The 53,292-nt window shown below is 68.3% G+C and carries 52 protein-coding genes, 1 tRNA gene, 1 pseudogene and 1 riboswitch; of the genes and pseudogenes, 23 read left to right on the top strand and 31 right to left on the bottom strand.

What is annotated here, in order from left to right:
- The 5 genes from VEC04_RS13845 to rpmH all read right to left on the bottom strand — a co-directional run.
- The coding region (locus VEC04_RS13845) for an alpha/beta fold hydrolase (protein ID WP_324777576.1) at window positions 1–634 on the bottom strand (634 nt) is incomplete at its 3' end.
- Between the two features lie 160 nt (window positions 635–794).
- Entirely contained in the window at window positions 795–1,436 is a 642-nt protein-coding gene (yihA, locus tag VEC04_RS13840; RefSeq protein ID WP_324777575.1) for a ribosome biogenesis GTP-binding protein YihA/YsxC, read from the bottom strand.
- Window positions 1,437–1,588: 152 nt separating this feature from the next.
- Window positions 1,589–3,400, bottom strand: a complete 1,812-nt coding sequence (gene yidC / locus VEC04_RS13835) for a membrane protein insertase YidC (protein ID WP_324777574.1) — start codon at window positions 3,398–3,400, stop codon at window positions 1,589–1,591.
- 5 nt (window positions 3,401–3,405) lie between these two features.
- A complete protein-coding gene (gene rnpA / locus VEC04_RS13830) occupies window positions 3,406–3,810 on the bottom strand; it encodes a ribonuclease P protein component (RefSeq protein WP_324777578.1) in 405 nt (134 codons plus the stop codon).
- 142 nt (window positions 3,811–3,952) lie between these two features.
- Window positions 3,953–4,087: a 50S ribosomal protein L34 gene (rpmH, locus tag VEC04_RS13825; RefSeq protein ID WP_003164000.1), complete on the bottom strand. Its 135-nt coding sequence runs from the start codon at window positions 4,085–4,087 to the stop codon at window positions 3,953–3,955.
- Window positions 4,088–4,205: 118 nt separating this feature from the next.
- On the opposite strand from rpmH, the gene VEC04_RS13820 reads away from it, so the two are divergent.
- From VEC04_RS13820 to VEC04_RS13795, 6 genes are all read left to right on the top strand, one after another.
- Entirely contained in the window at window positions 4,206–4,928 is a 723-nt protein-coding gene (locus tag VEC04_RS13820; protein ID WP_324777573.1) for a TVP38/TMEM64 family protein, read from the top strand.
- Window positions 4,929–4,968: 40 nt separating this feature from the next.
- Window positions 4,969–6,429 (top strand): HAMP domain-containing sensor histidine kinase, encoded by a 1,461-nt coding sequence (locus VEC04_RS13815; RefSeq protein ID WP_324777572.1) that lies wholly within the window; start codon window positions 4,969–4,971, stop codon window positions 6,427–6,429.
- 97 nt (window positions 6,430–6,526) lie between these two features.
- Complete coding sequence (locus tag VEC04_RS13810; RefSeq protein ID WP_324777571.1) at window positions 6,527–6,970, top strand: hypothetical protein; 444 nt, start codon at window positions 6,527–6,529, stop codon at window positions 6,968–6,970.
- 80 nt (window positions 6,971–7,050) lie between these two features.
- A complete protein-coding gene (locus VEC04_RS13805) occupies window positions 7,051–7,866 on the top strand; it encodes a cytochrome b/b6 domain-containing protein (RefSeq protein WP_324777570.1) in 816 nt (271 codons plus the stop codon).
- Entirely contained in the window at window positions 7,863–8,621 is a 759-nt protein-coding gene (locus VEC04_RS13800) for a molybdopterin-dependent oxidoreductase (RefSeq protein ID WP_324777569.1), read from the top strand. The genes VEC04_RS13805 and VEC04_RS13800 overlap by 4 nt, the downstream gene beginning before the upstream one ends.
- Window positions 8,621–10,183, top strand: coding sequence for a carboxylesterase/lipase family protein (locus tag VEC04_RS13795; RefSeq protein ID WP_414642683.1), 1,563 nt, complete (start codon window positions 8,621–8,623; stop codon window positions 10,181–10,183). Before VEC04_RS13800 ends, VEC04_RS13795 begins: the two co-directional genes overlap by 1 nt.
- Window positions 10,184–10,276: 93 nt before the next feature.
- Here VEC04_RS13795 and VEC04_RS13790 read toward each other — a convergent pair whose 3' ends face one another.
- Window positions 10,277–11,323, bottom strand: coding sequence for a ribonucleotide-diphosphate reductase subunit beta (locus tag VEC04_RS13790; RefSeq protein ID WP_324777567.1), 1,047 nt, complete (start codon window positions 11,321–11,323; stop codon window positions 10,277–10,279).
- A gap of 365 nt (window positions 11,324–11,688) precedes the next feature.
- On the opposite strand from VEC04_RS13790, the gene VEC04_RS13785 reads away from it, so the two are divergent.
- The 3 genes from VEC04_RS13785 (at window position 11,689) to VEC04_RS13775 (ending at window position 13,685) form a co-directional block, all read left to right on the top strand.
- Entirely contained in the window at window positions 11,689–12,285 is a 597-nt protein-coding gene (locus tag VEC04_RS13785) for a phage tail protein (RefSeq protein WP_324777566.1), read from the top strand.
- 11 nt (window positions 12,286–12,296) lie between these two features.
- Window positions 12,297–12,890 carry a phage tail protein gene (locus VEC04_RS13780; protein WP_324777565.1) on the top strand — a complete coding sequence of 198 codons (594 nt, stop codon included), beginning with the start codon at window positions 12,297–12,299 and terminating at the stop codon, window positions 12,888–12,890.
- 144 nt (window positions 12,891–13,034) lie between these two features.
- Complete coding sequence (locus VEC04_RS13775; protein WP_414642682.1) at window positions 13,035–13,685, top strand: glutathione S-transferase family protein; 651 nt, start codon at window positions 13,035–13,037, stop codon at window positions 13,683–13,685.
- Here the strand turns inward: VEC04_RS13775 and VEC04_RS13770 are convergent.
- On the bottom strand, window positions 13,682–15,862 hold the full coding sequence (locus VEC04_RS13770) for a hybrid sensor histidine kinase/response regulator (RefSeq protein ID WP_324777564.1): 2,181 nt from the start codon (window positions 15,860–15,862) through the stop codon (window positions 13,682–13,684). The two genes, VEC04_RS13775 and VEC04_RS13770, sit on opposite strands and share 4 nt — an antisense overlap.
- Before the next feature lie 140 nt (window positions 15,863–16,002).
- Here VEC04_RS13770 and VEC04_RS13765 point away from each other — a divergent pair, with 140 nt between their 5' ends.
- Both VEC04_RS13765 and VEC04_RS13760 read left to right on the top strand, forming a co-directional pair.
- Window positions 16,003–16,782, top strand: a complete 780-nt coding sequence (locus VEC04_RS13765; RefSeq protein ID WP_324777563.1) for a hypothetical protein — start codon at window positions 16,003–16,005, stop codon at window positions 16,780–16,782.
- A complete protein-coding gene (locus VEC04_RS13760; protein ID WP_324777562.1) occupies window positions 16,766–17,563 on the top strand; it encodes a metallophosphoesterase family protein in 798 nt (265 codons plus the stop codon). The genes VEC04_RS13765 and VEC04_RS13760 overlap by 17 nt, the downstream gene beginning before the upstream one ends.
- Here the strand turns inward: VEC04_RS13760 and VEC04_RS13755 are convergent.
- The 5 genes from VEC04_RS13755 to trhA form a co-directional block, all read right to left on the bottom strand.
- Window positions 17,560–17,979, bottom strand: coding sequence for a hypothetical protein (locus tag VEC04_RS13755; RefSeq protein WP_324777561.1), 420 nt, complete (start codon window positions 17,977–17,979; stop codon window positions 17,560–17,562). The genes VEC04_RS13760 and VEC04_RS13755 overlap by 4 nt on opposite strands.
- 56 nt (window positions 17,980–18,035) lie before the next feature.
- Entirely contained in the window at window positions 18,036–18,599 is a 564-nt protein-coding gene (locus VEC04_RS13750) for a TMEM165/GDT1 family protein (RefSeq protein WP_324777560.1), read from the bottom strand.
- A gap of 155 nt (window positions 18,600–18,754) precedes the next feature.
- A riboswitch (yybP-ykoY riboswitch) is annotated at window positions 18,755–18,884 on the bottom strand.
- Window positions 18,885–19,044: 160 nt separating this feature from the next.
- Window positions 19,045–19,413 (bottom strand): hypothetical protein, encoded by a 369-nt coding sequence (locus VEC04_RS13745; RefSeq protein ID WP_324777559.1) that lies wholly within the window; start codon window positions 19,411–19,413, stop codon window positions 19,045–19,047.
- Between the two features lie 2 nt (window positions 19,414–19,415).
- Complete coding sequence (gene phaR, locus VEC04_RS13740) at window positions 19,416–20,015, bottom strand: polyhydroxyalkanoate synthesis repressor PhaR (RefSeq protein ID WP_324777558.1); 600 nt, start codon at window positions 20,013–20,015, stop codon at window positions 19,416–19,418.
- Window positions 20,016–20,072: 57 nt separating this feature from the next.
- The gene (trhA, locus tag VEC04_RS13735) at window positions 20,073–20,774 is read right to left on the bottom strand and encodes a PAQR family membrane homeostasis protein TrhA (RefSeq protein WP_324777557.1); all 702 of its coding nucleotides are present in this window, start codon (window positions 20,772–20,774) and stop codon (window positions 20,073–20,075) included.
- Between the two features lie 193 nt (window positions 20,775–20,967).
- On the opposite strand from trhA, the gene VEC04_RS13730 reads away from it, so the two are divergent.
- On the top strand, window positions 20,968–22,146 hold the full coding sequence (locus VEC04_RS13730; RefSeq protein WP_324777556.1) for an acetyl-CoA C-acetyltransferase: 1,179 nt from the start codon (window positions 20,968–20,970) through the stop codon (window positions 22,144–22,146).
- Between the two features lie 15 nt (window positions 22,147–22,161).
- Here VEC04_RS13730 and VEC04_RS13725 read toward each other — a convergent pair whose 3' ends face one another.
- Together VEC04_RS13725 and ppa are read right to left on the bottom strand one after the other, a co-directional pair.
- Window positions 22,162–22,866 (bottom strand): Crp/Fnr family transcriptional regulator, encoded by a 705-nt coding sequence (locus VEC04_RS13725; protein WP_324777555.1) that lies wholly within the window; start codon window positions 22,864–22,866, stop codon window positions 22,162–22,164.
- A gap of 122 nt (window positions 22,867–22,988) precedes the next feature.
- On the bottom strand, window positions 22,989–23,546 hold the full coding sequence (gene ppa, locus VEC04_RS13720; RefSeq protein WP_324777554.1) for an inorganic diphosphatase: 558 nt from the start codon (window positions 23,544–23,546) through the stop codon (window positions 22,989–22,991).
- A 136-nt stretch (window positions 23,547–23,682) separates the two neighbouring features.
- Here ppa and VEC04_RS13715 point away from each other — a divergent pair, with 136 nt between their 5' ends.
- Window positions 23,683–24,381, top strand: a complete 699-nt coding sequence (locus tag VEC04_RS13715; RefSeq protein ID WP_324777553.1) for a DUF599 domain-containing protein — start codon at window positions 23,683–23,685, stop codon at window positions 24,379–24,381.
- A gap of 234 nt (window positions 24,382–24,615) precedes the next feature.
- Here the strand turns inward: VEC04_RS13715 and VEC04_RS13710 are convergent, their stop codons facing one another.
- Window positions 24,616–25,482 (bottom strand): N-formylglutamate amidohydrolase, encoded by an 867-nt coding sequence (locus VEC04_RS13710; RefSeq protein ID WP_324777552.1) that lies wholly within the window; start codon window positions 25,480–25,482, stop codon window positions 24,616–24,618.
- Window positions 25,483–25,620: 138 nt separating this feature from the next.
- Here VEC04_RS13710 and cpdR point away from each other — a divergent pair, with 138 nt between their 5' ends.
- The 5 genes and pseudogenes from cpdR to VEC04_RS13685 all read left to right on the top strand — a co-directional run bounded on the left by cpdR (window position 25,621) and on the right by VEC04_RS13685 (window position 31,380).
- Window positions 25,621–25,977, top strand: coding sequence for a cell cycle two-component system response regulator CpdR (gene cpdR / locus VEC04_RS13705; protein ID WP_056616494.1), 357 nt, complete (start codon window positions 25,621–25,623; stop codon window positions 25,975–25,977).
- Complete coding sequence (locus VEC04_RS13700; RefSeq protein ID WP_324777551.1) at window positions 25,974–26,402, top strand: hypothetical protein; 429 nt, start codon at window positions 25,974–25,976, stop codon at window positions 26,400–26,402. The genes cpdR and VEC04_RS13700 overlap by 4 nt, the downstream gene beginning before the upstream one ends.
- Window positions 26,403–26,493: 91 nt before the next feature.
- Window positions 26,494–26,568: transfer RNA gene (locus VEC04_RS13695), tRNA-Val, on the top strand.
- 415 nt (window positions 26,569–26,983) lie between these two features.
- Window positions 26,984–27,689, top strand: a pseudogene (locus VEC04_RS13690) (IS6 family transposase).
- A 643-nt stretch (window positions 27,690–28,332) separates the two neighbouring features.
- Window positions 28,333–31,380, top strand: a complete 3,048-nt coding sequence (locus VEC04_RS13685) for a TonB-dependent receptor domain-containing protein (protein WP_324777550.1) — start codon at window positions 28,333–28,335, stop codon at window positions 31,378–31,380.
- Between the two features lie 64 nt (window positions 31,381–31,444).
- Here VEC04_RS13685 and VEC04_RS13680 read toward each other — a convergent pair whose 3' ends face one another.
- The 6 genes from VEC04_RS13680 to VEC04_RS13655 all read right to left on the bottom strand — a co-directional run bounded on the left by VEC04_RS13680 (window position 31,445) and on the right by VEC04_RS13655 (window position 39,840).
- Window positions 31,445–32,167, bottom strand: coding sequence for a 2OG-Fe(II) oxygenase (locus VEC04_RS13680; protein WP_324777549.1), 723 nt, complete (start codon window positions 32,165–32,167; stop codon window positions 31,445–31,447).
- Window positions 32,164–33,588 carry a putative 2OG-Fe(II) oxygenase gene (locus VEC04_RS13675; RefSeq protein ID WP_324777548.1) on the bottom strand — a complete coding sequence of 475 codons (1,425 nt, stop codon included), beginning with the start codon at window positions 33,586–33,588 and terminating at the stop codon, window positions 32,164–32,166. The genes VEC04_RS13680 and VEC04_RS13675 overlap by 4 nt, the downstream gene beginning before the upstream one ends.
- A 608-nt stretch (window positions 33,589–34,196) precedes the next feature.
- Window positions 34,197–34,823 carry a tyrosine-type recombinase/integrase gene (locus VEC04_RS13670; RefSeq protein WP_324777547.1) on the bottom strand — a complete coding sequence of 209 codons (627 nt, stop codon included), beginning with the start codon at window positions 34,821–34,823 and terminating at the stop codon, window positions 34,197–34,199.
- 684 nt (window positions 34,824–35,507) lie between these two features.
- On the bottom strand, window positions 35,508–37,688 hold the full coding sequence (locus tag VEC04_RS13665) for a CHASE2 domain-containing protein (RefSeq protein WP_324777546.1): 2,181 nt from the start codon (window positions 37,686–37,688) through the stop codon (window positions 35,508–35,510).
- 92 nt (window positions 37,689–37,780) lie between these two features.
- Complete coding sequence (locus VEC04_RS13660; RefSeq protein WP_324777545.1) at window positions 37,781–39,043, bottom strand: FecR domain-containing protein; 1,263 nt, start codon at window positions 39,041–39,043, stop codon at window positions 37,781–37,783.
- A gap of 104 nt (window positions 39,044–39,147) precedes the next feature.
- Entirely contained in the window at window positions 39,148–39,840 is a 693-nt protein-coding gene (locus VEC04_RS13655) for a response regulator transcription factor (protein WP_324777544.1), read from the bottom strand.
- A 161-nt stretch (window positions 39,841–40,001) separates the two neighbouring features.
- Between VEC04_RS13655 and VEC04_RS13650 the strand changes: the two genes are divergently transcribed.
- Together VEC04_RS13650 and VEC04_RS13645 are read left to right on the top strand one after the other, a co-directional pair.
- Window positions 40,002–40,679, top strand: coding sequence for a ParA family protein (locus tag VEC04_RS13650; RefSeq protein ID WP_324777543.1), 678 nt, complete (start codon window positions 40,002–40,004; stop codon window positions 40,677–40,679).
- A gap of 325 nt (window positions 40,680–41,004) precedes the next feature.
- Window positions 41,005–41,607, top strand: a complete 603-nt coding sequence (locus VEC04_RS13645; RefSeq protein ID WP_324777542.1) for a hypothetical protein — start codon at window positions 41,005–41,007, stop codon at window positions 41,605–41,607.
- 322 nt (window positions 41,608–41,929) lie between these two features.
- On the opposite strand, the gene VEC04_RS13640 is transcribed toward VEC04_RS13645, so the two are convergent.
- Window positions 41,930–42,493: a hypothetical protein gene (locus VEC04_RS13640; RefSeq protein WP_324777541.1), complete on the bottom strand. Its 564-nt coding sequence runs from the start codon at window positions 42,491–42,493 to the stop codon at window positions 41,930–41,932.
- A 148-nt stretch (window positions 42,494–42,641) separates the two neighbouring features.
- Here VEC04_RS13640 and VEC04_RS13635 point away from each other — a divergent pair, with 148 nt between their 5' ends.
- Window positions 42,642–43,784 carry a DNA (cytosine-5-)-methyltransferase gene (locus tag VEC04_RS13635; protein ID WP_324777540.1) on the top strand — a complete coding sequence of 381 codons (1,143 nt, stop codon included), beginning with the start codon at window positions 42,642–42,644 and terminating at the stop codon, window positions 43,782–43,784.
- Here the strand turns inward: VEC04_RS13635 and VEC04_RS13630 are convergent, their stop codons facing one another.
- Both VEC04_RS13630 and VEC04_RS13625 read right to left on the bottom strand, forming a co-directional pair.
- Window positions 43,785–44,033 carry a DUF6894 family protein gene (locus VEC04_RS13630; RefSeq protein ID WP_324777539.1) on the bottom strand — a complete coding sequence of 83 codons (249 nt, stop codon included), beginning with the start codon at window positions 44,031–44,033 and terminating at the stop codon, window positions 43,785–43,787. It abuts the gene before it with no gap.
- A 1-nt stretch (window position 44,034) separates the two neighbouring features.
- A complete protein-coding gene (locus VEC04_RS13625) occupies window positions 44,035–44,283 on the bottom strand; it encodes a DUF6894 family protein (RefSeq protein ID WP_324777538.1) in 249 nt (82 codons plus the stop codon).
- 167 nt (window positions 44,284–44,450) lie between these two features.
- Here VEC04_RS13625 and VEC04_RS13620 point away from each other — a divergent pair, with 167 nt between their 5' ends.
- Both VEC04_RS13620 and VEC04_RS13615 read left to right on the top strand, forming a co-directional pair.
- On the top strand, window positions 44,451–45,200 hold the full coding sequence (locus VEC04_RS13620) for a Crp/Fnr family transcriptional regulator (RefSeq protein ID WP_324777537.1): 750 nt from the start codon (window positions 44,451–44,453) through the stop codon (window positions 45,198–45,200).
- A gap of 223 nt (window positions 45,201–45,423) precedes the next feature.
- Window positions 45,424–46,113 (top strand): Crp/Fnr family transcriptional regulator, encoded by a 690-nt coding sequence (locus VEC04_RS13615; RefSeq protein ID WP_324777536.1) that lies wholly within the window; start codon window positions 45,424–45,426, stop codon window positions 46,111–46,113.
- A 6-nt stretch (window positions 46,114–46,119) separates the two neighbouring features.
- Here the strand turns inward: VEC04_RS13615 and VEC04_RS13610 are convergent, their stop codons facing one another.
- The 7 genes from VEC04_RS13610 to VEC04_RS13580 all read right to left on the bottom strand — a co-directional run.
- The gene (locus tag VEC04_RS13610) at window positions 46,120–47,142 is read right to left on the bottom strand and encodes a Gfo/Idh/MocA family oxidoreductase (protein ID WP_324777535.1); all 1,023 of its coding nucleotides are present in this window, start codon (window positions 47,140–47,142) and stop codon (window positions 46,120–46,122) included.
- On the bottom strand, window positions 47,139–48,125 hold the full coding sequence (locus VEC04_RS13605; RefSeq protein WP_324777534.1) for an MDR/zinc-dependent alcohol dehydrogenase-like family protein: 987 nt from the start codon (window positions 48,123–48,125) through the stop codon (window positions 47,139–47,141). Before VEC04_RS13605 ends, VEC04_RS13610 begins: the two co-directional genes overlap by 4 nt.
- Window positions 48,122–48,661 (bottom strand): DUF1003 domain-containing protein, encoded by a 540-nt coding sequence (locus tag VEC04_RS13600; RefSeq protein WP_324777533.1) that lies wholly within the window; start codon window positions 48,659–48,661, stop codon window positions 48,122–48,124. The genes VEC04_RS13605 and VEC04_RS13600 overlap by 4 nt, the downstream gene beginning before the upstream one ends.
- A 6-nt stretch (window positions 48,662–48,667) precedes the next feature.
- Complete coding sequence (locus VEC04_RS13595) at window positions 48,668–50,779, bottom strand: bifunctional glycosyltransferase/UDP-glucuronate decarboxylase (protein WP_324777532.1); 2,112 nt, start codon at window positions 50,777–50,779, stop codon at window positions 48,668–48,670.
- A complete protein-coding gene (locus tag VEC04_RS13590) occupies window positions 50,776–51,867 on the bottom strand; it encodes a CgeB family protein (RefSeq protein WP_324777531.1) in 1,092 nt (363 codons plus the stop codon). The genes VEC04_RS13595 and VEC04_RS13590 overlap by 4 nt, the downstream gene beginning before the upstream one ends.
- Window positions 51,867–52,982 carry a CgeB family protein gene (locus tag VEC04_RS13585; protein WP_324777530.1) on the bottom strand — a complete coding sequence of 372 codons (1,116 nt, stop codon included), beginning with the start codon at window positions 52,980–52,982 and terminating at the stop codon, window positions 51,867–51,869. The genes VEC04_RS13590 and VEC04_RS13585 overlap by 1 nt, the downstream gene beginning before the upstream one ends.
- Window positions 52,979–53,292: glycosyltransferase (locus tag VEC04_RS13580; protein ID WP_324777529.1), on the bottom strand; the 314-nt coding region annotated here is incomplete at its 5' end. The genes VEC04_RS13580 and VEC04_RS13585, both read right to left, overlap by 4 nt.

Below are 53,292 nucleotides of genomic sequence, written 5' to 3'. Positions count from 1 at the left end.
ACGGCGGCAGGGTCGCGTCGTCGGGGATGGTGGCGAGCAGGGTCTCGCCCTCGGGAAAGAAGCCGGTCGACTGGCGGTCATCGCGCGTGGCGCCGTCATAGGCGTAGAAGGCCTTGCGCAGGGCCGCGGCGGGATCGGCGTCGAAGGCCTCGTGCGCGTCGGGGGACTGGAACTGGCTGATGTAGAGCTGGCCGAGGCCGGCGCGTTTGGTGATGGCGGCCAGGGCGGCGGTCGGCGGACCCTTCGGGCGGCGCGGCTGGAACGGCACCGACAGGCAGAAGACGGCGCGGAACAGGTCGGGTCGCGTGAGGGCGCAACACCAGGCGACCGAGGCGCCGAAGTCGTGGCCGACGACGACGCACGACGTTTCGCCAAGCGCCCGGACGAGATCGACGAGGTCTCCGACGAGGTCGAGGACGCCGTAGGCAGCGGCGGCGGCCGGTTTGTCGGTGCCGCCGTAGCCGCGCATGTCGGGAGCCACGGCGTGGTAGCCGGCGGCGGCCAGGGCCTCGACCTGCGCCCGCCAGCTGATCCCGAGTTCGGGGAATCCGTGAACCAGCAGGACCAGCGGACCGGAACCAGCCTCGAGGACCTGCTGGTTCAGGCGGTCGGTCTGGATGTGTCGGGTCTGCATGGGGGAAGCGGACCAGCCTTTTCCTCCCCATGCAATGGGGAGGGGGACCACGAAGTGGTGGAGGGGCTGTCGAAGACCAGGGCCGATGGGCGACGGTGAAACGGGACGAGCCCCTCCACCGCTTCGCGGTCGCCCTCCCCGGAGGACGGGGAGGAAAGCCTCAGAGTTCCACGCCCGTGGTCCGCATGATCTCCGCCCGCAGTTCCGGCAGGCCGTCGCCCTTTTCGGCGGAGGTGACGATGACGGCGGGGTAGGCGGCGGGGCGTTTGGCGATGGCCTTGAGAGTGGCGCCCTGGACCTTCTCGGCCTCGCCCTTCTTCAGCTTGTCGGCCTTGGTCAGGACGATCTGGTAACTGACCGCGGCGAGATCGAGCGCGTCGAGGGCCTCGTCGTCGACCTTCTTGAGGCCGTGCCGGGCGTCGATCAGCAGATAGACGCGCTTCAGGGTGACGCGGCCGCGCAGATAGTCGCGGCCGAGGTCCTGGAACTTCTTCACCGTCGCCTTCGAGGCCTTGGCCCAGCCGTAGCCGGGAAGGTCGACCAGACGCATCCTGCCGTCGAGATCGAAGAAATTGACCTCGCGCGTGCGGCCCGGCTCGTTCGAGGCGCGGGCCAGCTTGTGCATGCCGACGAGGCCATTGATCAGGCTCGACTTGCCGACGTTGGACCGGCCGGCGAAGGCGATCTCGGGCAGGTCGGGATCGGGCAGTTGCTCGATCTTCGCGCACCCCATGACGAAGGTGGCCGGGCGCGCGAACAGGATGCGCGCCTGCTCCAGTTCTTCCGCAGTGAACTCGTCCATCACCAAATCTTCCGCTCATCCCGGCGCAAGCCGGACCCAGTTCTGTCCAGCGCGAGGCCGGCGTTGCAGGACTTAACGCCTGGGATCAGTCACGACCATCGCTCATCCAAGGCACTGGTCCCGGCTTGCGCCGGGATGAGCGGTTTGGAGGATCAGGCCTTCGCCTTCTTCAGGCGGGCGAGGAAGCTGTCGATCGGGTTGTCGGCCTTCAGGCGGTGCATGATGATGTACTGCTGGAAGATGGTCAGGATGTTCGACCACGCCCAATAGATCAGCAGGCCGGCCGGGAAGGTGGCCATGATGAAGGTGAAGACGATCGGCATCAGCGCGAAGATGCGGCGCTGCATCGGGTCCGGCGCCTGCGGGCTCATGGCCATCTGCAGCCACATGGTCAGGCCGTAGAAGATGGCGAGGATGCTGAGCGCGAAGGTGCCGCCCAGCAGACCGCCGATCAGCGGCGCCGACGAGGGGTCCCACTGAATCAGGCCGAACAGGTTCCAGATCGTGGTCGGGTCCGGCGCCGAGAGGTCGCGGATCCAGCCGAAGAAGGGCTGGTGGCGCATCTCGATGGTCACGAACAGCATCTTGTAGACGGCGTAGAAGACCGGAATCTGGAGCAGCAGCGGCAGACAGCCGGCCAGGGGATTGATCTTCTCTTTCTGGTACAGGGCCATCAGCTCCTGCTGCTGCTTCTGCGGCTCGTCGGGGTGCTTCTTCTTGATCTCCTCCATCTTCGGCTGAAGGTTCCGCATCTTCGACATGCTCTCGTAGCTCTTGTTGGCGAGCGGGAACATGATCAGGCGGACGGTCAGGGTCAGGGCCAGGATGGCGAGGCCGAAATTGCCCAGGAAGCCGTAGAAGAACTCGACCAGCCAGAAGATCGGCCGGGTCAGGAAGAACAGGAAGCCCCAGTCGATGGCGTAGACGAAGCGCGGCAGGTCGAGCGACTTCTCGTAGCCGGCGAGGATTTCGTTGCGCTTGGCCCCGGCGAACAGGCGCTGGGTTTCGGTGATCTGGGTGTTGGGCTGGACGGTGTGGGACTCGCCCAGCATGCCCACGATGTGGGCCCTGTCGGCGGGCTGGCCGGGGCCGCTGACGCGGAACTCGGCGTTGATGCGCTCGTCCTGCGCCGGGATCAGCGCGGCCAGCCAGTACTTGTCCGTGATGCCCAGCCAGCCGCCGGTGGACTCGTGCTCCTCGGCGGCCTTCTGCTTGGACCACTTGCCGTATTTGAGCTGGTTCGTCGAATAGGAGGAGCCGTCGCCGAAGGTGCCGATCGCGCCCTCGTGCAGGACCTGGTTCTTGCCGAGGTTGGGCGGGACGCCCTGGCGCAGGACGGCGGCGGCCGGGGTCAGCGTCACCGCTTGGGCGCTGAAGTTGGCGACCGTGTCCGTGATCGTGAACATGTACAGGTCGTCGATGCTGATCCGGCGCGTGAAGCGCAGGCCGGCGCCATTGTCCCAGGTCAGCACCACCGGCGTCGTCGGCGTCAAGGTCGCGCCCTGGGTCAGCGTCCAGGGCGTGTTCGGGCCGGGAACGCCGCCGGGGATGTTCGGGCCGCTCCAGCCGAACTGGGCGTAGAAGGCATGCTTCATGCCTGCGGGGCGGAACAGTTCGACGGCGGGCGAGTCCGCGTCGATCGTCTCGCGGTAGTTGGTCAGGAACAGGTCGTCGATGCGGCCGCCGGTCAGCGACAGCGAGCCGGTCAGCGTTTCGGTGCGGATCGGCACCCGGACGGTTCCGTTCGCCCCCAGGGCGACGGTGCGGTCCTCGGTGAAGATGGCGGCGCTGGGCGAGGGCGAGGTCGCATTCGCCGGCGCCGAGGTCGCCTCCGCCGTCGCCTGTTGGGCCTCACGACGCTTCTGCGTCTGCGGCTCCATCACGAAGAAGCTGTAGGCCAGCAGCATGATCGACGCGACCACGATGAAGATGATCGTGTTGCGGCTGTTGTTCTGGGGGGGCATGGAGGTCAGTGGTCCTGGCCGGCGGGCGATGTCGGTGCGTGGGGCGCGACAGGAGGCGCCGACCGCGGGGTCGCGAGCCTTGTAAGCGCCGATTTCACATCGTCAAGCAAACGGTCCCACGGACGGTCGGCCGTGCCCATGCGGGCGATGAAGACATAGTCGCTGCCCGGCCGCGCCAGCTGCGGCGCAAGCGCGCGGGCGGCCTCGCGCAGCCGGCGCTTGGCTCGGTTGCGGATCACGGCGCCGCCGATCTTGCGCGTGGCGGTGAAGCCAAGCCGCACCGTCGGATCGCCGTCGACGCGGTCCAGCCGTTGCACGACCACGGCGCCGCGGGCCTCTGAAACGCCTTTCGCGGCCGCCAGGAACTGGGGCCGCGATTTCAGGCGTTCGATTTTGAAGGACTGATCCATCAACCGCTCATCCCGGCGAAAGCCGGAACCCAGTGCTTTGGATGATCGGTCTTCGTCATTCGCTCGGCCCATGTCCTGAAACTCCGGCGTCAAGCTGGACAGAACTGGGTCCCGGCTTTCGCCGGGATGAGCGGATATCTGTTTAGGCCGTCAGGCGCTTGCGGCCCTTGGCGCGGCGGCGCGCAACGATCTTCTGTCCGTTCTTGGTGGCCATCCGCGAACGGAAGCCGTGACGGCGCTTGCGCACGAGTCGCGACGGCTGATAGGTCCGCTTCACGGTCGGCTCCTGGGACTGAAAACAAGGTGGGCGGCGGAAAGAGGTCCGTCGCGGGAAGGGCGGGCGTATAAGCGGGGAAGCCCGTGGTGTCAACGCCGTGGGCGTCAGCGGAGAGACGATGCACCGGGTGAAACGCTTCCTTCCGCTCATCGCGCTGGCGGGCGTGATCACCCTGATATTCGCCATGGGCTGGAACCGCTACCTGTCGCTCGAAACCCTGCGCGAGCACGGTCAGACCTTCCGCGACTTCACGGCCGCCAACTATGTGCTCAGCCTGCTGACCCTGATGCTGCTGTTCGCGGTGCTGACGGCCAGCGTCGTGCCGGGCGTGTTCTTCGTCACCATCACCGCCGGCTATCTGTTCGGGCCATGGGTCGGCGGGGTCTCGACCTCGATCGCCGCCACGGCGGGGGCGCTGGTGGTCTACGCCGTAACCCGCACCGCGCTGGGGGAATCGCTGAGGCGCAAGGCCGAGCGGGACGCGGGGCTGATGCAGAAGGTCTGCGCCGCCATCGACAAGGACACGTTCTGGTATGTGCTGGCGTCGCGGCTGGCGGTGGTGGTGCCGTTCCACATGATCAACATCGCGGCCGGGATGATGGCGGTGCGGCTCGGGCCCTACACGATCGCCACCGTGATCGGCCTGCTGCCGGCGCACATCATCTACTGCTGGATCGGGGCGCGGCTGAACGCCCTGCTGGCCGCCGATCCCGACCCCGACTTCCAGGCCCTGTTCAGCCAGTTCTGGGCCCCGATGGCGGGCGTCTTCGTGCTGGCGGTCGTGCTGCCCTTCGCGATGAAGGCGCTGCAGGCGGCGCTGCGGCCGCGGGGGCGGGCATGAAGAACGCAGCTATTGGCCCAAGCCTTGCGTTAGATGGGGCATGAGCGAGGCGCGGCCCCTGCTGAACGACGTCGAACGGCGCCTGCGGCTGCCTGAAGACTGGCGCGAGCGGCTGCGCTTCCACGCTCCCGACGCCCTGGCGTGGCGGCTGCTGGCCCTGACCTTCATCTTCACCGTGGTGGTCGAGATCCTGATCATCGCCCCCAGCGCCGCCAGCTTCCACGAGCGCTGGCTGCTGGACCGGCTGCAGTCAGCCGAACTGGCCTCGGTGGGCGTCGAGGCCCTGCCCTATTCCGCGGTCGAGGACGACGTCGCGGAACAGCTGCTGGCGATCGGCGGGGTCCAGGCCGTCGTGGTCGGCGACCAGGGCGTGCGGCGGCTGCTGCTCCAGGCGCCCAACCTGCCGCGCACGCCGGATCTGATCGACCTGCGCGAGGACCGGCCGATGGCGCGGTTGCTCGACCCGTGGCGGACCCTGTTCGGCCATCCGGACCGCTCGGTGCGGGTGCAGGCGCGGCCCCGCTACCGGTCCGGCGACTTCATCGAGATTCTGGCCCCGGCGGAACCGCTGAAGGCCGAATTGCGGACCTTCTTGCTCAACAGCCTGCTGGTGTCGCTGCTGCTCTCGCTGGTGGCCGGGGGCCTGCTCTACGGCGGCCTCGCATTCCTCGTGCTGCAGCCGTTGCGGCGCGTGACCCGCTCGATCGAGCGGTTCGCCGTCGACCCCGACGCCGAGGGCGACCCGCCCAGCGACCGGCACGACGAGATCGGCCGGGTCGAGCGCGAGCTGGCGCGGATGCAGGACGAGGTGCGCCAGTCGCTGCGTTCGCGGGCGCGGCTGGTGGCGCTGGGCGAGGCGGTGGCCAAGATCAATCACGACCTGCGCAACATGCTGACGTCGGCCCAGATCGCCTCCGAGCGGCTGGCCGACTCGCCGGATCCGCAGGTGGCCAAGGCGCTGCCGCGGCTGGAGCGGGCGCTGGGCCGCGCGGCCGCCCTGTCGCGCAACGTGCTGGAATACGGCCGCAGCGAGGAGCCGGAGCCACAGCGCGTCCGTCTCGCACTCGGCGCCGCGGTCACGGTCGCGGCCGAGGACGCCGGCCTGTCGGACGACGGCGTGCGTCTGGCGAAGGCCATTCCGGCGCGCTTCACCGTCCACGCCGACCCGGACCAGTTGCACCGCATCCTGGTCAATCTGATGCGAAACGCCCGCCAGGCTATCGAGGGCGACGCCACGCGGATCGGCCGCAAGGGCGTGGTCAAGGTGAGCGCCGTCCACGAGGGCGAGCAGACGGTTCTCCGCATCGCCGACAACGGGCCGGGCATCCCGCCGCGCCTGTCGGACCAGTTGTTCGAGCCCTTCGTCAGCGGGCGGGGCTCCGACGGCACCGGCCTGGGCCTGACCATCTCGCGCGAACTGGCGGTCAGCCACGGCGGCGATCTGCTCCTTGTGGACACGGGCCCGGAGGGGACGACCTTCGAGCTCCGGCTTCCCGACTGAGCGCCGGTCGGCTCCAAATCGCCCGACCGGCGTTATCTGTTCCTGATCGCCACCAGATGGCCCACACCGGCCGTCGAGCAGTTCGAAGGAGCCCGTGATGATCCGCATGACCCTGACCGCCGCCGTGGCGCTGGCGCTCGCCGCCGTTCCCGTCATCGCCCGGTCCCAGTCCGCCCCTACGCCGGGTTCAGAGGAATGGCTGCGCCTGCGTGGCGAGCAGTACCACCGGGCTCCGGATTCCGAACAGAACCCCGCCGAGGTCGCCGCCACCGCCCGGCTGAACGCCGAGATCGCCGCCCGCAACGCCGCGGCGGCGGAGGCCGAGGCCGGGGCGATGGCCTCGTTCGAGGAGCGGAACGCCCAATGGCGCGCCGAGACGGCCCGGCTGGAGACCGAAAGGGCCCAATGGGAGGCCAACGTCGCCGCCGCCAACGCCGCCCGGGCGCAATGGGAACGCGACAACGCCGCCTGGGAAGCCGAGATGGAGGCCTGCCGACTGGCCGGCCGCGTCTGCCTGACGCCGCGACCGCCGCGGCCCTGATCTCGCTTCCAGCGGCCGACGTTGCGACGAAACGGCGCGCGTGACACCTTTGGAGGGCCGCCTTCCGGGGGACCGCCGCCATGTCCGACGCTGTCGCCGATTCGTCCCCTCCCGCGCCGGTCGCCGATCCGCACGCCGACCGGCCGCTGTCCCGCGGACGCATGGACACCTGGCGGCATCCGGCGACGGTGCGGATCACCCACTGGATAAACGTCGCCGCCGTCGTCGTGCTGCTGATGAGCGGGCTGAACATCCTCGCCGCGCATGCGCATCTCTACTGGGGCATCGCCTCGACCTTCGCCGATCCATGGCTGAGCACGCCGACGGTCCCCCGCTGGCTGCTGATCCCACAGGGACGTAACCTGGCCGAGGCGCGCAACTGGCATTTCCTGTTCGCCTGGATTTTCGTGATCAACGGTCTGGTCTATCTGGGCTGGGGGCTGCTGACCGGCCGCTTCGGGCGGCGGCTGTGGCCGACCGTGCGCGAACTGCGCGGCTTCTGGCCGTCGGTGAAGGAGCACGCCCGCTTCCACTTTCCCGCCGACGATCACGCGCGGACGTACAATGTCATCCAGAAGCTGACCTATGTGGCCATGGTGCTGGTCATCCTGCCGCTGATGCTGATCACCGGCCTGTCGATGTCGCCGGCTTTCAACGCCGTCGGCGGGGTGCTGCTCGAGATCATGGGCGGCCGCCAGTCGGCGCGGACGCTGCATTTCATCTCGGCCGGGCTGATCGTGGCCTTCATCGCCGTGCATGTCGGGCTGGTGATCTGGACCGGCTTCTTCAACAACATGCGGTCGATGATCACCGGCTGGTTCGTCATCCAGCCCGCGGGCTCGACGGCGGGGCCGAAGCTGCGGCGACGGCGGCCTGAAGAGGGAGAGCCGTCATGAACCGGCGGCGGTGGCTGACGGGCGCGATGGCCGCGGGGCTGTCGTCGTTCGTGGCGGCCTGCGGCGAGGCGAGCTGGAAATTGTCGGAACAGGCGCGGCGGATGGGCGAGGGCCTGACCCGCCGGGCGCAGCGGCTGCTGATCCCGCGCGAGGCCTTGGCCCCGACTTACAGCCGGGCCGAGATTTCGCCGGACTTCCGGGCCAACGGCTCCACCAATCCGACGGCGTCGGACTATCGGGCGCTGAAGGCGGACGGATTTGCGGGCTATCGGCTGGTGATCGACGGACTGGTCGAGCGGCCGTTGTCGCTGAGCCTGGGGGATTTGCGGTCGCGGCCGGCGCAGACCCAGATCACCAAACACGACTGCGTCGAGGGCTGGACCTCGATCGGCGAATGGACGGGCGTGCGGCTGGAGACCCTGCTCGACGAGGCCGGGCTGAAGCCGGAGGCGAGATACATCGTCTTCCACTGCTTCGACGCGCTGGATCAGCAGGAGGATGGCGACCGGTATTACGAGAGCATCGACCTGGTCGACGCGCGGCATTCGCAGACCATCCTGGCGTATGACATGAACGGCGAGATTCTGCCGGTTCCGCACGGGGCGCCGCTGCGGCTCCGGGTCGAGCGGCAGTTGGGCTACAAACATGCCAAATACATCCGCCGCATCGAGGCGGTGGAGAGTTTCGCCCACCTCGGCCGGGGCAAGGGCGGCTACTGGGAAGACCGGGGGTACGAGTGGTACGCGGGCATCTGATCCATCCGACGAGACGGTCTCTGGGCCTCGGCGCGGGTGCAGCCGTGCTGCTGGCCGCCGGCGACGCGAGGTCCGCCCGGCCAGATTCGGCGGCGCTTTTGACGTCCGGGCCGGTAACCGGTGTCAAAGAAGGCGGCGTGGCGGTGTTTCGCGGCCTTCCCTACGGCGAAGACACGGGCCCGCGCCGGTTCTTGCCGCCGGTTCGCCCAACGCGGTGGCGTGAACCTCGGTCCTGCGTGGACTACGGCCCCGCCTCGCCCCAGCGCGGGAGCGAACCGAACCAGTCCGAGGACTGCCTGCGGCTCAATGTCTGGACGCCGGGCGTCGACGCCGGGCGGCGGCCGGTGATCGTCTACATCCACGGCGGGGCCTATTCGACGGGTTCGGGCTCCAGTCCGCTGACCGACGGCGCGAGGCTGGCGGCGAAGGGCGACGTGGTCGTGGTTACCGTCAACCACAGGCTGGGCCCACTGGGCTATGCGTCGCTGGCGCGGCTGGCGCCCGGGTTCGAGGACAGCGGCAATCTGGGCCAGCTGGATCTGGTGCTGGCGCTGCAGTGGGTGCGCGACAATATCGCGGCTTTCGGCGGCGACCCGGGGTGCGTAACGGTGGTCGGGCAGTCGGGGGGCGGGGCCAAGATCGCCACGCTGATGGCCATGCCGGCGGCGGCCGGGCTGTTCCACCGGGCGGTGACGATGAGTGGCCAGCAGGTAACGGCCTCGGGGCCGCTGAACGCCACGCGCCGGGCCGAGGTCTGGCTGGAGACGCTGGGGCTGACCCCGGACCGGATTGACGAGGTCCGGACCCTGCCGGTCGAGCGGCTGATCGAGGCGGCGGGGGCGACCGATCCGATCCTGGGTGGTTCGCTGTATTTCGGGCCGGTGCTGGACGGGCGCAGCCTGACCCGGCACCCGTTCTGGCCCGACGCCCCGGCGCAGTCGGCGCATGTCCCGATGATCATCGGCAATACGCGTGAGGAGACGCTGGCCTTCCTCGGGAACGACCCCGCCAACGCCGGCCTGACATGGGAGACGCTGCCGGGGCGGCTGACGCCGTCGCAGATGCGCATCGACGTGACCCCGGAGGAGGTGGTCGCCTGGTATCGCCGCCAGCATCCGGAAATGACGCCCGATCAGGTGCTGATCCGGGCCACGACGGCGGCGCGGTCGTGGCGGGCGGCGGTGATCGAGGCGGAAATGCGGGCGGCGCAGGGGGCGCCTGCGTGGGTCTATCAGCTGGACTGGCCGGCCCGGCTGCCGAACGGGCGGACGGGGGCGTTCCACACCTCAGACATCCCGCTGATGCTGGACAATCTGGCGGCGGAGGGGTCGGGCGCGATCCGGCCGGAGGCGCAGGGCATGGCCGACGCCATGAGCGACGCGCTTCTGGCCTTCGCCCGCAGCGGGGATCCGAACCATCCGGGGCTGCCAGTCTGGACGCCCTGTTCACTGGAGCGGCGCGAGACGATGATCATGGATCTGCCGCCCCGGATGGAGAACGACCCGCGCGGGTACGAGCGGCGCTTCTTCGGGCGAATCCCCTATATCCAGCCGGGGACGTGAGCGGTCGGACGCAATCTATCGAATCTGTCGGATTTGCCGAGCCTACCCGCGCCAATCTGTAGCGATTGTATCAACCGGCGCGGCCGGCCCGGATCAGGCCTCCGCGCCCTCCGCGGCCCGCTTCTTCATCATGGCGTCGAAGCTGTCCCAGACGCCGGCGGCGCCGTGCCACGAGCCCCTGGTGGCGGCCTTGGAGTATTCGGTGGCGCGGGCCTCGAAGAAGTTGGCGTGCTCGACGCCCGAGAGCATCGACTGCAACCAAGGCAGCGGGTTCTCCTTGACGCCGTAGACCTCGGGCAGGTGCAGCTGGCGCAGACGCCAGTCGGCGATGAAGCGGATGTAGGCCTTGATGTCGGACGGAGTCATGCCGCTGACCGGGCCCATCTCGAAGGCCAGGTCGATGAACTTGTCCTCCATCTCGACCACGGTCTTGCAGCATTCGACGATGTCGTCGGCCACGGCCCTGGTCACCGCGCCCGTCTCCTTGTTGAAGGCGTGGTACAGCTTGATGATGCCCTCGCAGTGCAGGCTCTCGTCGCGCACCGACCATGAGACGATCTGGCCCATGCCCTTCATCTTGTTCTGGCGCGGGAAGTTCATCAGCATCGCGAATGACGCGAACAGCTGCAGGCCTTCGGAGAAGCCGCCGAACATGGCCAGCGTCCGGGCGATGTCGCCGTTCGTCTCGACGCCGAACTGGCCCATGAAATCGTGTTTGTCCCGCATGGCCTCGTATTCCATGAAGGCGCCGAACTCGCTCTCGGGCATGCCGATGGTTTCGAGCAGCAGGGCATAGGCCGCGATGTGGATGGTCTCCATGTTGGCGAAGCTCGCCAGCATCATCTTGACCTCGGTCGGTTTGAACACCCGACCGTAGCGCTCCATGTAGTTGTCCTGGACCTCGATGTCGGCCTGGGTGAAGAAGCGGAAGATCTGCGTCAGCAGATTGCGCTCGCTGTCGGTCAGATTGGCCGCCCAGTCCTTGCAGTCCTCGCCCAGCGGCACCTCCTCGGGCATCCAGTGGACCTGCTGCTGCTTCTTCCACATGTCGAACGCCCACGGGTAGCGGAACGGCTTGTAGGCCGCCGAGGCGGTCAGAAGTCCGGGGGTCGAGGTCAGGATCGGGGCGTGCGCGTTCATCGAGGCAACTCTGTCGGCGAATCCGGAAGGTGATGTTCACCATGCGGGCGAGCGGCCCCGGCGCCAAGCCGAAATGCGGCTATATTGCGATCACATTTTTCGCGACCGCTAGATGTGGTAGGCGAGCCGAAGACTTCTGGGGAGAAGCTGGGGATCAAGGAGATGGTCGCCAAGGTCCCCCGGGTTGGGTAAATGCGCGTTAAGATCACTGTTATGTGAGTGGTTCTGCAACCTTAAGTGTGGAACTGGGGGCGGGGTTCGCCAAGCGGACCGCGCCTGCACCTGGGGGAGAGTCGTACCTTACCAAGCCTGCCTGCGGCCGCTCCGGGGCACGTGATGACCTGTTCAATCAGCAAAGGTGAGTCATGATTCATTTCAAATCCGTCGGCCTGGCCGCCGCCGCCGCCTCCGGCGCGGCCCTGTTCTGCGCCGCCGCGCCCGCAGCCGCCCAGTCGGAACCCATCCTCGGCCAGGTCTCCCTTTTCGCCATGAACTGGTGCCCGAGAGGCTGGGAGCAGGCGGATGGCGAGCTCATGGCCATTTCCCAGAACAGCTCCCTCTTCTCCCTCTATGGAACGACCTACGGCGGCGATGGCCAGACGACCTTCGGCCTGCCGGACCTGCGGAACCGGGCGCCCGTCAGCTGGTCCTCGAGCAATCCGATCGGCACGCAGAGCGGATCGGAGAGCGTGACCCTCACCGTGAATCAGATGCCGACCCATACCCATACGGTATTCGGCACCACCCAGCCGACCGGGACCAACGACCCGACCGGCGCCCTGCTGGGCACCTTCCCGGACGGCCAGACGATCTACGCGCCCAACACGGCCACGCCCGACGTGCCGATGCACGCCGGCATCATCGGGTACGCCGGCGGAAATCAGCCCGTGCCGACCCAGAGCCCCGTCCTGGCCATGACCTGGTGCGTGGCCACCGAAGGCATCTATCCGAGCCGGTCTTGAGGAGACGAACGATGACCCGATTCAGAAGTCACGCGATCGCCGCCGTCCTCGGCCTCGCCGCGCTCGGCGCCCACACCGGCGTCCGGGCCCAGACCCTCGAATACTATGTCGGCCAACTCCAGCAATTCGGCACGGACTGGTGCCCCAAAGACTGGGCCCCGGCAAACGGCCAGCTGATGTCGATCACCCGGAACACGCCCCTGTTCGCACTGCTCGGCACCACCTACGGCGGGGACGGCCGCGTCACCTTCGCCCTGCCCGATCTGCGCGACCGGGCGCCGGTCCACCAGAGCGACAGCCTGCCCATCGGAGGAACCACCGGCCAGTCGTCGATGACCCTGACCACGGCCCAGCTTCCGGCGCATGACCACGCCTTCTTCGCGGATCCCACGGGCCCGGTGTCCAACAGCCCGGTCAATTCCATGATGGGTATCTTCCCCGCGGGCCTGCCGATCTATGGGACCAGCTCCGAAACCCCCGACACGCCCATGAACCCCGGCATGGCGGCTCCCGCCGGCGCGGGGACGCCGGTGCCGACCCAGTCGCCCGTGCTTTCCACGAACTGGTGCATCGCCCTCACCGGCGTTTTCCCGTCGCGCCCCTGAGCCTCCGCCCTTTCCGCCCCGCGACGAGCACCTGGGGGCGGAAAGGGCCTTCCGGTCCGACGAAAGCCTCCCTTATGCCTCGCCGCGAAAATCTCGCGGGCGCCGCCGTGCGTTGAGGCGCAGACAGGCCGGGAGGAGATCGACATGACCTACACAGTCTATGGCGCGGCCGGCTCGGGCTCGGTTCCGGTCGAAGCGGCGCTGACGCTGATCGGGGCGCCGTTCAAGGTGATCAAGGCGGTGACTTGGGAAGGCGAGGCCGAGCGCGACAAGGTCGCGCCGGTCAATCCGATGCGGCAGATCCCGGCGCTGATCACCCCCGAGGCCGAGACGATCACAGAGAGCGCGGCGATCCTGATCTGGCTGGCCGAAAAGCACCCGGAGGCGGCGCTGGGGCCGGAGCCGTGCGATCCGCGGCGGGCGCAGTTCCTGCGCTGGATGACCTTCGTCCCGGCCTCGATCTATTCGATGTATTGGGTCCGCGACGACCCCAGCCGGCTGGCCGGCGACGACCCGGCGGCGCAGGCGAGACTCAAGGCGCGGACGGCGGAGCGGATCGCCGAGTGCTGGGGCCGGATGGAAAGCCAGATCACGCCGGACCGCTTCCTGCTCGGGCCGGAGCTGACGGTGCTGGACCTGTATGTCGCCGTGGCCAGCCGCTGGACGCCGCACCGCTCACGCTTCCACGAGGTCGCCCCCCGGATGGGCGAGGTCATGCGGCGGGTCGACTCCCTGCCGGAATTGAAGGAGTTCTGGCGCCGGCGGTTTGCGTTCGTCGGCGATTACGCCGGCTAGGCGGCCGCCGGTTCGACGCGGGCGGCGACCGCCGGCAGATCCCCCGCCAGGGCGCGCGACACGATGGCGAACAGGGCGGCCTGACTGACCGGCTTGGGCAGGTGGGCGTTCATGCCGGCGGCGAGGCAGCGCACCACGTCCTCCGGCATGGCGTCGGCGGTCATGGCGACCACAGGCACGATCCCGCGGTCGTCGGGCAGGGCGCGGATGCGGCGGGTGGCCTCGAGGCCGTCCATGCGGGGCATGCGCACATCCATCAGCACGAGGTCGAGCGTGTGGGCGCCGGCGGCGTGCACCGCCTCGTGGCCGTCGCAGGCCTCGACCACCTCGCAGCCGAAGGCCTGGACCATGATACGGGCGACCTCGCGATTGACGGGGTGGTCGTCGACCACCAGCACGCGCGGCGGGCGGGACGGCTCCCCGGTTGCGACGTCCGCCGTCGGCGCCGTGGCGGCATCAGGGTCCACGACAGCGGCGGCGGCTTCGGCCGGCGCGTCCGGAACGCGGGTCAGCGGCAGATGCAGGGTGAAGGTCGAGCCCTCGCCGGCGCGGCTCTCCACCTCGATACGGCCGCCGAGGCGACGGACGTGGCGGGCGGCAAGGGCCAGCCCGAGGCCGACGCCTTCGTGCAGGCGGCTGGTCGAGGCGTCGGCCTGGGAGAAGGCTTCGAACAGCTCCGCGTGGTGGTCGGGTGCGATGCCGCAGCCGGTGTCGGAGACGCGGATGGCGACACCTTCGCCGACCCAGTCGAGGCGGATCGAGACCTCGCCCTCGGCGGTGAATTTCACCGCATTGGCGATCAGCGGATGCAGGGCCTGGCGCAGGGCGCGGCGGTCGCCGTTGAAGCGGGAGCGGGCCGGCAGCCGGTCGTCGATGGTCAGGCCGAGACCGCGGGACTCGGCTTCCGCACGGCTCGGCGCGGCGGCTTCGCGGGCGACGGCCGCGAGGTCCAGCCGTTCGGGGGTGACCGTGTCGTCGCCGCGGGCGAAGTCCAGAATGTCCTCGACCAGCATCAGCAGGCCGTCGCTGGACTCGCGGATCTGGCGCGCCTGACGCACGGCCTCGGCGTCGAGGTCGGACCGGGTCGCCAGCAGGTCGGCGAAGCCGGCGACGCCGTTCAGCGGGGTGCGCATCTCGTGGCTCATCATGGCCAGGAAGCGCGACCGGGCCGCGGCGGCGTTCTCGGCCACGCGGCGGGCTTCCTGGGCGGCGGCGGTGCGGGCGCGAAGCCGGGCTTCAAGCCGGCGCCGCTCGGTCATCACCGTGCTGATCGGCAGGATGGTGATGACTATGGCCAGCAGGAACAGGTTGTAGACGCCAAGGTTGCGCATCATGGGGGCGACGCCCTCCAGGCCCGGCAGGTCGGCCAGCCGGGTCAGGTGCACCGGTCCATGGCCCATCAGGGTCGCCGCGCCGCTGAGAATGGCGAGGCCGATCAAGGCGGCGGCGGACCAGGTAGGCGACAGGCGGAGGCCGATCAGCGTCATCGGCAGGAAGACGAGAAACATCAGCGACGCGTGATCCTGCCAGAACACCAGGCCGGTCACGACCAGCATCAGTGCGATCAGGCCGAGGCCCCCGGCGCTGGATGCGCGGGTCGCGCCGGCGAAGCGATGGCGGCGGGCCAGCAGCAGCAGGATCGGCGTCACCAGGAGCAGGCCCAGCACCTCGATGGCGACGTAGTTCTCGAACTCGAACAGCCACATCGCCCACGATTTCGGGGGACCCATGAGCGCCAGCACGGCCATGCTCGACGAGGCGGCGAGGACCGTTGCGGGCACCACGGCCAGCAGGGCGAAGCGGGCGAGGCGGCCCGGACGGCGCAGGTCGAGGGCCGCCCCGCAGACCCGTCGCGCCAGTACGGCGGCGCCCACCGCCATGCCGAGGTTGAGCACGACGTTGGCCGCAACATAGAAGGCGGAGGCCCCGCGCAGGTTGTTGATCAGGATGTCGAGCGCCGCGCAGGCGGCCAGCACCGCCAGGGCGGGGCGCCGGTGCAGCTGCAGCAGGGCCGCGGTCACGACGCCGTTGGCGAGCCAGACGGTCGCCGTGCCGAACCGCGCCATGGTCCAGTAGCCGACCGCCAGAGCGGCGCCGTAGAGCACCACATAGGCCAGGGCGGGCGGGCCGGCGACGCGACCCGCATCGTGTCTGAACAGACGCCAACGACCTTTCAAGCGGACCCCTCCCCGGCCACCATCGAAGCCTCCGGTCTAGAGCCGACCCGTAAACAAATCAGATGCATGGGCGCCGGCGGCCAAGGAACCGGCGAGCAACCGCGACCGTTTCCAAACCCTCGCCCCCGAGGGTCCGGACCATGTCAGACACCGTCGCCGACCCCAGCTTCGATCCGCCGGAGGACGCCGTCGCCTTCTACGAGGAGGCGCTGGGCCTGCTGAAGGACAGCGGCATCCCGTTCCTGCTGTCCGGCACCTATGCGGTGACCGCCTATACCGGCATCCGCCGCCCGACCAAGGACCTGGACGTCTTCTGCAAGCCCGGGGACTATCCGCGCATCCTCGCCTTCTTTCAGGCGCGCGGCTATCGCACCGACGTCGAGGACGAGCGCTGGATCGCCAAGGTGTGGAAGGACGACCGCTTCTTCTTCGACGTCATCTTCGCCATGTCCAACGGCACGATCGCCGTAAACGACAGCTGGTTCGGCGATGACACCATCGACGTCTACGGCCATCAGGTGGGCATCACGCCGCCCACGGCGCTGATCCTGTCCAAGGTGTTCATCCAGGACCGCTACCGCTTCGACGGGGCGGACGTGAACCACGTCATCCTGAAGCAGTCGGAGGCCATAGACTGGAAATTCCTGCTCGACCAGATGGACCTCTACTGGGAGGTGCTGATGGCACACCTGCTCAATTTCCGCTTCGCCTATCCGACGGAGCGGGACCGCGTCCCCAGCTGGCTGATGACCGAACTGACCGAGCGGCTGCGTGCCCAGGTCGATCTGCCGGCCCCCCGGGTCAAGGTCTGCCGCGGACGGCTGTTCAGCCCCCGAGACTATATCGCCGACATCCGGGAATGGGGCTTCGGCGACGTCGTCGGCAAGGGACTGGAGGAGCGGCATGAATCCATCCGGTGACGCGCCGAACGGCAGCGGCCATCCCGATCCGCAGACGCCCCAGCCGGGCCTCGAGCCGGGGCCGGCGAAAAAGCTGAGGGTGGCCGCGGTCGGGGACCTGCATGTCGGCGAGGCCCATGAACGGCCCCACCGCGAACTGTTCGACCGGGTCCATGAGGAGGCGGACGTGCTCTGCCTGTGCGGCGACCTGACCAATTTCGGCAAGGCGCGCGAGGTCGAAATCCTGCTGGAGGACCTGCGCGGCTGCCAGATTCCGATGGTCGGGGTGTTGGGCAACCATGAGCACGAGTGCGGCCATCCTGAGCTGGTGACCGAGATGCTGTGCGACGCCGGGGTCAGGATGCTGACCGGCCAGGCCTATGAGATCGAGGGCGTGGGATTCGCCGGCGGCAAGGGCTTCATCGGCGGCTTCGGCCGCTACATGCTGAGCCCGTTCGGCGAGGCCGCGATCAAGGCCTTCGTGCAGGAGGCGGTCGAGGACGCCAACCACATCGAGAACTCGATCCGCATGCTGAGGACCGAGCGCTCGGTGGTGCTGCTGCACTATTCGCCGGTGGTCGACACGGTGATGGGAGAGCCGCCGGAGATTCACGCCTTTCTCGGCTCGTCGCGGCTCGGCGAGACCATCGACCGCTACGACAACATCAGCCTTGTGGTGCACGGCCATGCCCACAGGGGCCAGCCCGAGGGGCGGACCAACAAGGGGACGCCCGTCTACAATGTCGCCCTGCCGGTGCTGCGGACGCTGGGCGAGAGGCCCTACCGGGTGTTCGAGGTCTAGAGCCAGACGTCGGTGAAGGACATGGCGGCGATCAAGGCGGCGAACAACGCGTAGGCCATGGCGAACACGAACAGCAGGCCGGCCTCGGGTCTGGCCCGCTTGAGACGCCAGATCAGTCCGCCGCACAACACGAGCTGGGCCGCGAGGAAGGTGAGCAGAACGGCGTTCGATGCGTCCTGGCCGAGGTCGCCTCTCATCAGACCGGCGACGGCGACAAGGACATGGCTGGCGGCGGCCGGGATCAGGAACCAGAGCGCCTCGCGCCGCCGACGCAGCACCGCCAGCCCGAGACCGGCCAGCAGGGCCAGCACGCCGGCCGCCGGGATCAGGGTCAGAGGGCCGGCCGAGAAGGGCGCAAGGATCGTCGGAAAAAACCACTGCGGCAGAGCCAGGGTCAGCCAGACAGAGTCGCCCATCACATCGTCCTCCCGATGGACCGAAGCCTAGCCGTCAGCGCCCGCCGTAGCCAACTCTAGCCGGTGATCAGCACCCAGACGCCCGTCACCGCGAATCCGGCCGCGGCCGCGAGCCGGATCCACTTCAGCGGCAGCCGCGACGCCGCCGCCTCGCCGAGCACCACGGCGGGGGCGTTGACCAGCATCATGCCGAGCGTGGAGCCTGCGACGACCAGCGGCAGGGACTGGAACTGGGCGGCGAGGACGGCGGTGGCGACCTGGGTCTTGTCACCCATCTCGATGACGAAAAAGGCCGCGGTCGTTGTCCAGAACACGCCGGAGAAGGTCTTTTCGGTCGTGTCGGGCTGTTCGTCGAAGCGGTCGGGGATCAGGGCCCAGACAGCGAAACCGAGGAAGGCCAGGCCGATGACCCAGCGCACCCAGTCGCCCTCCATGAAACGGCCCAGCACCGTGCCGGCGAGCGCCGCGAAGGCGTGATTGCCCAAGGTGGCGACCAGGATGCCGAGCAGGATGGGCAGCGGTCGCCGCCACGCGGCGGCCAGCACGATGGCCAGCAGCATGGTCTTGTCCCCGATTTCCGCGATGGAGACGAGGCCGGTCGAGATCAGGAAGGCGTTCAATTCGTCTTCGTGCGCGGAGCCTCGGCGGACAGACCTGTGGCGTTCGCAGCCGGGCTCCGCGTGGAAATCCCCTGCGAATGCCAGCGGTCTTGCCATGTTTCGCAGCGTCCTCTCGCTCGCGCCGCGGGCGCTCGCTGCTTGAGGACGACGCCCTCAAGTCGGCGCGCACCGCGTGCGCGCCATAGGGCCACTGGAAACCTTTCGCGCCATCCTCTCCGGGAGAGGAAGTGTGTTGACGCGAACCCCGCCGGGATCTGCGGGCGGCTACTCCCCGATGACGGGCGGGTGATTAGCGGCGCCGGAACGCCGGCGCAAGCTCAGCTGAAGGCGACGAAGATCAGGGCCACAACGGTGACGTCGATGGTTCGGGTGAGGAAGGTCAGCATGGCGGCGGTCCCGGACGGAGGCGTTTCAGCCTGTCGTCAGCAAGGACCGTGCCGCGAGATCAGACGTCGGTGTCGGTCGCCTTGCCCGGCTTCGGACGGCGCTCGGCCGCGCCGGAGTAAGCGTTTCCCAGATAGGTGGAGCGGGCCGCGTCCAGCACCGGCGGGCCGCCCTTCAGTCCGCGCCGCTGGCCGCTCTGGCCGATGACCTGGGCGGCGAAGGCGGCGGCCGCCGCGTCGGCGCCGGCGGTTGGGGCAGGTCTTGCCGGGGCCCCGGCAGGGTCTGCGGGGAAGTCGGTCGGGACCAGGTCGCGCGAGGTCGACGCCGGATCGGCGGCAGCGGCGGTGCGGCGCTCGGCGGCGCGGCGGTCGCGCTCGCGGCGGTCCTCGCGGCCCTGCACCGGACCGACGGGGCGAACCTCGTCCGACACCGTCAGCCCGCCTTGCCAGGCGGCGGCGACATCCTGTCGAGCTGGGCGCGCATCTCGTCCATCTGGCGGCGCATCTCCGCCAGCGGGTCGGCGGCCTGTTCCGGCGGCGGGGCGGCGGCGGGACGGGCGGCGGCGGCGGCGTTGAAGCCGGGCCACATCTTCATGGCCTCGGCGAACATGGCCATGTTGCGCTTGACCGCCTCGTCGAGCAGGCCCGCGCCGGGCGCGGCCCCGAAGGCCTTGGTGAATTGGCCGCGCATCTGCTCTTGCTGGCGGGCGAAGCTGTCGAGCGACATCTCGAGATAGGAGGGCAGGACCCCTTGCATCTGGCCGCCGTAGAAGCCGATCAGCTGGCGCAGGAACTGGACGGGCAGCAGGGCCTCGCCGCGGCTCTCTTCCTCGAAGATGATCTGGGTCAGGATCTGACGGGTCAGGTCGTCGTTGGTCTTGGCGTCATAGACCACGAACTCGGTGCCCTCGCGCACCATCCGGGCGAGGTCCTCGAGGGTGACGTAGGCGGAGGTGGCGGTGTTGTAGAGCCGTCGGTTGGCGTATTTCTTGATGACGACGGTCTCGCCGGCTCCGGGCTTCTTGTCGGCCACGCGCGGTCCCCGATCCTGTTGCAACGCCGCACTATGCTGCGCTGCGGAGGGGAATGTCTAGCCGAGGGCGGCGGGGGCCAGAACCACGCCGACCAGCACGGCGGCCCAGTGCGTCATCGCGCCGGTGACGACGAAGCCGTGCCAGATGGCGCGACGGAACTTCACCTTCGGGCTGATGAAGACGAAGACGCCCGCCGTGTAGATCAGGCCGCCGGCGACCAGCAGGGCGAGGGCGATGGGGTGGACGGTGTCCATCATCGGCCCCAGGGCGATGACCGCCAGCCAGCCGAAGCCGATGTAGATGGCGCTCCAGAAGGCGTCCGAGAGGCGCGGAGCGATCAGTTTCACGAACACCCCCGCGAGGGCCACGGTCCAGACCAGCAGGGTGAAGCCGACGGCCCAGGCCCCCTCGAACCGCTGGGTGGTGAAGGGGGTGTAGCTGCCGGCGATCATCAGGAAGATGGCGGCCTCGTCCATGCGGCGCAGGATGGGGCGGGCGGCGCAGGGGCGGGTCTGGTTGTAGATGGTCGAGACCGATAGCATGACGATCAGGCACAGGGCGTAGGCCGCGGTGGCCACTACGGCGCCGACGCCGGAATAGAGAGCCGCCAGCACAGCCAGGACGATCCCGCCCACGGCCGCCAGCGTCAGACCGACGACGTGGACGACCAGATCGGCCGTCTTCTCGGCCGGAGTGCGGTAGTGCTCGATCATATCGAGCTCGTCCGGAACGCAGACCCGGCCGAGTATCGTCTTCATCCGTTTGAGCATGGCCCCATCAAGCCTTTCGCTCCGTTTTCGTTCCCGCACTGTGCGTGCGGCCCGATGACCATCCGCTGAATCAGCGGTTCCGAGGTGACGAAAGCTCGGGGATGCGGCAGAAACGGCACGAATTCTTTCCCGCGGCCTAACGCCTCCCCCTTCGTAGGGCAGCTTCCCCGAGGTCAGTCAAATGTCTGTCGAAGTGGTCATCGTCTCCGCGGCGCGCACGCCGGTCGGGTCGTTTCTCGGCGCCCTGTCGTCCCTTCCGGCGTCCAAGCTGGGCGAGGTGGCGATCCGGGCCGCGCTGGAGCGGGCGGGCGTCGGCGCCGGCGAGGTCGACGAGGTCATCCTCGGCCATGTGCTGCAGGCGGCCGCCGGTCAGGGGCCGGCGCGTCAGGCGGCCATGGGCGCCGGCATCCCGAAGGAGGTCCCGGCCTGGAGCCTGAACCAGATCTGCGGCTCGGGCCTGCGGGCGGTGGCCCTGGCGGCGCAGCAGATCGCGCTGGGCGACGCGCGCATCGTCGTCGCGGGCGGGCAGGAGAGCATGAGCCAGGCCCCCCACGCCCAGCATCTGCGGTCCGGCCAGAAGATGGGCGACCTGTCCTTCGTCGACACCATGATCAGGGACGGGCTGTGGGACGCCTTTAACGGCTATCACATGGGCCAGACGGCCGAGAACATCGCCGAACGCTTCCAGATCAGCCGCGCCGATCAGGACGCCTTCGCCGTGGGCAGCCAGCACAAGGCCGAGGCGGCCCAGAAGGCCGGGCGCTTCGACGCCGAGATCGCGCCGGTGACCATCGCCTCGAAGAAGGGCGACGTGGTCGTGGATACCGATGAATACGTTCGCCACGGCGCCACCCTGGAGGCGATGGAAAAGCTGCGCCCGGCCTTTTTGAAGGAAGGGACGGTGACGGCGGCGAACGCGTCCGGGCTGAACGACGGTGCGGCGGCGCTGGTGCTGATGAGCGCGGACGAGGCGAAGGCGCGCGGGCTGGAGCCGCTGGCGCGGGTCGTCTCCTCGGCGACGGCGGGCGTCGATCCGGCGATCATGGGCACGGGCCCGATCCCGGCGTCGAGGAAGGCGCTGGAGAAGGCCGGCTGGAGTGTCGCCGACCTCGATCTGGTGGAGTCCAACGAAGCCTTCGCGGCGCAGTCGCTGTGCGTGCTGAAGGAACTGGGGCTCGATCCGGCGAAGGTGAACGTCAACGGCGGAGCCATCGCCATCGGCCATCCGATCGGGGCGTCGGGCGCGCGCATCCTGACCACCCTGCTGCACGAGATGAGGCGGCGCGATGCGAAGCGCGGTCTCGCCACCCTGTGCATCGGCGGCGGCATGGGCGTGGCGATGTGCGTCGCGCGGCCCTGAGCCGATTCCCGTGAGCTATTCCGGCTCGGGTATCTCGACGCTGTCGCGCCGGCCGTTGGGGTAGCATTCGCAGGCCGCCCGTTCGAGCGCTCCGCGGTCGAGGATAGTCACCCGGCCGCGCGAGTAGCTGATGGCGCCCGCCTTCTGCAGGCCCTGGGCGGCCTCGTTGACGGTGGTGCGCTGGGATCCGAGCAGGCTGGCCAGATATTCCTGGGTCAGGTGCAGGGTGTCGCCGTCGAGCCGGTCATGGCAGCGCAGCAGCCATTTGGCGAAGCGCTGGTCGGCGCGGTGCAGGGCGTTGCAGGCGCCGGATTGCTCGAGCTCCCCCTGCAGGCCGGCGGCGTAGAGGGCCACGACCATGCGCAGGTCGGGGCGTTCGTCGCACAGGGCCCTGAGGCGAGTGACCTCGATCCGACGGGTCTCGCCCGGCGACTGTCCCACCAGCCGGGAGTAGGTCCGCACCGGCACATTGATGGCGCCGGGGGTGGTGACGCCTTCGCGGCCAACCATGAAGGTCTCGACGGTGCGGCCGTCCTGCATGTCGGCGACCGCCGAGATGATGCCGCTGAGGACGAAGTGGACGTGGGCCACCGTGTCTCCGGCTTCGGAGAAAACATGACCCAATTCAAACTCGAACGGGGTCGAGGCGGTGAGGACCGCGGCGCGGTCTACAGAGGTCAGACGGTCGAGCAGGTGATTGCGAAGCGTGGCCGAAGGCATTTTCGCCGATTAGGGGAAAGCGGATTGATCCGTCCGCCGGAAATCGACTTAGCCGGATCGAGGCGTCGGCCCTGTTAGGAAGAGCACTCTGCGCTTCCCTGCTTCTTGCGACAAGCGTGGCCTCAGGCGGCGTTGGCGGCCTTCGACTTCAGCTTCTCCTGATGCGCCCGCATGCCGGCGGCGATCAGTTCCGCCGCCTCGCCCGCGTCGCCCCAGCCCTTGACCCTGACCGACTTGCCCTTCTCCAGATCCTTGTAGCGGGTGAAGAAGTGCTCGATCTGCTCGACGAGGATGGTCGGCAACTGCCGGTAGCTGGCGATGTCGGTGTAGTAGGGGTTCAGCTTGTCGACCGGCACGGCGAGGATTTTCTCGTCGCCGCCCGCCTCGTCTTCCATCTTGAGCACGCCGATCGGCCGCGAGCGGATGATACAGCCCGGCACCACGGGCGTCGGGTTCAGCACGATCACGTCGCAGGGGTCGCCGTCGTCCGACAGCGTGTGCGGGATGAAGCCGTAGTTGCCCGGATAGTACATGGCGGTATGCAGGAAGCGGTCGACGAACAGGGCGCCGGAGGCCTTGTCCATCTCGTATTTCACCGGCAGGCCGCCCTGCGGGATTTCGATGACCACGTTGACGTCCCAGGGCGGGTTGGGGCCGGCGGGAATGGCGTCGATGTTCATGACGGGACTCGTCTATGGTGCAGTGCGGTAGCGGGGAGGCGGGGGTGATAGGCGCGCAACTTGCCGGAAGCAAGGCGGACTTGCCCCGGACGGTTCCCCGGGCCACCACAGACGGCGGGATTGAAGGGAAGCGGTCATGAGCATCTTCGAAGGCCTGGCGCTGGCGTTCTTCTTCCTGTGCTGGCTGGGCTACGGTCCGCTGCTGGCGGTGCTGGCGCGGCGCAGCGGTTCGCTGAACGACGACATGCTCGTGGTCCGGCGGGCGTGGATGATGGTCATGACCCACCGCGAGGTGCGGATCGTCGACAGCCAGCTGATGGGCCACACCATCAACTCCGGCGGCTTTTTCGCCTCGACCAACCTGCTGCTGATCGCGGCGGTGGCCAGCGTGCTGTTCGGCGGCGATCAGGCGCTGCAGGGCGTCGCCGCCGTCGGGGCGGAGCCGGCGCCGACGCGGCTGCTGGAGGCCAAGCTGGCGCTGGTGCTGCTCTGCCTGGCGCGCGGCCTGCTCGATTTCATCTGGTCGATCCGCCAGATGAACTACGCCCTCGCCCTGATCGGGGCGGCGCCGGAACTGCACACCGAGGCGGACCGGGTGGCGCTGGGCGAGGCGGCGGCCAATCTGCTCAACCCGGCCCTGAGCGCCTTCAGCCAGGGCGTGCGGGGCTACTATTTCGCCCTGGCGGCGGCTGCATGGCTGTTCGGGCCGCTGTGGCTGGCGATCGGGGTGGCGGCGGTGTTCTGCCTGCTGGTCTGGCGTCAGGCGGCCTCGCCGGCGGCGCGGGCGGTGCGCGCGGCCCGGCGGCTGCTGGAGCCGCACCTGCCGCAATCCTGAAGCCCGTTTCGCAACGCGCACCGCCGGAGGTGAAGTTCACCCGTGAAATCGGTTACGCCGGCGTCGGCTGGGGCAAACTTGCCGTTACAAGGCGTGAACGCAGGTGCGAACTCTGCGGTTGACGCGTTGTGCAGTGCACACTAGCTTGATCTTCGACGCCCTCGCGGCGTCATGCCCTTCCTGGGCGTTTCCTCCCTAAAGACTTTTATGCCGCGCCTTCGGGCGCGGCTTTTTTTATGTCCGGCCGAGGGGGAGGTGGTCGCCCAGCAGGTCGTCGATGACGCGGGCGACGCCGGCGGCGCAGCGCGACCAGCCGCGGCCCGGCTGCAGCGTCGTCTCGTCGAGATAGAGGGCGCGGTTCAGTTCGACCTGCACGGCGTGAAAGTCCTCCGCCGGCCGCCCCCAGCGCTGCGTCGTCCAGCCGCCGGAATAGGGCTGGTTCAGCGCCACCCGCCAGCCCAGCGCCTCGAAGGCCCGCCGTAGCCGGCGGGTCAGGGCCGCGGCGCAGGACGAACCGTGGCGGTCGCCGAGCACCACGTCCGGCCCGCGCGCGCCGCCGACCCCCTGCGTCGCCCGCGCCGGCATCGAATGCCAGTCGACCAGCACGGCCTCGCCGTGACGGGCGTGAGCCGACCGCATCAGCTCCTCCAGCGCCGCGTGGTAGGGCGCGTGGGCGTGAGCGATGCGGGCCGCCGCCTCGCCGGACCCCAGCCGCCGGTCGTAGAGGGGGCGCCCATCGCCTGTCAGGCGCGGAATGACGCCGTAACCGGCCGTGGTGCGCGCTGAGGGGGTCCGGCCCTCCAGCCCCTCGACAAGGACGGGGTCGAGATCGTCAGGGTCGCGGTTCAGATCGACATAGGCGCGGCCGATCCGGCCCAGCATCAGGGCGGCGCCCCGTTCCGCGCCGGGCGCGATCAGCCGGTCGACCAGGGCGTCCTCGGCGCTGCGCAGGCTGGCCGGCGCAACGTCGGGAGCGGCGCCCATGTCCAGGGGATAGCGGTCGCCCGAATGGGGCGAGGCGAACACGAACCGGCTCGGAATCTGAGGCAGAACGACGGTGAACGCCGCCTCGCCTGCATTGTGTTCGGGACCGTCCGCCATGGCCGATCCCATAGCGTGTTTCGCGCATCGATCCACAGGTTCGCGCGCGTCCGCCGCTTCGCCGTACCGGGGATTTTCATGGCGGGTTTACCGATCGGGTCGTAGCGTCACGCCAACAAGACGGGGCGAAGACATTTCATGGCGCGCATTCTCCTGGCCGAGGACGATCATTCGCTTCGGGGATTCCTGACGCGGGCGCTCGAGCGGGCCGGCCATTCGGTGGTCGACTGCGAGAATGGCGACGACGCCATTGACGCCCTCGACCAGGGCCCGTGGGACCTGCTGCTGACCGACATCGTCATGCCGGGCGCCGACGGCATTGAGGTGGCGCGGGTCGCCGCCGCCCGCCAGCCGGGCATCCGCATCATGTTCATCACCGGCTTCGCCGCCGTCGCCCTGTCGGCGGCCCAGGCCAGCCCGCAGGCCAAGGTCCTGTCCAAGCCCGTGCACCTGCGTGATCTCGTCGGCGAAGTCGAACGGATGGTGGCGGCGTGATCGGCCTGCTGCTGGCCGCCGCCCTCGTCCTTCCCGCCGCTCCGCCGGAGCCCAGCGCCCGCGAGCTCGGCCGCAGTTCGGTCTACGCCGGCTTCTGCGCGGAACTCGGCTGGGAAACCAGCCGCGAACGGGTCATCGCCGCGGGCGACGCCTATGCGGCCCGCCATCCTGAACGCGAGGAGACCGAACTGGCCGCGGAAATCACTCTGGGCATCGGCGACGGCCAGACGGAAATCGGCGCCCTCATCGAGTCCTTCCACGCCACGGCCGACGTGATCGCCCTGAAGCAGGCGATCGAAACCCGCTGCGACGCCGTGGTCCGCGACGTGCCCGAATTCCTGAGCCGCTCGGCGGGCACCGCTGCGTCTTTCGACGCCGCGATCGCCGAGATCGCGGCCAACAACGTCGGGGGCGCCCGGCCCTGAAGCCCGACGCGTTTCGCCCTTGCGGTCCGCGAGGCCATCGGGTTATAGACCGCGCCTTCCCGTTCCCGGGCTTGCCGGGGACCGTCAAGGCGGACGCGTAGCTCAGCGGGAGAGCACTACGTTGACATCGTAGGGGTCACAGGTTCAATCCCTGTCGCGTCCACCATTCTTTTCAATGAGTTAGAAAGACGGCCCATCGGGGGTTCCCAGAATGGACTCCAGCTTCGACCGCGTGACGGTGTCCACCAACGGCAATTTCTACTCCCTGAGACCAGCCTTCACCCCGACCGGACCATGGCGGCATCCCAGTTGGCGGGGGTGTGCGGCCGCCAGAAGCAGATGCTGGCCACCACCATTGAGCGCCGAGGCCGAACTGAATGGCGGCCCGATCCAAAGCCTCCGCGGCGTCGTTCAGCACCCGCCAGTCCTCATTATGCGATGGGTAGCGGTCCATAAGCCGGTGAAGATGATGGCGACCGACCGCGAGCTTGTAGAAGTGTTGGGCAGGGTCAGTGATCGGGCGGGGCTTTGTCAGCCCAAACTTAGCTGCGCGGTAATCCCCGCCCACCTAGCGTGGCCGTATGGCCAAATCGACCAACCCGTTGCGCTACTTCGACAGCTCGCTGGAAGTCATCCGGACTGTCGTGATGATGTACGTGAAGTACCCGCTGTCCCTGCGGAAGGTGGAAGACCTGCTGGCCGAACGCGGCATCGACATCTGCCACGAAACCGTCCGGCTCTGGTGGAACCGGTTCGGTCCAATTTTCGCCGACGATCCGCAGGAAGCGGGTCCAGAAGATGCGTGCCTTCACCCACTGGCGGTGGCACCTCGACGAGGTCTACGTGAAGATCAATCGCGAGATGCACTACCTCTGGCGTGCCGTGGATCACGAGGGCGAGGTGCTGGAGTCCTTCGCCAGCAAGACCAGAGACAAGCCGGCGGCACTGAAGTTCATGAAGAAGCTGATGAAGCGCCACGGCCGACCGAAGGCGATCACCACTGACGGCCTGCGCTCCTACAAGGCTGCGATGATGGAGCTCGGCAACGCCGACAAGCAGGAGGTGGGTCGCTGGGCCAACAACAGGGTTGAGAACTCACACCTGCCCTTCCGACGACGAGAGCGGGCGATGCTGAGGTTCCGGCAGATGAAGACGCAGCAGAAGTTCAGCTCCGTCCACGCCGCCTTTCACAACCACTTCAACCAGGACCGCCACCTCATCAGTCGAGAGACCTACAAGGCCCAAAGAGCAGCCGCCCTGGCTGAGTGGAAGACCCTCGCCGCATAGGCTCCGCGCCCCTGCCCTACCTGCGGCTAGTGGAGACTAGTTGACGTTGGACAGCACCTTTGGCTGCGTTGATCAGCGCGATGCGGAACGGCCGGATGCCATGGTGCAGGCGCTTCTGGATTTGGCCGACCGCCTTTGCAGAGCTTCGACATCGTCCTCGTTGAGGTCGGTGTCGCCGCGGTCGAGCGCGCGTTGAGATCGATTTGCTCCGGCATCTCGAGGGCGTCCTCCACCTCTATGACGAGGTAAGGCGCCGGGGCGGACTGACTTCGGCACAGTGTAGCGGGCGTGTCACCCGACTGATGTCGATCGACTCTTCGTGGAACCTCGGCAAGGAGCCGCGGGGTATAAGCAGCGTGACAAAGCAGGCGCACTCCTGCCGATCACCCAGTTTCGCGCTCCGTCTCACACAACTGTCTGCAGCCGGCGCCGAGAGCGGTCCAGCCGTGTGATTGGGGCCGACACGACCGGACCGCAGACGGCCTCATGGACACGCCTTTGCCACAATATCAGCCATGCGCGTCCTTGAGAAGCACCTCCCTCGAGGCAGATCGGCCGGACTGTGGCCAAAACGTGACAAGACCGCGCCCCATTCATTACGTTCGCGTAACTTTGAATGACAGATCTCGGAAATCCGCCTGTTATGGCGCAGGCGCCCGGCGGGGAGGGACCTCGGGTACGGGACGCCTCATCAGGAGAACGACAAATGTACGCATACGGGAGCAGGCAGCAGCTGTTGCGAACGACCATGCTGGGCGGGGTCATGGCCGTCGTGGCGCTGTCCGCGACGAGCGTTTCCGCGCAGGACGCCGTGCAAGATCCGGGCGCGCCCGCGGAACAAGCCAGCGATCTGGGCGATATCGTCGTCACCGGCTCGCGTATCGCCCGGAAGGACTATGTCTCGACCAGCCCGATCGTCACCGTAGGCACGGAGGACATCCAGGCGACCGGTTCGGTCACCATCGACACTCTAATCAACGACCTCCCCCAATTCGTGCCGTCGATCAACTCGACCTCGAACAACCCGTCCAACGGCGGTCAGGCAAACATCAACCTGCGCGGCCTCGGCACACAGCGTACGCTGGTCCTGATGAACGGTCGCCGCGTGGTGCCGTCGAACTCGGACGGCACCGTCGACATCAACATCATCCCGACCCCGCTGATCCGGAACATTGAGGTCATCTCAGGCGGCGCCTCCGCGGCCTACGGCTCGGACGCCCTGTCCGGCGTCGCGAACTTCATCCTCAACGACAGCTTCGAAGGCGTTCAGGTCGACGCACAATACGGCGTCACCGATCGACAGGACGGCGCCACCGAATCCTACTCCCTCACGCTCGGAGGCGACGTCGCTGATGGTCGCGGCAACGTGGTCCTTTCGTTGGGCCGCTCCACCCGCGAGCAAATCTACAACGCTGCACGCGACTTCTCGTCGGTTTCCGGGCCTTCGGGCACCTCACCGCTTGGCAGCACGACGTTCGACTCCAACAACCGGCCGGACCTGGCCTTCGTGCGGGCCTACTTCGGCGATGCCACCCTGCCGAATACAGGTGCGTTCGGCTTCAACAACGACGGCTCGCTTTTCAGCTACGTCCGGACGCTGAACTTCCAGAGCCCCGGCGGCATCGACTACGACGGCTTCGCCAATCCGGGGGTCAGCGACTACGTCTACAATACCGGCCCGCTCAATCTCATGCAGCTGGGGCTCGATCGCTGGAACGCCTACGTCGGTGCGACCTATGAGCTGAACCCGGCGGCCGAAGTCTACGCCAACCTGCTGTTTACCGAATACACCTCAGCCAACGAGCTCGCGGCGAGCCCGGCAGCCGGCAATGTCCCGGCGACCGGCTTCCGCGTTCCAGTGACCAATCCGTTCATTCCGACGGATCTGAGGGCCTTCCTGAACGCTCGGCCGAACCCGACCGGTTCGTTCCTGCTCAACAAGCGCTTCAACGCGCTCGGCGGCCGTCGAGCCAACGAGAACTATGAAGTTTATCAGGGCACGGTCGGCGTCCGTGGCGATCTGGTCGGCCTGCGCGACTGGACCTACGACATCTATGGCCAGTTTGGCCGCGTTCAGCGCGTGACTGTCCAGAGCGGTAACGTCTCGCGTTCGTCGGTCCAGACCCTTCTGGACGCGCCCGATGGTGGAGCGTCGCTGTGCGCGGGCGGCTTCGACCCGTTCGGCGAGACCGAGCTGTCGCCGGCCTGCGTCGCCTACATCGGCCGCACCGCCCAGAACGTCACCGAGCAGGAACAGACCGTCGTCGAGGCCTCGCTTCAGGGCAGCTTGTTTGATCTGCCGGCAGGGGACCTGCGCTTCGCCGGCGGCGTCCAGTACCGTGAAGACACGTTCGTCTTCAGGCCCGACGCCTCGCTGGCGCGGATCAACCCGATCGTCGTCCGTCCGGACGGCGGCTCGACCGGCGGTTCGGAAATCGCGGGCTTTAACCCAAGCCAGCCGCTCGCGGGCGACACCAACTCGACCGAATTCTTCCTCGAACTTCTGGTGCCGCTGATCGCCGATGTGCCGTTCATCCGACAGCTGGACCTGAACCTCGGCTACCGCGTGTCCGACTACAACACCGTTGGCTGGGTCGACGCCTACAAGGCGGATCTCGACTGGGAAATGTTCGACTTCCTGCGTTTCCGCGGAGGCGTTCAGCGCGCTGTTCGGGCGCCGTCGATCGGTGAGCTGTTCGCTCCGGTGAACACCAGCTTCCCGAGCGTGGGGGCGCCGTCGGCCACTGGCTTGTCGGGAGATCCGTGCGACGTCCGCTCTAGCTACCGCCTGGGTCCAAATGCGGCAGCGGTCCGCAGTCTCTGTTTGGCTCAGGGCATCTCGCCGGGGGCCATCGACACCTATGTTTTCACCAACAACCAGGTACCAGGCATCACCGGCGGCAACCCCAATCTGACTGAGGAGACCTCAGACTCGTTCACCACGGGTATGGTCGTCACCTCGCCGTGGGACAGCCCGTGGCTGTCGGGCTTCTCGGCCTCGATCGACTACTACAACATCGAGATCGCGGACGTGATCGGCACCATCGGCGCTTCCGCCCAGCTGCAGGGCTGCTTCAACGCCCAGGGTCAGAATCCGACCTATGATCCAAACAACGGCTACTGCCAGCTGTTCGTGCGGGATCCGCTGACGGGGAACGTCAACCAGGCGCGTGAGGTCAATGGCAACCTGGCGACGCTGAAGACCTCCGGCGTCGACGCCCAGTTCGACTGGAATTTCGTGCTGGCCGACATCGGAGCGCCCGATTGGGGCAACCTGAACTTCAACGTCATCGTCGGCTGGCTTGAAAACCGGGAGCGCCAAGACGCCGCTGGCGGTCCGTTCATCAACCGGACCGGCACGATCGACAGCGTCTTCGGCAACACCTTCCCTGAATGGAAGTCACTGACGTCCGTCAACTGGAGTAACGGTGATTTCGCCTTCGGGGCCCGCTGGCGCCACATCGGCGAGATGATCCAATTCGGCACCTCGGTCGAAATCCCGTCGAAGGACTATTTTGACCTGAACGGCAGCTGGGCGATTACGGACTCGGTCACCCTGCGCGCCACGGTCAACAACCTGCTGGACGAAGAGCCGGCGGTCTATTCGCCGGGGGTGCAGGCCAATACCGACCCGTCGACCTACGACACCTTGGGTCGTCGCTACTCGATCGGCTTGACCGCCAAGTTCTGATCGCGGTTTTCGGGACGAGGCAAAAGGACGGCGGGGCTTTGGCCCCGCCGTTTCTCTATCAATTTCAACGTCCAGTGCGAATCCAGCCGGTGACCGAGAGTCGCGACGCGCCGGCGAAGGCGGTCACCTGCGAGACCATGTGGGGCTGGGGCGTGCGAAACAGGTTCAGGGCGTTGAAGGCTGGTGTATACGCCTCGGCGACATGTCCATCGGGATCGATAAAGGCCAGCAGCCCGCCCCATGACGGCCGCCATACCGGCGTCAGGTTCAGGACATAGGCGAGGCGACGGCCGGCCCCCGGCTTGTCGTCGTCGTGTTCGTTCAGATAATGGCCGGGCCGGTAGCGAGTGGCCTGCGCGTCGACGTAGGCTAGTTCCGCGTCACCTGAGATCTCGCGGGCGAAGGAAAGAAAGGGCTCACTGTTCAGCCACGCGTACAACGCTTTCAGCGTGGGGGACAAAGGGAGACCGGCCTCAGCATGGTCGCTGATGCGCAGGCTTTCGAACATGTAGTGAAAGCCGGTTCGCGCCTCGCCATGCGCGGAGGCTATGAGGGCCGCCTTTGTCGCCGCGTCTGCGGACGCGAATGCTTCGGCGGAGAGATCGATCGTCGAACCACCGCCCATCGTCGACACGGTCCACCCTTCAGCGCCCGCCACGGCAGCGGCCAGCGTTTCCGCCCCCGCCGAAGTCAGGAAGCCCGGCAGATGCAGCCGCCCGGAGCGGTTGAAGACGGGCTCCAATCGGCGGGCGTCGAGCAAGGGGTGAATGACGAATTCCCGGATCATCCGGTCTGCCCCGGCTGGAGGTCGAAGGCGACGGTCAGCCGCTCGCCCGGTCCGCTAAACGGCTCGGTTCCATGCCAGAGAAAGGAAGGGAACAACACCAGCGTACCTGGCTCCGGGCGAACCCAGTGTTCTGCTGGCAGCCCGAAAACCCCTCCTATGCGTGCTGCGCCGAATCGGAGCCAGCCGGCGCGGCCGCCGGCTGCAATTTCGGGCGGCGTCTCCAAATAGACCGCTGAGGAAACCCAGGCCCGTGGGTGGACATGGTCGGTGTGCCGCCCGCCGGCGCCCAGCTTGACAGACCACGCGCCGCTCATGCGCCATCCTCCGCCGGCTGGTCGCCCGAGCCACTCGGGCTGAACCTCGGCGATATACGCCGCGATCGGATCCCTTAGCGCCTCGAACAGCCGGTCGATGTCGGCGTCTCCCGCGGCGCGAGGATCGATCCGCGACTGTGCTCCGTTCAGCACCGATTGCTGGAAGGGATGAGCGCGAAACGGATGCAATCGTCGAAGCGCGCCCGCCGTCCGCATCAGCCACCCGGCGCGATCGGCGGCGTCTCCTCCGAGTCGATAGACACGTACCAGCCGCTGATAGTGCTCGGTCGTCAGCGCCCGCGAGTCTCCTGTCATCCGCCAAGCAGTCAGCAGCAGCGCGCGGCCGTACTGGTCCCCGGGATCGCGCGTGAGATGCCCCTCCAGCCCGGCGATCGCCTCATCTGGCCGACCGCAGGCGATCAGGGCCGAACTGACAGCTACGCACGTCCTCGGATCAGACGGCGCCGCGGCGAAGGCCCGGCGAGCGTAGTCGAGGGCAAGTGCAGGGTCGAACCCTGACGCCGCGGCGGCGGCGGCCAGCATGGTCTCCGCAGATCCGCGCTCCACCCATGACGCCAGAGCATCCAATGCCGCGCGGTCCCCAGCGGTGTCGCGCAGGATCGAGGACAGCAGCAGGGCCGCATCCTCCCGCGCCTCCGCGAAGCGGGCCAGCGGCGACAGGACCGGCGTCAGCCTGTCCAAGTCGCCGTGACGCATCCACATCAGCTGGGCGAGGTCGCGGAAGCCGGGGAGGAAGTCGGCGCGTGAGGCCAACGCTGAACGCAGCGCCGCCTCGGCCTCATCAAGGCGTCCCTGGGCCACCAGTGATCGTCCGAGAACCAGCCAGGTCTCAGGCGCCCGACCACCCTTCGCCAAGGCTCGCCTCGCCGCCTGCTCGCTCTCAGCGGCACGATCGCAGTCACCCAGCGCCGCCGCAAGGTTGTGCTCGGCTACGGGACTGCCGGGACGGCGACGCACGAGGAGCTCAAGAGCCGGCACGGCCCCCGCGGCGTTGTCGCTGGCCCTCAGGGCTCCGACGAGAAGCGCGAGCGCCTCATCCGGCGCGGCCGGGTCAGACAACGCTGGGGAAAGCCGCCGCGCCGCCATCGCCCAGCGCTCTGCCCGCGCTTGTGCGATCTCGCTGTACCAGTCTCGAACCATGCGTTCCCACCTAGCGAAGCTCGGATGATGATAGTCGGGACGCCAGCCCGTGCCGACAGCGGATCTTCACATCCGTAACGACCGGGCGCTGGCGAGACGATCTTGCGCTGTCGCGCAGGCTGGCGCCAAGGCCGCCGAGGAGGCAGATGACCAAAGCGGTTCATCTACCTACCTTAGTCCCGCAAGGTCCGCTCTCCACCCTTGGCCGACCGTCTGCTCTCGACTCGTTGCGGAGACTGCAACAGGCATCAGTCAGGTTGTGTCCATCCATTCGCTAAGCCGATCTCGGCAGGATCGATCCCCGTGTCTTCCGCCGCCTGCTCAACAGAATAGAGCGCGTTTAGCAGCCCGGCGTTGCGACCGAGCTTCCAAGTGTCACCCTGGGGCGCACCTTCAATCCAACGAGCATAGATTTCTGCCACGGCAGACCGAAGAAGCCTTCTGTAGGTGTCTTGAGACATCAGCCATTTGCGCACTCGCTGCCTACGAGCGCAACGTCCGCTTTCCACCCGTTGCGGACGAAAGGTGGGCCCGCTGTCGGGCCCGACCAGTCGTCATAGATCGATCTGCTCCGACATCTCCAGGGCGTCGTCGACCTCGATGCCCAAGTAGCGCACGGTGCTCTCCAGCTTTCGGTGCCCCAGCAGGAGCTGGCAAGCGCGAAGGTTGCCGGTCTTCTTATAGACGAGCGACACTTTGGTTCGGCGCAGGCTGTGTGTCCCATAGCCTTGGGGCTCGAGATCGATCATACGAACCCACCTATTGACCAGCCGCGCGTATTGTGTGGTCCCAATGTGCTGACCGGGCCGACTTCGGCTCGGGAACAGCCAGTCATCCTCACGCTGTCCCCGGACATTCAGCCTAGCGGTGATCGCGTCACGCGCAGGCTCGGTGATCTCAAAGGGCACAGGTCTCCCTGTCTTCTGCTGGATGACGATTGAGCGCTGGCGAAGCGCGCCGCCCGGCGCGACGTCGCTCACCCGGAGCCGAACAAGGTCACAAGCCTGGAGCTTGGCGTCCAGGGCGCAGTTGAACATAGCCAGGTCGCGGACTCTCCTTGCGACCTTCAGCTGCTGTCGGATGGCCCAGATGTGCTTGGGCTTAAGCGGCGCCTTGGGACCGATCAGACGGCCGGCATTCCACGGGCGCTTTGGTTGGGTGAAAAGATCAGACTGGCGCATGGCCAACCTCCGTTGCGGTCGCCACCCTGCCCCCTTCATTTTACGGCTGCAGCGGCTAATCCGCGCCAGAAGCGGACGGTCGCCGACGCCCCGGAAAACGGACCTTCGCCCGTTATCGGGCGTAGGCCCCACAGACGACCAGAGAACGGCCCATTTTGCCCGATCTCCCGGTTCTGCTAGCGGTAGCGATCAACCACGACCCGGAGGGACACATGGGCTTGCGTCTGATCGGATCGATGGCGCTCTTCTCTCTCACTGTCGGATGCGCGTCGGGCCCGGCAATCCTCGTTGACAGGGAAGGCATATCGCCTCCGCCGGCGAGCTTTTCCCTACTTGACGCAAGTGACCCGGCGACCGCCCCGCTCGTCCGGTCCGATCTGGAGGCGGCGGGCTGGCAGGTCGTCGAGCGGGGCGCGCCCTGGCGCGTTGACGTCCTGCGGACGCAACGTGACGAACAATTGGGCGCATTCACCTCCTCGAGCCGGCCGGCGACGTCAGACGCATGGGTGATCCCCCCGGCCCCCCGCCGGTGGTGGAGATCCGGGGGCGAGGAACGATCTATTCTCATTGCGGTGCTGGATGGCGAAACCGGGGAATGGGTCGCGTGGGCCCGGGCCCGGACCCGACGCCCGGCAGCCCATACCCCGGACGCCAGCCTCGCCGCCGGCGCCGTGGCCGCACTCCTCAACCGGAGCGATCCGTCCCGGCGGGAAACGAAATAAGGAACCGGCTCCCACGCGGTCTCCCCTCCGCATGCCTGACCCGGCCGCCATGGCGGATGGCGACCGTGCGCACGAGAGCCAACCCCAGCCCGACGGCAGACTCACTCCCGGATCCATGCCCGAACGGCTCGAACAGGCGCGGTCGTAGACTGTCCGGAACGCCGGGTCCCTCATCACACACCGCCACCGTCAGGAGCCAATTTCTCTCGCTCCGCCACTTTGTCACGCTGCAGCGGACCGTGCCTCCGCCGGGCGAGTATTTGATGGCGTTGTCGATCAGGTTGCAGAGGGCGCGGGCAATGAGATGACGGTCGCCACACATTCGCGTGGACCTGTCCGCCCTCGTCACGACGATCTCCACATCCTTTTTCCGTGCGAGCGCCCAAAGACCGTCGACCGCCTCGACAAGCACGTCCCCGAGATCGAACGCCTCCCATCTCAGCGCCTGGTTCTCCGCCCGTGCGAGCTGAACGAAGTCATCCGCGAGGTCGATGGTCCGCCGGGCGTTCTGGGCGACGCAGGAGATGTCCAGGCCCGCCGGATCGTCGGCGGATTGTTCGAGCAGGGCCAGGATCGCCGCCTGCGGCGCGCGCATGTCGTGACTGAGCAGTTGCAAGGCCTGCTCTCTCTGACGCTGGGCCGTTCGCGCCTCGCTCACGTCGGCCAGCCGTACGACGCGGCCTACGAATACGCCCTCGGTGGTGACGAGCGGACTTTCATTGACGTCGAGTGTCCGCCCGTCGCCGGCCTGGACCTCGCCACCCGGCAAGTCGGCGAGGCTGTCGATGTCGAGCAGCTCGAACAGGGGGGCGCCGTCTCCACCCGCCATCAGCTTTCCGCCCAGCAATTGGTCAGCCGCCGGGTTGAACAGGACCAGGCGACCGGTGGCGTCAAACACCAGCGTTGAATCCGGCAGGCTCCGTAGCGTGTCGGAGACGAACTGCCGCAGATCGCGTAGCCGCTGGAGGGCGGCCTTCATCGCTTCCACCTGCCGCCCGACCGCGTCTGAACTGGCCGAGCGCAGGACGAGGGCGTCGCCGGAACGCTCGAACCTCTTTAGCTCCGAGCTCATGAAGGCGGACGCCGCGGCCAGCCTGCGCCAGCTCCACAAAGGCCACGAGAGGCAGAGACCCAGGACGGCCGCCGAGGGCGGCAGCCACAGCCCGCCCGCCGTCAAAGCGATCACTGACGCCGCCACGACCCCGCCGGCGAGCCCTCCCGCCAGCAGAAGGGTACGTGTCGGCCGCAGAAACAGAAATCCGCATAGGGCGATAAGCACCGGGATGAGCGTCCCGCCCAGACGGGTCGGCAGATCGGCGGCGACCGGAGCGTCGTCGGCAAGCAGCGTGTTCAGCAGCGTGGCCTGCAAATCGACACCCGCTGAAAGGCCGCCCTCTCCTGACAGGGGCGTTGCGTAACGGTCGCCCTGGCCCATGGCGGTCATTCCTACCAGGACGATCTTGCCCGCAAAGACCGAGGGCGGAACCTCGCCCTTGAGCGCATCGAGGAACGACACGCTCTGGAAACTGCCGGGGCCGCCTCTCCACCTCAGCAGAACAGGATCGCTGGCGATGAGGCCGTCCGTCGGGCTGCCGTGAACCCCGGGCAGAGGGATCGCCTCTGGACGGACATGACCGAGCAGGGGCAAGAACAGATGCGGCCACACCCGCTCGCCACTCCGCAGGCGAAGCGGCAGGCGCCGCACCACGCCGTCCTTGTCCGGCACAAGGTTCACATGGCCGACGCCCGCCGCGGCCGCGCGAAGTTCGGCCGTCGACCCGATCACCTCGACGGGTCGTCCGTCACGCCCCAGTGGGTCGACAGCCAGCGGCAGGTAGACATTTCCCGCCCGGCTCAGCGCGCTGGCCAATGCGGCGTCGGACGGGGAGCGTTCCGCAAACAGTATATCGTAGGCGACCGCCCGCGCGCCGGCGGAATCCAGCCGATCGATCATGCGGGCATGAAGATCGCGCGACCAAGGCCAGCGGCCTAGAGCTTCGAGGCTGCGGTCATCGATCGTGACGACAACGATGTCCGCACTGGTCTCGCCCCGGTTCGCTGAAGCCAGCGCGTCGTACACCATGTCGTCGAGGCGGCGGGTCAGGTCCGTCGTAGCGCCGGCCGCGGCGAACGCCAGGGTCACAGCGCAGACGCCGAGCCACTCCAGCAGCGCCCGGTCATGCGGCAGACGCGCGGCCAGCGTGCGCCACAGGTCCCGCGCCCTGCCGGGGCCCCTCAGCGGCCGATCCTGAGTTGCTGCGGCTCCGACCAGACGTCTACCCGGCGCCCGGCGATGTGGCGGGTGATGCGGACGCGCCACTCGTAAACGCCGGGGGCGAGGCCAGTCAGACTGATCCGGGGCTCCGAAAGGCCGGCCAGATCGAACAGGGGCGGGCGCTCTTCGCCCTCGTCTCCGGCGCGGAACTGGAACCGATACTCGGCCGGCCCCGCACCTTCAGCTTCCCAGCGGAACAGGAAAGCCCGGTCCCGGCCCCTGCCCGTGGACGATGTCGCGAGTCCCCCCACGCCGACGCGGGCCCGCAGGAAGGCGTAGGTGGCCGCTGTCCCCTCGAGTCCTTCGGGCGAAACAGGCAGGACGCGAACGAAATAGTCGCCGTCGGGAACCGCCTCAAACCGGACGACCCCGTCCGGGCCGCTGTCCTGTTCGGCGAAGACGTCGATCATGCCGGCGTCGGCAGCGAGGCGCGCCCTGGAGTGGGCGGCGCCGGCTACATCGGCCGGATCGAACGCAACCGTTTCCCTGATCTGCGTCAGGTCACCGTCAGCGAGCTCTGCGGGCGGAAGCAAGGGCAGAACCCGAACCGTACCGCGCGCCACCGCAATGCCCTCACCGGCCTCGGCGATCGCCTCCCCGACACCGGAGCCGACCGCCACCGCACCCTCGACGACGGACGTCGCCGCCGAGGCCGTATCCGGGAACCAGGCGGAACGGAATTCCGTGCCGCGCACGGCGGCCACCGACACGGGGGTGATCACCTCGAAGCCGCCGCCCGGTCGCACCGGGGCGGCGCGCGTCTCGGTCCGTCCTGCCTCTATGCGAAAGCTCTGGTCCGTCGCGCCGGTGAGCAGCACTGTTCTCAGGCGCTCCACCCGCACCCGGCTGTTCGACGGCAGGCTGACAAAGCCCCCGTCGGGAAGGCCGATGCGTACGAAGGCGTTCGGGCCCGTCACTATCACGGCCCCCTCGCCGACCGGATCGCCCACGGCGGGAGTTGCGGGCGGCCCCCGCCAGCCGACGGTGACCATGCCCCTGAAATTGGCGACGCGGCCCTCGGCGGGTTCCGTCCGCAGCACGTCTACCGGAATCCGGATCACGCGCCCGACGGGAATTCGCCGGTCGCGGACGACGCGATTGAAACGCTGAACACGTAGATAGTCGCCGGGCCGGCGAAACCAGGTTTCGCCGAGTTTGCTGAGGGTGTCGCCGGGCCGCATGGTGTAGTCCACGACGGTCTCCGGCCGCGCTTGGGCGGTCACCATCCCGGGCCAGGACAGGGCGGCGCTCGCGAGCGCCACCGCGCAAAGTCGTCCCGCAGCGGCCAATCCCGGTCCCATCGTCCCCCCTCGCGCAACGGCTCTGCTCAGGTCGCGAGCACCCGCTCCAGGCGATAGCCATAGCTGTAGACGGGCGCGAGACGAAGCCCGTTCGCGGGCCTGAGGTCCAGCTTGGTGCGGATGCGCGAGACGTGCATGTCGAGCGATCGGCTGTTCAGGCCGGCGTCGCGGCCCCAGACCGCCTCGTTCAGGTAGGTGCGCGACAAGGCCCGGCTCAGGTTTCTGAACAGCACGAGGGCCAGGCTGAACTCCTTGGCAGTGAGCACGATATCCTCGCCGCGGACCGAAACCAGGTTCAGTGTGGGCGTGAAGGTATACCCTGCGTAGGTCTCCGCCGCCCCCTCCGGCGGCCGCGGATAGGCCCGCCGCAGCAGCGCGACCACACGGGCGATCAACACCAGCGGGGAGATCGGTTTCGACAGATAGTCGTCGGCTCCCGCTTCCAGGCCCTCGACGATGTCCCGATCATCGGTCCGGCTGGTGACGAGCAGCACCGGCGGCGGGGGCTCGATACTGGATCGAACCCACCGGATCAGATCAATGCCCGGGCTGTCCGGCAGATTCCAGTCCACGATCAGCAGATCGTAGGTTTCCCGGCCCAGCTCGGTCATCAGCGACGCGGCTCGCCCGAACGCGCTCGTTCGATAGCCCGCCTGCTCCAGCACGCCCGAGATCAGGTCAACCTGGGTCGCGTCGTCGTCGAGAATCGCGATCCTCATGCATCCTCCGCTCCGGGATCTCCTACCATGCAGCTTGACCTTGAGCGGTCCGCCAACTGTAAAACCTTGTAAATTCGAGCCTGTAGACAGTCCGCTCGCCTTCCCTCGAGCGTCCGCGCACGGCACGGTCCAGCCGCGCAGCAGAAACAGGGGAGGCTCGCGTGATTGGCACGATTACCGTGATGTCCTTCAAGGGGGGCGCGGGAAAGACCACCATTGCGGTCAGCCTCGCGGCCACGGCCTTCCAGGCCGGTCTTAAGACCTTGCTGGTCGATACCGATCCGCTGCGAGCCTCCACCCTCAGTCTTTCGGCGCGGACCATGCCCGGACCCGATCATCTGGTCCTGTCTCCCGGGGCGCTCTTCCAGAATGGCTCCACGGCGAGTCGGGCCGGCTATGACATCCGGATCGTGGACACGCCGGCCGCTCCCAAGGCCGATGTAGCGGCGGCCGCCAATTGCGCCGATCTATGCCTTGTCGTGTGCCGCCCGACATTTCTCGACATCGCGGCTGTTCTCGCCTCGGCGGAGATGATCCGGCAACTGGGCCGACGCGGGGCGGTCGTTCTGAACCAATGCCAGGCGTCACGGGGCAACCACGAGCCACCCTCGATCCGGCGCGCGAGGGAGGCGCTCGCCCTCACCGGCTTGCCCTTGGCGGGCGTGATCGGGTCGCGCGTGGCCTATCAGCAATCGGTGGCCCGGGGCCTCGCGGCCGGCGAGATTGGCTCGGTCGCGGCTGCGACCGAAATCCGCAGCCTGTGGGACTATGCTTCATCGCTCCTCAAGGACGCCGGAACACAGACCAACCCTGCTCACCTGAAGCTTGTAAGCGCCTGACAGTGGTGGTGCTCGAGATTCTCAAGCCGAAACGTCGGAAAGCCTCCGAGTATAGCAAGGGCCCATGGTTGATGCGGCTGTTCATGGGCTGGCTGAGGCGCGGCCTCCCACGCTCTTTCTAGTAATCGGCAGGGCGACTGATCGCCTGACATCGCTCGAACTGGCGGGAGGGGCGGAAGTGCGCCAACAGCGGACATTCGCGGCCGGCCGAAATGCGGATGTCCAATCTGATCTTGGGTAGAGATCCGCCACCCACCCATTGCGGGCATTGGCGGTTCCGGTTCGATCGGTTGCCGAGGCATCTACAGTCGGCATAGTCATAGGAATGAGCTTTACGTTCTTCGCGACCAATGCCGACCTTTTGCACATCGCAAAGTGGGTCCTCGATGACCCCGAGCTGATGCTTTTCGAAGGAGCCTCTCAACCAGACAAACCCAATCGCTGGTTCAAAACCGCTGACGAAGTTGGCTGTCTCTTCACGGACGGAACTCCGCCCATCGATATATGGGTAGAGTCGGCCGGCGCCCCGCCGCGAGCTCGTTCTGTGACATTCGGCAAAGACGTTCAGCAGAAGCTGGGAGGACAGGGGCGAACGCTCCTGGAAAGCCCCGCGGTCATCCGGTTGATGCGTAATGGCGACCAGATGGGATGCCTGTCATGGTCGCAGCTCAGCAACTGGACCGAGAAGGGCGCACGCCAACGATCGACATTTCCCACCGAACTCCTTGACGCGGTGGACTGGAAGGCGGTGCGGTCTGCCTCAAGCCGCATTCAGCGAACCATTCGGAATGTGTCGCCTGCCAAGCTGCATGCCTACCCAATCATGCCCGACGCATTCAGTCGAATGCAGTCCTCTGAGGGACTGAGGCTTTGGTGGGGTGGAGCGGTTGGCTACCTTTGCCCCTCCATTGCCGTCGCACAGGTCTGATTCTGGCGGGCACCTAGTCGTTCAAAGGCCCCCTTCCCACCCATGGCCGGCCGTCGGTTCCCGACCCAAAGCGGACCTTATTGTGGGTCGTCGGAGAAGCCTCGCTATAGCGTCGTCGCGTCCGACTTGGCCGTCTTCGGACCCCTGCCTTCAGGTCGCCGACTATTGTGCGTGGGCCATACAGCGCAAGTGGGAGACGGGCGACACGCGCTCTTACGACCTCATCAAAGACCGCATCACCTACGAATACGATCTTTGGGCGAGGGGTCAGCGGCACTACTATTGAGGTGGTAGGCACGGCCCGCGAAATCCGCGATCTTGGCTATCCGAAGAAGCGCCGTCGCAAAAGGGTGCGCGCGTGCTGACCGCCGGCGGGCCAGGCGACGGCGGCGGCCTGGACGGAGAACAGGCCGACCACGATCCAGTAATAGGCCAGCGGCGTGAGGGCGCCGGGGACCGGCTGCAGCCAGTACCAGGCGTGGACCAGCGGTGTCAGGACGAAGCCGGCGATCACCACGTCCGCCCACCGGGCGTGCAGGCGCGAGGCCCAGACGACGCCGACCGTGCCCAGGGCGACGTCGATCAGCGCCGGCGCGGTTTCGCCGATCAGGCGAAAGGCCGTGTAGTTCGACGCCCATTTGAGGGCCAGCAGCAGGGCGAGCGCCCGCGTGGCCCGATGCGTAGCCGCGAGCGCCAGCAGCCCCGCCCACAGCCACTCCATCGTCAGTCCGGCTCTTGCGGGGCGGGCGGAGCCGGGTACGGCGGATAGACGGGCGGGATGGTCGGGTCCTTCGGCGGCAGCTGCGGCGGCGGCGGCGGCGGCGGCGGGGGGGTCGGCGGGGCCGGGATCTGATCGTCGGGCATGGCGGGTCTCCAGAGTCGGCACGGGTCTCTCCACGGATACTGACTCGCCCGGCCCAAGTCACGAATATCACGGTTCGCGGCGGCGGGCTCGCCCCTGTCGCCTCCACGGTTTTTCTCCCCTAGACTCCCGTGCACCGCCTTCGGGCCCGGTGCTGACTCGGGGATGCCGCTTGCCCAGCTTTTACGAATTCTTCGCCGGCGGGGGCATGGTCCGGGCGGGGCTGGGCGAGGGGTGGACCTGCCTGTTCGCCAATGACTTCGACGCCCGCAAGGCGCTGAGCTACCAGGCCAACTGGGGCACGGGCGGGGAGTTGACCGTCGGCGACATTCGCGGGCTCGACGCGACCGGCCTGCCCGGCGAGCCGGATCTGGTGTGGGGCAGCTTCCCCTGTCAGGACCTGTCGCTGGCGGGGGCAGGGGCGGGGCTCGGGGGCGCGCGCTCGGGGACCTTCCACGCCTTCCGGGACGTGGTTGAAGGGCTGGTCGCCCAAGGCCGGGCGCCCCGGCTGCTGGCGGTCGAGAATGTCTGCGGGACCCTCACCTCACACGGCGGCCGGGACTTCGAAACCATCTGCCGGACCTTCGCGGAGGCGGGGTACCGCCATGGCGCGCTGGTCATGGACGCCGGCCTGTTCGTGCCGCAGAGCCGGCCGCGCCTGTTCGTCATCGGCGTGCGCGAGGGAGTCGAAGTCGCGCCTGAACTGCTGTCGCCGGAGCCTCTCGAGCCGTTCCACACCCCGGCGGTGCGACGCGCGGCGGCGGGGCTGCCGGAGAGGGTGCGCGATCGGCTGCTGTGGTGGAACGTGCCGACGCCGCCGCGCCGGGCGACGACCTTCGCCGATCTGATCGAGGACGAGCCGGACAGCGTCGGCTGGCACAATCAGGCCGAGACGAAGCGGCTTCTGGACCTGATGTCGCCGCTCAACGCCGCCAAGGTCGAGGCGGCCCGGCGGGCGGGGCGGCGCATGGTTGGCGGGGTCTATCGCCGCACGCGGATCGAGGACGGGCGCAAGGTGCAGCGCGCCGAGGTGCGCTTCGACGACATGTCGGGCTGCCTGCGCACCCCCGCCGGTGGTTCGAGCCGCCAGATCCTGCTCGTGGTCGACGGCCCGCGCGTCCGGTCGCGGCTGATCTCGGCGCGGGAGACGGCGCGGCTGATGGGTCTGGGCGACGACTATGTGCTGCCCCGGCGTTACAGCGACGCCTATCACCTGACCGGCGACGGGGTCGCGGTTCCGGTGGTGCGCCACCTGGCCCGGCACTTGTTCGAGCCGCTGGTCGCGGCGGCGGAGGCGGGTCGCCGTGCCGCCTGATCAGCGCGGGCTTGCGGCCGGCGACCGGGTGGTCAGGCGGCATTCCAGTTCATGGACGACGGCGCCCTCGGCGTCGCGGACGGTGACGGCGACGCGGCCGGTCCGGGCCAGCTGGCGCGAATGGCCCGGCAGCAGTTCGGCGGCGATGCGGATGGCGACCTCGCGCGCGGTCTCTCTGTCGGCGAGTTCCTCGCCCTCCTCGTCGCGGGTCGCCTGCTCGGAAAAGATGTCGAAGAAATAGCGCGGCATGTCAGTCGCCGCCGCCGGTGATCTCGACCGCCTGGTCGAACGGCAGGCGGTGCACCACCCGCCCCTCGGCGTCCTCGACGTCGATGCGCTGGTCGAGCCGGATCCGGCCGAGCCGGGCTTCTTCGGCAATGAGCGCGCGCGCCTCGATGAGGGCGCGTTGTGCGATCGACGCCGGTCCCTCCAACTGTCTCCTATCCGGATCGAGGAGGATGTCGTCGCCGTCGCGCAGATGGAAATAATAAACCGGCATGCAAACCTTCGCACTGGGCGGAGAGCCTGCTCAGTGACCAGCAAACTAACACAAGTTAATACGGGCCGCACGACTTATGATATTGTAGAGTATCGCTGAACGGTTATCCGGGCTTCGGCGACAGAGAGTTTCCACGTGCTCCCGCCCTCAATGCTGGAGCCGCCGCCATGCCTCTCGACGACACCCCCCTTCAGATGCTGCTGCGAAGGCTGGAGCTGATCGTCGACCTGCCCGGAGAGGACCGGCAGGCCGTTCTGGCCCTGCCGCACCGGACACGGATGGTGGAGGCCTCGACCTATCTGACGCGCGAGGGCGATCTGCCTACCGTATGCGGCGTGCTCGGCTCCGGCTTCGCCTATCGTCAGAAACTCACGGGCGACGGTGTCCGCCAGATCGTCGCCCTGCACATCCCCGGCGACGCCGTGGACCTGCAGCACCTGTTCCTCGACACCGCCGACCACAGCGTGCAGATGCTGACCCGGGGCGAGGTCGCCTTCGTTCCCCGCAAGGACCTGCTGGATCTGGTCGGCGCCCGACCGCTGGTCCGGCAGGCGGTGCTGGGCAGCGTGCTGGTCGAGGGATCGATCTTCCGCGAATGGGTGCTCAACGTCGGCCGGCGCGACGCGCGGACCCGTCTGGCGCACCTGCTGTGCGAGTTCGCCATCCGCATGGAGTCGCAGGGCCTGACCAACGGCGAAGGCTTCGAACTGCCGATCACACAGGAACAGCTCGCCGACGCGGTCGGCCTCACGCCCGTCCACGTGAACCGGACGCTGAAGTCGCTCGAGGCCGACGGGCTGATCACGCGCAACAAGCGCAACATCGCCTTTCCGTCGTGGCAGCGGATGCGCGACATCGGCGACTTCAATCCGCGCTACCTGCATCTCGACCGGCAGCAGTCCGCACAGACCCAATAGCGGGCCCGCCGCAGCCGGCAAGTGGCGTAATTTCTACCTAATTTGATCCAGGTTAGATACCGGCCATAGCGCCCATGTCAGGTTCGGCGTCCTGCCGGGACAGGATTCGTCGTTCGCGGAACCTCGCCCTTGGCTTGGCCGTATTCACCATATTCCGACGACGACCCTGCAAGGGCGCAAAGTCTGCTGAAGGGCGCAAACAGTGACGCCGCGAAACCATCTTTTGCTCGCCCTTGACCGGGCCGGGTCCGGACCGCTCCTGCCGTATACACGTCAGGTCGTGCTGGCGCGCGGAGACACGGTGTCCGAGGAGGGAGTCGCCGCCGGTGCAGCAGTGTTTCCCGAAGGGGCCTTGCTGTCCAGGGTCGCGGCCATGGCGGACGGGCGGACGGTCGAGGTCGCCGCCCTCGGCCAGGACGATGCGGCGGGTATTCTGTCATGCCTGACCTCGGCGCCCGAGCCGTGCCGGACCGTGGTCAGGATCGGCGGGCCAGCCCGGGCCATACCGGCCTCGGTCCTGAAAAGCGCGGTCGACAGGGACCACGGTCTGCGGCGGGTGCTGCTGCAATCGATCCAGAACAGAGCCATACGGATTGAGCAGGATCTCGCCTGCAATGCGCTGCACGACGTGACCGCGCGGCTCGCCCGGTGGCTCCTGCTGGCCTGCGCCCGGACGGGGGAGGATAATCTGCCGCTGACCCAGGACGACATGGCCGCCGTGCTCGGTGTCCAGCGCACCACCCTCAACGCCAGCGCCATGCATCTGAGGGCGTCGGGTGCGATCCGTTACAACCGGGGCGCCCTGCGCGTGCTGGACGCCGCCCGTCTCGAGGCCGCCGCCTGCGAATGCTATCGCCCGCCGATCGGGGACCTGCGGCCCGTCGATGTCCGCGGGAGCCGTCGGGTCGCCTGACCGGGTCTACCGGCCGTAGATGCGGTCGAGCGTCCGGGCGACGGGGATCAGCCGTTCCACCGCAGGGTCGTAAGGCGCGCCGGCGGCCAGGCGGCGGGCCCAGTCGGCCGCCGCGCGTCCGCCCCAAGCGTCGGGCGGCGACGCCAGAACGCGCCGCGCGGTCCCTTCGAAATGCTCGGCGGAGAAGTCGTAGAAGGAGCCGCCGAGGTTGTGCATTCCGGCCCCTCCGCGTTCGCCGTAGAGGGTGGCGGAGATGACCGCGTCCCGGCCCGCGGGCAGACGCCATGAACAGGCCAAGCGCACGACGGCGCCCGTGTCGAGGGTCAGGGTGGCGACGGCGTAATCCTCGGCGAGGGTCAGATCGGCCAGCGGGCGGCCGTTGGCGAACAGGTGCGACGAGACCTCGGTCACGGTCGCGTCCTTGAGCAGCCACAGCGCCAGATCGACGAGGTGGACGCCCAGGTCCATCACGCAGCCGCCGCCCGACAGGACGGGATCGTAGAACCACGGCTTGTCGGGACCCCAGGCGTTGTGAAAGGTCAGGTCGACAGCGTGGACTCGCCCGAGCGTTCCCGCCTCGAGGAGCTCCCGGATCCGCACGGCGGCTTCGGTGAAGCGGTAGCTCAGGTCGACCGCCAGCAGGCGATCGGCGGCGCGGGCGGCGTCGATCACCTCGCGCACCTCGGCCTCCGTGCGGCCCAGCGGCTTCTGGCAGAAGACCGCGGCCCCACGGGCGAGGGCGCGGCGTGCCTGATCGGCGTGCAGGGCGCTGGGCGTGGCGATGACGACGCCGTCGAGATCGTGTTCCAGCAGCGCGTCCAGACTGTCCGTCCGGATCGCATCCGGAGCGACGGCCGTGGCGTCGGCGCGCATCGCTTCGGAGGGGTCGGCGATGACCGCGGCTTCGACCGCGCCCGTGGCCAGCATCGCCTCCATGCGGTGGCGGCCGATCCAGCCGACGCCGAGGAAGCCGATGCGGGGCTTGCGCAGGGCCGCTGCCGGGGATCGTTCGAGCAGCGCGTCGGTCATCGCATCATCACCAGCGCCTTGAGGAAGCCGTCGGGACGATCGCGCGTGGCGTCCAGCGCCTGGTCCAGCTGATCCAGCCGGTAGCTGTGGGTGAACAGCGGCGCGGGGTCGAGGCGACCGGAAACCACGGCCTCGACCGCCTCGCGCACCCCCCGGGCGTAGACAGCGGGGTCGCGCTCGTGGGCGTTGACGACGTCGAGGCCGCGCCAGTTCCACAGCTGCATGTTGACCTGCCGGGGACCGTCCTGGTGGTAGCCGGCGATGACCAGCCGGCCGCGTTCCTTCGTCAGTTCGGCGGCTAGGTCGAGCGGCCATTGCTTGCCCACCGCCTCGATGACGACATCGCAGAAGCCGCCGCCGGTCAGTTCGCCGACACGGGAGATGATGGCGTAGTGGTCCTCCAGCGGAAGGGTCTCGGCCGCCCCCATGCGGCTGGCCAGATCGAGCGAAAAGGGCCGGCGCGAGATGGCGATCACGTGCGCCCCGGCGTCGGTCGCCAGCCGGGTCAGCACCGCACCGAGGAAGCCGATCCCGACAATGGCCACCGTGTCGCCGGCCTTGATGCCGCTGCGCCGGAAGATGTTGAAGGCGCAGCCCAGCGGCTCGCCCGGGAACGGCTGCCCGTCCAGAGCCGGAGGCAGGGCGACGACCGCCGCCTCGTCGGCGACATCGTATTCGGCGTAGCTGTGATGCGACAGGATCGCGACCCGATCACCCGCCTTCACCGACGAGACGCCCTCGCCGATTCCATCGACCACGCCCCAGCCCTCATGCCCCATGCCGCCGGCCTCGGTGGGAAAGATCATCCAATCCGGCCCGGCCCAGGGCGTCAGGTTGGAGGCGCAGACGCCGCAGCCCTCGAGCCTGACCCGCACCTGGCCGGGGCCGGGCTCGGGCAGCGGCGCGTCACGCACCTCCATCCGGCCGGGGCCGGTCACGACGGCCGCGCGCATGGTGCGGGTCTGGTCCAGAACGTCAGTCATTCCCTCTCCCTGGGTTCCTCATCTTCCAGCAGGCTGTCGAGCACGGCGCCTGGCTCGACGTCCCGGCGCAGCTCATCCAGATCGGCGTCACGGGCCGGCACCTCCAGTCGGTCGGCGATGCGGGTCACGAGGTCGATCAACCTTGTCACCTCATGTTCCGCCAGAAGGTTTATCTGGAGATCGAGTTCCGCCCGCCGCTGCTCGGCCGCCGAGATGCGGTTCTGACTGATCAGGATGAAGGTCGACAGGAAAATGGCCTCCACCGACGCCGCCATGGCCAGGACGACGAGACTGGGATCGAACCGCCATGCCGAGGGGCCGAGGGTGTTGATCAGGATCCAGCCGCCGAACAGCCCGAGGTGCAGGACGACGAAGCCCATACTGCCCGCGAAGTCGGTGATCCGCTGGGCGGCCCGGTCTCCGGCCGGCGCCTCGCGCTCGGCGTTCTCGCGCCGCTCGCGCATCTCGGCGATGTTGCGCCGAAGGACCGAGGCGAGGCCCTCGGCGGTCTCCGTGGTGGGCCCCGGGGTGTTCATCCGTCCTCACGCGCCGATCGCCGCGGCGGCTTCCCGCACGATCCGCAGCCGTTCGCCGTCGAACCAGTCGATGGTGCGGCGCAGGCCCTCCCCAAGCGGGGTCGACGGACGCCAGTCGAGCACCTCGGCGGCGCGGGTGATGTCGGGCCGCCGCCGGCGCGGATCGTCGACCGGCAGGGGCTGGTAGGTGACGTCCGAAGCCGAGCCGGTGAGGTCGAGCACCACCTCGACCAGTTCGGACACGGTCATCTCCGCCGGATTGCCGAGATTGACCGGCCCGGGCTGGGGACCGTCGTACTCCATCAGGGCTATCAGGCCCGCGATCAGATCGTCGACGTAGCAGAACGAGCGGGTCTGGCTGCCGTCGCCGAAGATCGTGATCGGCCGGTCGGCGAGGGCCTGGCTGATGACGTTGGAGACCACGCGGCCGTCGGCGGCGGACAGGCGCGGGCCGTAGGTGTTGAAGATGCGGGCCACCCGCACCTCGCCCCGACCCTGCCGGTCGTAGTCGAAGGTCAGGGTCTCGGCGGCGCGTTTGCCCTCGTCATAGCAGGCGCGCGGGCCGATCGGATTGACGTTGCCGCGATAGGTTTCCGGCTGCGGATGCACCTCGGGGTCGCCGTAGATCTCGCTGGTCGACGTCAGCAGGAAGCGGGCGCCGTTTTTCTGGGCGAGTTGCAGCAGGTGGGTGACGCCGACCACGCAGGTCAGCATCGTGTGCTCGGGATCGGCCTGGTACTGCGGCGGCGAGGCGGCGCAGGCGAGATCGTAGACGCGGTCGAAGCGCCGGTCCATCAGCCGCACCGGCAACGGGTCGACCACGTCATGGCGGATGAACTCGAAATTTGGCTTCTTCATCGCCGATTCCAGATTCGACAGGTCGCCGGTCTGGAGGTTGTCGAGGCAGACGACGTGGCGCCCCTCCGCCAGCAGGCGGTCGCACAGGTGCGAACCGAGGAAGCCGGCGCCGCCGGCGACGAGGACCGACTGGCGATCCGTGGGGGTCTTCATGGCAGTCTCCGTAAATCTGGCGGGCAGATCGCCGCCGTGGCGCGATCGCGCGGCGAGCAGTTCGTGCTCGACAGTCCGGGCGCGGTGGGCCGGGGTGTGGGCGGCGAGGATTCGCTCCCGGGCGGCGAGGCCAATCCGGCGGCCCTCGGCGGGTGACGACTGGAGGGCGGCGACCACGTCGTCCGCCGACCGGGCGAGGACGATTTCCTCGCCAGGGGTGAACAGCTGGTCCAGGCCGGGCCAGACGTCGGAGATCACCGGCGCGGCGCAGGCGGCGGCCTCGAACAGCCGGATCGACGGGCTGAAGCCGGCCTCGACCATGTCGGCGCGGGTGGCGTTCAGGGTGAAGCGGCTCGCGGCGTAAAAGCCGGGGTGGTCGGCCGGGGGGATGTGGTCGATACGCTGGACGTTAACCGGCCAGTCGATGTCGTCCGGATACTGCGGCCCGGCGACGACGAAGCTCATCTGCGGCAGGCGGCGGGCGGGTTCGATCAGCAGGCGTTCGAGCACCGGCTGCCGGTCGGCGCTCCAGGTGCCGAGATAGGACAGGTCCCAGCGGCGCGGCGCGTCGACGGGGCGGTAAACGTCCGGGTCGGCTGAACAGTACAGGGCGCGGGCGGCTGGCGAGCCGTAGTCGCGCTCGATCCGCTCCAGCGTCGGCCCGCCGGTGAAGGAGAAGTAGACGTCGTAGTCGGGGATCTGCCGCGGCGCGAGATAGTCGCAGTCGTCGCGCTGCAGCCGGGACAGGGTCACCGGCGTGTCGATGTCGTAGAAGGCGACGGCTCCCTTCGCCGTTCGCAACGCCCAGTCGCCGACGGAGATCCCGTCCGGGACATAGGAGCCGACGATCACCGCATCGGCGGCGGCGACCTCGTTCGCGAACCGCTCGAGTTCGTCGAGGCCGGCGTAGAAATCCAGTTCGCAGTAGTCCGGGGCCTCGAGATCCCGGTGAGCCGAATACCAGGGAGTCTCGCGCTCGAGGAACAGGATGCGGCGCCCGCGCGCCGCCAGCGCCTTCAGCAGGGCGCGGAAGGTGACGGCATGGCCGTTCCCCCATGACGAAGACAGGCTGAGACCCATCACGACGATGTTCATCGCCCGGCTCATGCGGCGGTCCTTTCACGGCGGGCGGCGAGGGCTTGGCGGAACAGGGCGTCGGCCTCGCCGGCGCGGCGGGCGTAGGTGTGTTCGGCCAGCACGCGGCGGCGGGCGGCCGCGCCGAGGATGCGGGCTCGGTCGGGGGTGAGGGCGGCGAGATGGTCAGCGACATCCTGACCGTCGCGGGCGACCAGCACCTCCTTGTCCGGCTCGAGGAACTGGTCGATGCCCTCCCAGTGGTCGGTGATCAGGCAGGCGCCGGCGCCGGCCGCCTCGAACACGCGGGTCGCCGGCGAGAAGCCGTTTTCGGCCATGCTGTCACGCGACACGTTGAGCACCGCCAGCGAGGAGCAGTTGAAGGCGTTGTGATCCGCGGTGCCGACATGGCCGAGGGCGCGGACATTCGGCGGCAGCGGCTTGTCGTGCCAGCCATTGCCGCCGAGCAGAAAATCGCGGCGCGGCAGGCTTGTGGCGGGTTCGATGAAGAAGCGCTCGATGCGCGCCTCGCGGTCCGGCAGGCGGTTGGCGAGCAGCGACAGGTCGGCCGCGAACCGCGCCTGCGGCTCGACGGGATGGTGGGTGGCGGGGTCGAGGGCGTTGTAGATCGGCCGGCACAGGCGGGCGCCCAGCGCTTCGAAGGCCGACACGACCGGGGGGCCGCCCCCGTAGGTCAGGACCATGTCGATATCCGGCAGGGCGCGGCGCAGCGGATGGTCCGGCTGGTCCCGGATCTCCGCCAGGGTCGCGGGGGCGTCGACGTCCCAGTAGACGGTCAGGGCGTCGGACCGGGCCTGATCGAACACCGCCAGCAGTTCGTCGTCGAAGACGCCCACCCCCGAGGCCTTGACCACGACATCGGCGTCGGCGGCGCGGGCGATCACATCGCGGCAGGCGGCCGGCGTGTTGTCCCAGACGACCACCTCGGCCCAGTCCGGCGGGTCGATATCGCGATGGGACTGACGGTCGAAGGCGTCCGGTTCGTAGAAGGTCACCCGCCAGCCGCGGGCCGCCAGCTCGCGCAACATGCCGCGGTAGTAGGTGGCCGCGCCGTTCCAGTAGGCCGACAGCAGGCTGGACCCGTAGAAGGCGATCTTCATCAGGCGGTCTCCATTTCGGGGGCGGCGGGCGTGGCGGCGAGGCGGGCGACGATGGCCAGCAACTCATCGACCCGGTGGCTGCAGGTGTGGCGGGCGCGGATGGTGGCGAGGCCCCGCTCGGCCAGCGCCCGGCGCAAATCCGGGTCGGCCCTCAGCGAGCGGAGGGCGCGGGTCATCGCCTCGCCCGACTGGACAATCAGGAGGTCCTCGCCGACCGTGAACAGACCTTCACTGTCTTCCCACGGGGCGCTGACCAGCGGGATGCCGCAGGCCAGGGCCTCGAACACGCGGATCGTGGGGATGCCCGGCAACTGGCGGACATAGAAGCTGCGCGGCACGTGCACCGTCGCCATGTGACGGGCGAAGGCGGCGGGCGCAGCGGCATTGGCCAGCCAGCCGTGGTAGCGGACGCCGTAGCGCTTCAGCGTCGCGAGGGCCTCCCGGGGATAGCGGACGCCATGGATGTCGAGGCCGAGGCCCGCCTCGCGGGCGGGGGCGAACAGGAAGGTCTCCAGCTCCTTCGTCCGCTCGCCGTCGCCCCAGTTGCCGATCCAGATCAAGCCTTCGCGCGGGCCTTCCTCCGTGGGCGGATGGAACAGGCGGATGTCGGCCGCCTCATGCCAGACGAAGACGCGGTCGCCCCAGCCCCAGCGGCGATACACCGCCGCCAGGGTCTCTCCGAAGGCAAGCACGCCGTCGTAGCCGGACAGGTCGAAGGTCCTGATGCCGCTGGGCTCGCTGACGGCGCGGTGGTGGGTGTCGTGGAACAGCAGGATGAAGTGGCCGCCGCGTTGGCGCGCGCGGCCGACGGCGGCGACCAGCGCAGGCTGATTCCACTCGTGGACGATGACGAGATCCGCGCCGTCCAACGCCCGCTCCAGTTCGGGCTGATCGAAGCGATGGCTGGTCAGTTCCGGATAGGCGGCGCGGTATGGCTCCAGCCCCGCCTCGCCGTGGTCGGCCACGAGGTTGGCCCGGCTCCAGGAGTCACGCGGCTCGTGCACCGCCACCTCATGCCCGCGTGCAATCAGGTCGCGCAGCACGCCGCGCAGGAAATGGGCGTTGCCGTGGTTCCAGCACGACTCCAGCGAATGGGTGAAATAGACGACCTTCACGCGGCCACCTCCGGGAAGGGGGCGCGGGCGGCGAGCGTCTCGGCGTAGACGGCGAGCGTCCCCTCGACCATGGCGTCGACCGTGAAGCGCGCACTACGTTCGGCCGCGGCCCCGCCGAGTTCGGCGACCCGTTCGGGATCGTCCAGCAGGTCGTCGAGCGCCTCGGCCACGGCCGCGTCGTCGTCGGCGGGGACGAACACCGCCGCGCCCTGCCACAGTTCACGGAAGGTCGGGATGTCGGATAGCACCAGGGCGCAGCCGGCCTGCGCCGCCTCGAGTACGCCGAGGCCGAACGGCTCGTAGCGCGCCG

This window comes from Brevundimonas sp., assembly GCF_035626535.1.
In the GTDB taxonomy this organism is placed as follows: domain Bacteria; phylum Pseudomonadota; class Alphaproteobacteria; order Caulobacterales; family Caulobacteraceae; genus Brevundimonas.
This window is presented reverse-complemented; position numbering and strand designations above follow the sequence as displayed.

Coding starts and splice junctions, on each gene's coding strand:
- yihA (WP_324777575.1), bottom strand. CDS start 1,436: ATGGACGAGTTCACTGCGGAAGAACTGGAGCAGGCGCGCATCCTGTTC.
- yidC (WP_324777574.1), bottom strand. CDS start 3,400: ATGCCCCCCCAGAACAACAGCCGCAACACGATCATCTTCATCGTGGTC.
- rnpA (WP_324777578.1), bottom strand. CDS start 3,810: ATGGATCAGTCCTTCAAAATCGAACGCCTGAAATCGCGGCCCCAGTTC.
- VEC04_RS13820 (WP_324777573.1), top strand. CDS start 4,206: ATGCACCGGGTGAAACGCTTCCTTCCGCTCATCGCGCTGGCGGGCGTG.
- VEC04_RS13815 (WP_324777572.1), top strand. CDS start 4,969: ATGAGCGAGGCGCGGCCCCTGCTGAACGACGTCGAACGGCGCCTGCGG.
- VEC04_RS13810 (WP_324777571.1), top strand. CDS start 6,527: ATGATCCGCATGACCCTGACCGCCGCCGTGGCGCTGGCGCTCGCCGCC.
- VEC04_RS13805 (WP_324777570.1), top strand. CDS start 7,051: ATGTCCGACGCTGTCGCCGATTCGTCCCCTCCCGCGCCGGTCGCCGAT.
- VEC04_RS13800 (WP_324777569.1), top strand. CDS start 7,863: ATGAACCGGCGGCGGTGGCTGACGGGCGCGATGGCCGCGGGGCTGTCG.
- VEC04_RS13790 (WP_324777567.1), bottom strand. CDS start 11,323: ATGAACGCGCACGCCCCGATCCTGACCTCGACCCCCGGACTTCTGACC.
- VEC04_RS13785 (WP_324777566.1), top strand. CDS start 11,689: ATGATTCATTTCAAATCCGTCGGCCTGGCCGCCGCCGCCGCCTCCGGC.
- VEC04_RS13780 (WP_324777565.1), top strand. CDS start 12,297: ATGACCCGATTCAGAAGTCACGCGATCGCCGCCGTCCTCGGCCTCGCC.
- VEC04_RS13775 (WP_414642682.1), top strand. CDS start 13,035: ATGACCTACACAGTCTATGGCGCGGCCGGCTCGGGCTCGGTTCCGGTC.
- VEC04_RS13765 (WP_324777563.1), top strand. CDS start 16,003: ATGTCAGACACCGTCGCCGACCCCAGCTTCGATCCGCCGGAGGACGCC.
- VEC04_RS13760 (WP_324777562.1), top strand. CDS start 16,766: ATGAATCCATCCGGTGACGCGCCGAACGGCAGCGGCCATCCCGATCCG.
- VEC04_RS13755 (WP_324777561.1), bottom strand. CDS start 17,979: ATGGGCGACTCTGTCTGGCTGACCCTGGCTCTGCCGCAGTGGTTTTTT.
- trhA (WP_324777557.1), bottom strand. CDS start 20,774: ATGAAGACGATACTCGGCCGGGTCTGCGTTCCGGACGAGCTCGATATG.
- VEC04_RS13730 (WP_324777556.1), top strand. CDS start 20,968: ATGTCTGTCGAAGTGGTCATCGTCTCCGCGGCGCGCACGCCGGTCGGG.
- VEC04_RS13725 (WP_324777555.1), bottom strand. CDS start 22,866: ATGCCTTCGGCCACGCTTCGCAATCACCTGCTCGACCGTCTGACCTCT.
- ppa (WP_324777554.1), bottom strand. CDS start 23,546: ATGAACATCGACGCCATTCCCGCCGGCCCCAACCCGCCCTGGGACGTC.
- VEC04_RS13715 (WP_324777553.1), top strand. CDS start 23,683: ATGAGCATCTTCGAAGGCCTGGCGCTGGCGTTCTTCTTCCTGTGCTGG.
- VEC04_RS13710 (WP_324777552.1), bottom strand. CDS start 25,482: ATGGCGGACGGTCCCGAACACAATGCAGGCGAGGCGGCGTTCACCGTC.
- cpdR (WP_056616494.1), top strand. CDS start 25,621: ATGGCGCGCATTCTCCTGGCCGAGGACGATCATTCGCTTCGGGGATTC.
- VEC04_RS13685 (WP_324777550.1), top strand. CDS start 28,333: ATGGCGCAGGCGCCCGGCGGGGAGGGACCTCGGGTACGGGACGCCTCA.
- VEC04_RS13680 (WP_324777549.1), bottom strand. CDS start 32,167: ATGATCCGGGAATTCGTCATTCACCCCTTGCTCGACGCCCGCCGATTG.
- VEC04_RS13675 (WP_324777548.1), bottom strand. CDS start 33,588: ATGGCGGCGCGGCGGCTTTCCCCAGCGTTGTCTGACCCGGCCGCGCCG.
- VEC04_RS13670 (WP_324777547.1), bottom strand. CDS start 34,823: ATGCGCCAGTCTGATCTTTTCACCCAACCAAAGCGCCCGTGGAATGCC.
- VEC04_RS13655 (WP_324777544.1), bottom strand. CDS start 39,840: ATGAGGATCGCGATTCTCGACGACGACGCGACCCAGGTTGACCTGATC.
- VEC04_RS13645 (WP_324777542.1), top strand. CDS start 41,005: ATGAGCTTTACGTTCTTCGCGACCAATGCCGACCTTTTGCACATCGCA.
- VEC04_RS13630 (WP_324777539.1), bottom strand. CDS start 44,033: ATGCCGCGCTATTTCTTCGACATCTTTTCCGAGCAGGCGACCCGCGAC.
- VEC04_RS13625 (WP_324777538.1), bottom strand. CDS start 44,283: ATGCCGGTTTATTATTTCCATCTGCGCGACGGCGACGACATCCTCCTC.
- VEC04_RS13620 (WP_324777537.1), top strand. CDS start 44,451: ATGCCTCTCGACGACACCCCCCTTCAGATGCTGCTGCGAAGGCTGGAG.
- VEC04_RS13610 (WP_324777535.1), bottom strand. CDS start 47,142: ATGACCGACGCGCTGCTCGAACGATCCCCGGCAGCGGCCCTGCGCAAG.
- VEC04_RS13605 (WP_324777534.1), bottom strand. CDS start 48,125: ATGACTGACGTTCTGGACCAGACCCGCACCATGCGCGCGGCCGTCGTG.
- VEC04_RS13600 (WP_324777533.1), bottom strand. CDS start 48,661: ATGAACACCCCGGGGCCCACCACGGAGACCGCCGAGGGCCTCGCCTCG.
- VEC04_RS13595 (WP_324777532.1), bottom strand. CDS start 50,779: ATGAGCCGGGCGATGAACATCGTCGTGATGGGTCTCAGCCTGTCTTCG.
- VEC04_RS13590 (WP_324777531.1), bottom strand. CDS start 51,867: ATGAAGATCGCCTTCTACGGGTCCAGCCTGCTGTCGGCCTACTGGAAC.